Origin of the sequence: Viridibacillus arvi, from assembly GCF_001274945.1 — a bacterium.
Taxonomy (GTDB): Bacteria; Bacillota; Bacilli; order Bacillales_A; family Planococcaceae; genus Viridibacillus; species Viridibacillus arvi.
On sequence record NZ_LILB01000007.1, the window covers coordinates 73,108 to 130,778 of the forward strand.

52 protein-coding genes (1 of these 52 running past the window's edge) are annotated in these 57,671 nt (G+C 35.8%); 35 read left to right on the top strand and 17 right to left on the bottom strand.

Annotation, left to right across the window (positions count from 1 at the left end; genetic code table 11):
- Nucleotides 1–305: 305 nt before the first annotated feature.
- The 12 genes from AMD00_RS17830 to dnaA all read right to left on the bottom strand — a co-directional run bounded on the left by AMD00_RS17830 (nt 306) and on the right by dnaA (nt 16,587).
- Nucleotides 306–1,406 carry an HD-GYP domain-containing protein gene (locus tag AMD00_RS17830; protein ID WP_053418407.1) on the bottom strand — a complete coding sequence of 367 codons (1,101 nt, stop codon included), beginning with the start codon at nt 1,404–1,406 and terminating at the stop codon, nt 306–308.
- Nucleotides 1,407–1,586: 180 nt separating this feature from the next.
- The gene (locus AMD00_RS17835) at nt 1,587–3,383 is read right to left on the bottom strand and encodes an oligopeptide ABC transporter substrate-binding protein (RefSeq protein ID WP_053418408.1); all 1,797 of its coding nucleotides are present in this window, start codon (nt 3,381–3,383) and stop codon (nt 1,587–1,589) included.
- A 16-nt stretch (nt 3,384–3,399) separates the two neighbouring features.
- Nucleotides 3,400–4,311, bottom strand: coding sequence for an ABC transporter permease (locus AMD00_RS17840; RefSeq protein WP_053418409.1), 912 nt, complete (start codon nt 4,309–4,311; stop codon nt 3,400–3,402).
- A gap of 33 nt (nt 4,312–4,344) precedes the next feature.
- On the bottom strand, nt 4,345–5,307 hold the full coding sequence (opp4B, locus tag AMD00_RS17845; RefSeq protein WP_053418410.1) for an oligopeptide ABC transporter permease: 963 nt from the start codon (nt 5,305–5,307) through the stop codon (nt 4,345–4,347).
- Nucleotide 5,308: 1 nt separating this feature from the next.
- On the bottom strand, nt 5,309–6,256 hold the full coding sequence (locus tag AMD00_RS17850) for an ATP-binding cassette domain-containing protein (RefSeq protein WP_053418411.1): 948 nt from the start codon (nt 6,254–6,256) through the stop codon (nt 5,309–5,311).
- A complete protein-coding gene (locus tag AMD00_RS17855) occupies nt 6,253–7,266 on the bottom strand; it encodes an ABC transporter ATP-binding protein (protein WP_053418412.1) in 1,014 nt (337 codons plus the stop codon). The genes AMD00_RS17850 and AMD00_RS17855 overlap by 4 nt, the downstream gene beginning before the upstream one ends.
- Before the next feature lie 583 nt (nt 7,267–7,849).
- Nucleotides 7,850–10,381 (bottom strand): DNA gyrase subunit A, encoded by a 2,532-nt coding sequence (gene gyrA / locus AMD00_RS17860; protein WP_053418413.1) that lies wholly within the window; start codon nt 10,379–10,381, stop codon nt 7,850–7,852.
- A gap of 26 nt (nt 10,382–10,407) precedes the next feature.
- Entirely contained in the window at nt 10,408–12,333 is a 1,926-nt protein-coding gene (gyrB, locus tag AMD00_RS17865) for a DNA topoisomerase (ATP-hydrolyzing) subunit B (protein WP_390394434.1), read from the bottom strand.
- A 73-nt stretch (nt 12,334–12,406) separates the two neighbouring features.
- A complete protein-coding gene (recF, locus tag AMD00_RS17870; RefSeq protein ID WP_053418414.1) occupies nt 12,407–13,528 on the bottom strand; it encodes a DNA replication/repair protein RecF in 1,122 nt (373 codons plus the stop codon).
- 1 nt (nt 13,529) lies between these two features.
- Nucleotides 13,530–13,757, bottom strand: coding sequence for a S4 domain-containing protein YaaA (gene yaaA, locus AMD00_RS17875; protein ID WP_038179148.1), 228 nt, complete (start codon nt 13,755–13,757; stop codon nt 13,530–13,532).
- Nucleotides 13,758–13,935: 178 nt separating this feature from the next.
- Nucleotides 13,936–15,072, bottom strand: coding sequence for a DNA polymerase III subunit beta (gene dnaN / locus AMD00_RS17880; protein ID WP_038178757.1), 1,137 nt, complete (start codon nt 15,070–15,072; stop codon nt 13,936–13,938).
- Between the two features lie 171 nt (nt 15,073–15,243).
- Nucleotides 15,244–16,587 carry a chromosomal replication initiator protein DnaA gene (dnaA, locus tag AMD00_RS17885; protein WP_038178759.1) on the bottom strand — a complete coding sequence of 448 codons (1,344 nt, stop codon included), beginning with the start codon at nt 16,585–16,587 and terminating at the stop codon, nt 15,244–15,246.
- A 557-nt stretch (nt 16,588–17,144) separates the two neighbouring features.
- Between dnaA and rpmH the strand changes: the two genes are divergently transcribed.
- From rpmH to AMD00_RS17940, 11 genes are all read left to right on the top strand, one after another.
- Nucleotides 17,145–17,279: a 50S ribosomal protein L34 gene (gene rpmH / locus AMD00_RS17890; RefSeq protein WP_036200974.1), complete on the top strand. Its 135-nt coding sequence runs from the start codon at nt 17,145–17,147 to the stop codon at nt 17,277–17,279.
- Between the two features lie 220 nt (nt 17,280–17,499).
- On the top strand, nt 17,500–17,853 hold the full coding sequence (gene rnpA / locus AMD00_RS17895; RefSeq protein ID WP_038178762.1) for a ribonuclease P protein component: 354 nt from the start codon (nt 17,500–17,502) through the stop codon (nt 17,851–17,853).
- Nucleotides 17,854–17,912: 59 nt separating this feature from the next.
- Nucleotides 17,913–18,680, top strand: a complete 768-nt coding sequence (gene yidC / locus AMD00_RS17900) for a membrane protein insertase YidC (RefSeq protein ID WP_053418415.1) — start codon at nt 17,913–17,915, stop codon at nt 18,678–18,680.
- Nucleotides 18,677–19,495 (top strand): RNA-binding cell elongation regulator Jag/EloR, encoded by an 819-nt coding sequence (jag, locus tag AMD00_RS17905; RefSeq protein ID WP_053418416.1) that lies wholly within the window; start codon nt 18,677–18,679, stop codon nt 19,493–19,495. The genes yidC and jag overlap by 4 nt, the downstream gene beginning before the upstream one ends.
- Before the next feature lie 601 nt (nt 19,496–20,096).
- A complete protein-coding gene (gene mnmE, locus AMD00_RS17910) occupies nt 20,097–21,482 on the top strand; it encodes a tRNA uridine-5-carboxymethylaminomethyl(34) synthesis GTPase MnmE (RefSeq protein ID WP_053418417.1) in 1,386 nt (461 codons plus the stop codon).
- Nucleotides 21,483–21,510: 28 nt separating this feature from the next.
- Nucleotides 21,511–23,409, top strand: a complete 1,899-nt coding sequence (mnmG, locus tag AMD00_RS17915) for a tRNA uridine-5-carboxymethylaminomethyl(34) synthesis enzyme MnmG (RefSeq protein WP_053418418.1) — start codon at nt 21,511–21,513, stop codon at nt 23,407–23,409.
- A 42-nt stretch (nt 23,410–23,451) separates the two neighbouring features.
- Complete coding sequence (gene rsmG / locus AMD00_RS17920; protein ID WP_053418419.1) at nt 23,452–24,168, top strand: 16S rRNA (guanine(527)-N(7))-methyltransferase RsmG; 717 nt, start codon at nt 23,452–23,454, stop codon at nt 24,166–24,168.
- 194 nt (nt 24,169–24,362) lie between these two features.
- The gene (gene noc / locus AMD00_RS17925; protein WP_053418420.1) at nt 24,363–25,223 is read left to right on the top strand and encodes a nucleoid occlusion protein; all 861 of its coding nucleotides are present in this window, start codon (nt 24,363–24,365) and stop codon (nt 25,221–25,223) included.
- A 172-nt stretch (nt 25,224–25,395) separates the two neighbouring features.
- On the top strand, nt 25,396–26,157 hold the full coding sequence (locus tag AMD00_RS17930; protein ID WP_053418421.1) for a ParA family protein: 762 nt from the start codon (nt 25,396–25,398) through the stop codon (nt 26,155–26,157).
- Nucleotides 26,150–26,989, top strand: coding sequence for a ParB/RepB/Spo0J family partition protein (locus AMD00_RS17935; protein WP_053418422.1), 840 nt, complete (start codon nt 26,150–26,152; stop codon nt 26,987–26,989). The genes AMD00_RS17930 and AMD00_RS17935 overlap by 8 nt, the downstream gene beginning before the upstream one ends.
- An 11-nt stretch (nt 26,990–27,000) precedes the next feature.
- Nucleotides 27,001–27,705: a DUF554 domain-containing protein gene (locus AMD00_RS17940; RefSeq protein ID WP_053418423.1), complete on the top strand. Its 705-nt coding sequence runs from the start codon at nt 27,001–27,003 to the stop codon at nt 27,703–27,705.
- On the opposite strand, the gene yyaC is transcribed toward AMD00_RS17940, so the two are convergent.
- On the bottom strand, nt 27,649–28,257 hold the full coding sequence (gene yyaC / locus AMD00_RS17945) for a spore protease YyaC (RefSeq protein WP_083446293.1): 609 nt from the start codon (nt 28,255–28,257) through the stop codon (nt 27,649–27,651). The two genes, AMD00_RS17940 and yyaC, sit on opposite strands and share 57 nt — an antisense overlap.
- Nucleotides 28,258–28,337: 80 nt before the next feature.
- On the opposite strand from yyaC, the gene AMD00_RS17950 reads away from it, so the two are divergent.
- The 3 genes from AMD00_RS17950 (at nt 28,338) to ychF (ending at nt 30,617) form a co-directional block, all read left to right on the top strand.
- A complete protein-coding gene (locus AMD00_RS17950; RefSeq protein WP_053418573.1) occupies nt 28,338–29,216 on the top strand; it encodes a mechanosensitive ion channel family protein in 879 nt (292 codons plus the stop codon).
- 2 nt (nt 29,217–29,218) lie between these two features.
- The gene (locus tag AMD00_RS17955; RefSeq protein ID WP_053418424.1) at nt 29,219–29,434 is read left to right on the top strand and encodes a DUF951 domain-containing protein; all 216 of its coding nucleotides are present in this window, start codon (nt 29,219–29,221) and stop codon (nt 29,432–29,434) included.
- Between the two features lie 82 nt (nt 29,435–29,516).
- Entirely contained in the window at nt 29,517–30,617 is a 1,101-nt protein-coding gene (gene ychF / locus AMD00_RS17960; protein WP_053418425.1) for a redox-regulated ATPase YchF, read from the top strand.
- Nucleotides 30,618–30,668: 51 nt separating this feature from the next.
- Here ychF and AMD00_RS17965 read toward each other — a convergent pair whose 3' ends face one another.
- A complete protein-coding gene (locus AMD00_RS17965; protein ID WP_053418426.1) occupies nt 30,669–31,220 on the bottom strand; it encodes a DUF3267 domain-containing protein in 552 nt (183 codons plus the stop codon).
- A gap of 169 nt (nt 31,221–31,389) precedes the next feature.
- Here AMD00_RS17965 and rpsF point away from each other — a divergent pair, with 169 nt between their 5' ends.
- The 10 genes from rpsF (at nt 31,390) to AMD00_RS18015 (ending at nt 40,480) form a co-directional block, all read left to right on the top strand.
- Nucleotides 31,390–31,680 carry a 30S ribosomal protein S6 gene (rpsF, locus tag AMD00_RS17970; protein WP_038178796.1) on the top strand — a complete coding sequence of 97 codons (291 nt, stop codon included), beginning with the start codon at nt 31,390–31,392 and terminating at the stop codon, nt 31,678–31,680.
- A gap of 42 nt (nt 31,681–31,722) precedes the next feature.
- The gene (gene ssb, locus AMD00_RS17975; RefSeq protein ID WP_053418427.1) at nt 31,723–32,271 is read left to right on the top strand and encodes a single-stranded DNA-binding protein; all 549 of its coding nucleotides are present in this window, start codon (nt 31,723–31,725) and stop codon (nt 32,269–32,271) included.
- A gap of 55 nt (nt 32,272–32,326) precedes the next feature.
- Entirely contained in the window at nt 32,327–32,563 is a 237-nt protein-coding gene (rpsR, locus tag AMD00_RS17980) for a 30S ribosomal protein S18 (protein WP_038178800.1), read from the top strand.
- 227 nt (nt 32,564–32,790) lie between these two features.
- Nucleotides 32,791–33,732, top strand: coding sequence for a YybS family protein (locus AMD00_RS17985; protein WP_053418428.1), 942 nt, complete (start codon nt 32,791–32,793; stop codon nt 33,730–33,732).
- 13 nt (nt 33,733–33,745) lie between these two features.
- Nucleotides 33,746–35,722, top strand: a complete 1,977-nt coding sequence (locus AMD00_RS17990) for a DHH family phosphoesterase (RefSeq protein WP_053418429.1) — start codon at nt 33,746–33,748, stop codon at nt 35,720–35,722.
- Entirely contained in the window at nt 35,719–36,168 is a 450-nt protein-coding gene (gene rplI / locus AMD00_RS17995; protein WP_053418430.1) for a 50S ribosomal protein L9, read from the top strand. Before AMD00_RS17990 ends, rplI begins: the two co-directional genes overlap by 4 nt.
- Before the next feature lie 12 nt (nt 36,169–36,180).
- Nucleotides 36,181–37,539, top strand: coding sequence for a replicative DNA helicase (dnaB, locus tag AMD00_RS18000; RefSeq protein WP_038178807.1), 1,359 nt, complete (start codon nt 36,181–36,183; stop codon nt 37,537–37,539).
- A 136-nt stretch (nt 37,540–37,675) separates the two neighbouring features.
- Nucleotides 37,676–38,965 (top strand): adenylosuccinate synthase, encoded by a 1,290-nt coding sequence (locus tag AMD00_RS18005; RefSeq protein ID WP_053418431.1) that lies wholly within the window; start codon nt 37,676–37,678, stop codon nt 38,963–38,965.
- Nucleotides 38,966–39,068: 103 nt separating this feature from the next.
- Nucleotides 39,069–39,923, top strand: coding sequence for a hypothetical protein (locus AMD00_RS18010; RefSeq protein ID WP_053418432.1), 855 nt, complete (start codon nt 39,069–39,071; stop codon nt 39,921–39,923).
- Nucleotides 39,920–40,480, top strand: a complete 561-nt coding sequence (locus AMD00_RS18015; RefSeq protein ID WP_053418433.1) for a hypothetical protein — start codon at nt 39,920–39,922, stop codon at nt 40,478–40,480. The genes AMD00_RS18010 and AMD00_RS18015 overlap by 4 nt, the downstream gene beginning before the upstream one ends.
- 42 nt (nt 40,481–40,522) lie before the next feature.
- Here AMD00_RS18015 and AMD00_RS18020 read toward each other — a convergent pair whose 3' ends face one another.
- A complete protein-coding gene (locus tag AMD00_RS18020; protein WP_445684133.1) occupies nt 40,523–41,335 on the bottom strand; it encodes a YitT family protein in 813 nt (270 codons plus the stop codon).
- Nucleotides 41,336–41,808: 473 nt separating this feature from the next.
- Between AMD00_RS18020 and AMD00_RS18025 the strand changes: the two genes are divergently transcribed.
- The 10 genes from AMD00_RS18025 to AMD00_RS18065 all read left to right on the top strand — a co-directional run bounded on the left by AMD00_RS18025 (nt 41,809) and on the right by AMD00_RS18065 (nt 53,551).
- Nucleotides 41,809–43,272: a peptidoglycan DD-metalloendopeptidase family protein gene (locus AMD00_RS18025; RefSeq protein WP_053418435.1), complete on the top strand. Its 1,464-nt coding sequence runs from the start codon at nt 41,809–41,811 to the stop codon at nt 43,270–43,272.
- Nucleotides 43,273–43,498: 226 nt separating this feature from the next.
- Complete coding sequence (yycF, locus tag AMD00_RS18030; RefSeq protein ID WP_053418436.1) at nt 43,499–44,209, top strand: response regulator YycF; 711 nt, start codon at nt 43,499–43,501, stop codon at nt 44,207–44,209.
- Nucleotides 44,210–44,214: 5 nt separating this feature from the next.
- On the top strand, nt 44,215–46,038 hold the full coding sequence (gene walK, locus AMD00_RS18035) for a cell wall metabolism sensor histidine kinase WalK (RefSeq protein ID WP_053418437.1): 1,824 nt from the start codon (nt 44,215–44,217) through the stop codon (nt 46,036–46,038).
- On the top strand, nt 46,029–47,393 hold the full coding sequence (locus tag AMD00_RS18040) for a YycH family regulatory protein (RefSeq protein ID WP_053418438.1): 1,365 nt from the start codon (nt 46,029–46,031) through the stop codon (nt 47,391–47,393). The genes walK and AMD00_RS18040 overlap by 10 nt, the downstream gene beginning before the upstream one ends.
- Nucleotides 47,380–48,216 (top strand): two-component system regulatory protein YycI, encoded by an 837-nt coding sequence (locus AMD00_RS18045; protein ID WP_053418439.1) that lies wholly within the window; start codon nt 47,380–47,382, stop codon nt 48,214–48,216. The genes AMD00_RS18040 and AMD00_RS18045 overlap by 14 nt, the downstream gene beginning before the upstream one ends.
- Before the next feature lie 12 nt (nt 48,217–48,228).
- Nucleotides 48,229–49,017, top strand: coding sequence for an MBL fold metallo-hydrolase (locus tag AMD00_RS18050; RefSeq protein ID WP_053418440.1), 789 nt, complete (start codon nt 48,229–48,231; stop codon nt 49,015–49,017).
- 178 nt (nt 49,018–49,195) lie between these two features.
- A complete protein-coding gene (locus AMD00_RS18055; protein ID WP_053418441.1) occupies nt 49,196–50,404 on the top strand; it encodes a S1C family serine protease in 1,209 nt (402 codons plus the stop codon).
- A 167-nt stretch (nt 50,405–50,571) separates the two neighbouring features.
- Nucleotides 50,572–50,736 carry a CxxH/CxxC protein gene (locus AMD00_RS22965; protein ID WP_083446295.1) on the top strand — a complete coding sequence of 55 codons (165 nt, stop codon included), beginning with the start codon at nt 50,572–50,574 and terminating at the stop codon, nt 50,734–50,736.
- Between the two features lie 90 nt (nt 50,737–50,826).
- Nucleotides 50,827–51,306, top strand: coding sequence for a 23S rRNA (pseudouridine(1915)-N(3))-methyltransferase RlmH (gene rlmH, locus AMD00_RS18060; protein WP_053418442.1), 480 nt, complete (start codon nt 50,827–50,829; stop codon nt 51,304–51,306).
- 742 nt (nt 51,307–52,048) lie between these two features.
- On the top strand, nt 52,049–53,551 hold the full coding sequence (locus tag AMD00_RS18065) for a malate:quinone oxidoreductase (RefSeq protein ID WP_053418443.1): 1,503 nt from the start codon (nt 52,049–52,051) through the stop codon (nt 53,549–53,551).
- 209 nt (nt 53,552–53,760) lie between these two features.
- Here the strand turns inward: AMD00_RS18065 and AMD00_RS18070 are convergent, their stop codons facing one another.
- The gene (locus tag AMD00_RS18070) at nt 53,761–54,294 is read right to left on the bottom strand and encodes an ECF transporter S component (RefSeq protein ID WP_211258675.1); all 534 of its coding nucleotides are present in this window, start codon (nt 54,292–54,294) and stop codon (nt 53,761–53,763) included.
- Between the two features lie 709 nt (nt 54,295–55,003).
- Here AMD00_RS18070 and AMD00_RS18075 point away from each other — a divergent pair.
- Complete coding sequence (locus AMD00_RS18075; RefSeq protein ID WP_053418574.1) at nt 55,004–56,311, top strand: sensor histidine kinase; 1,308 nt, start codon at nt 55,004–55,006, stop codon at nt 56,309–56,311.
- A gap of 136 nt (nt 56,312–56,447) precedes the next feature.
- Here the strand turns inward: AMD00_RS18075 and AMD00_RS18080 are convergent, their stop codons facing one another.
- On the bottom strand, nt 56,448–57,671 hold the 3' portion of the coding sequence (locus AMD00_RS18080) for an L-lactate permease (RefSeq protein ID WP_053418445.1). The gene runs 351 nt beyond the window's last position; only the last 1,224 of its 1,575 coding nucleotides appear in the window; its start codon lies beyond the right edge, outside the window; its stop codon occupies nt 56,448–56,450.

A 57,671-nucleotide genomic window follows, 5' to 3' on the forward strand; every position in this document is an offset into this window, starting at 1 on the left:
TGATTAACGTCTTGCATGTTCAGTTTTCAAGGTTCATTTTGTCGTTTTGTTTTGACGACTTTTAAATCTTAACATTTATATCTTCAACTGTCAACAACTTTTTTAAAAAGTTTTATTTGAAAGTGAAGTTATTAAGTTTTGTTCGGTACGTCTTAGCGACAAGTAATATAATATAACACTTTCTATATAACTGTCAACACTTTTTAATAAAAAATAGAATTCTATCCCTAACATTTAAAACTAATTATTTTTCTAAAGAGTTTCTTCCTATAGAAGGACTTAATTTAGGGATAGAATTAATAAAGCTAATCGGCGATTAATCTTTCGATATATAATATACGATTCCTTGATAAGTCTATGATTTCTGATGTGTCTATCAACTTTACAACCGGTCGAGTAGGGGTATCCTTATTTACAAAAACAATTGTTGCTAATGCAAAATTAGATAATTCTACTTTTGTTCCTAATGGTAAATCTGCTAAACAGCTAAATAAAGTATGAACTACTTCAATATTAAATTTGCCAAATTGCGATTCTCGGATCATTTCTAATACTTTAAAAGACGATTCTTTTTCTCTGTATACTCGTTCGCACGTCATAGCGTGGAAAACATCAGCTACCGCAATAATATGAGAGTACACAGCAATGGAATTACCTTTCTCACCTAATGGATAACCACTACCATCTAATCGCTCATGATGCTGATATATAGCAATCTTCATATCAGATTTTAAAAGAGGAATTTCTTTCACTAATTGTGCACTATAAAAGGGATGTTCTTGAATTTCTTTAAGTTCTAACTCAGTTAAAGTCCCTGCCTTTTCAAGAATCTTTTTATTCACTTTTGCCATACCGCAATCAGCTAAAGCTGCTGCGCTGGCAACTTGAATAATATCTCCTTTTGATAAGCCCATTTTATGCGCAATTGCAGCTGATATTAAACTAAGCGCAACTGAATGGTGATAAATATAATTTTTAGAATCTGAAAGTTCATTTAATGAGAAAATAAGTGCACGATCTCTTAATACATAATCTATTAACGGAAGTATAATAGTACGAATCTTTACAATATCAACTTTACTACCCGCCTGCCACTTAAAAAATTCAGCTTTAAATTCTGCAACACTCTTTCCATATTGGTTAGCAAATGGCGTCATACTTTCAACTACCACTTCATCTTCTTTAACAGTTTCAGGAACTAACGTGATTTCCTTTTCTTTTTTTTCAACGAATGATGTAGTGAGCACTGGGATTTTTGGGATTTGGAAAGCCTGAAATACAATTAAATGCTCTCTAGTAATTTTAGTGTCTTTATATACAATAGGGTATTGTGTATTTGCCATTATATCCTCGGCCACGATACTACCCAATCGCAAATCAGCCACCTTCACTAATGTAGCACTCATAAGCACACACTCCTTCGAAAATAATTAATTTGTCCTAGTATATATTGTATCTAAAACTTACTTTAATTGTAATATAAATATTTAGTCCTTTTGTCATTTAAATTTTATACATAAAAAACTCCAAGCATTGCACATATAGTACAATTGCTCGGAGCTTCTTTAATTTGGTTACTTACCTTGTTATTTAATTGGCTCTTCAGCAGTAAGTTCCAATACGTTTAAATCAGTAGCATTAACCCAGTCTTTATTGTAGTTTTTCACACGTTTGTTAACTGGCATAATTTCTGTACGGTAGTAAGTTGGGAATACTGGCGCTTGTTCAGCCATGTAGATTTGCCAATCCTTAAATGCTTTTGCACGAACTTCTGGATCGATCGCTTCTTTTGAATCGATTTTAGCTAGTAATTTATCTAACTCAGGAGAAGTGAATCGACTATAATTGTAAGATGAATCACGTCCATAAAGACCTAATGGAGACGGGTTAGTACCAGTACCCCATGCAGCCATGTATACGTCAATATTTTTGTCATCAGCTTTTACTTTATCATAGAAACTATTGAATTCGATTAAACGACCTGTTGTTAAGACAACATTTAAACCAACATCTTTCCAATTTTGCAGGTAAAATTGCATCATAGCTTCGTCTTTATCATCGCCAGACATACCTGCCATTTTAATTTCAAGTTTTTTACCGTTTTTATCTTCTCTTAAACCATCTCCATCAACATCTTTAAATCCTGCATCATCTAATAATTTTTTCGCTTTTTCAGGATCATATTTAAATCCTTCTAATGTATCATCATAGAATGCAGAGAATACTGGTGGAATCAATGAGTTAGAACGTGAACGTAAGCCACTATAATATTCATCAGCTACTTGCTCAACATCCATTGCATATGCAAATGCCTGTCGTAGACTAACGTCACCCATTTTAGCGTTTGGATCTGTTATACTTTCACCTGTTTTACTGTCAAATTTACCAAGTTTGAAACCAACATAAGAATAAGCTAATTCTTTACGACCTAGTACTGTTAAGTTTTTCAAATCTTTAACTCCATCATAATTCGTTGCGCTATACGATGTAGCGATGTCATACTTACCAGCTTTTAAAGCTTCTGCAATTTGAGTTGAAGGAACAGTTGTTAATACAACTTTATCAATTTTAGGTTTGCCTCTCCAGTAATGTTCGTTAGCTACGAATTGTACTGATTCACCATTTACAATTTTATCAAATTTAAATGTACCAAGAGTAACTGGTGCTTTACGGATTTTATCCGATTTAATTAAATCTTTGATTGCTACGTCTTTTAAGTAATGTTTTGGTGCTGCAGTGCCCCATAAACCGTCACCACCGTTGTAAATAGCAGGTGATAATTTTTTGAATGTAATTTCTAAAGTATGATCATCAATTTTTTTCAAACCTGAGATAGTTTTTGCTTTACCTGCATGATACTCTTCAGCACCAATAATATTTTTGAAATCACCATCATAACGAACACCAGTGTAATCTTTATGACCTATAATTTCATAAGGGAAAATAACATCTTCAATAGTTAAAGGTTCGCCGTCAGACCATTTTACGCCTTCACGAATTTTAACTGTTACTTTATTGTTATCAGCATCTACTTTTAAAGAAGCGATACCTTTATCACTAATTAAGAAATCTTCTTTTGTGTCATATAGACTATTACTTGCAAATGCCATAATTTTATCATCGTACGCATCTTCGTATAATTCAGCTAAGAAGATCCCTTTGAATGGTGAGTCATTTACAAGAGCGACTTGTAAAGTACCACCCTTGATTGCCTCATCATTGTTTTCTACAGCTACTGGAAATGCGCTTGCATCTACTTTTTCCTCTTCTTTTTCCTTTTCTTTGCCACCGCTAGACTCTTTGCCCTTATCTCCACCACAAGCTGCTAAAACTAACGCTAGAGCTAATAGCATAGAAACTAAAAACCAATTCTTTTTCTTCATCTTTTTTCCTCCTTTATCATCCTAATCTCTGTCTTGCATCTGCTGAACGACGTAATGCCTGTCCAACATAATTTATTCCTAACATCAATACTAAAATTAGTAATGCTGCCGGTAACCAAACCCATAATTTCGTAGACAATACTTCGGGATTTGCTGCGTAACTAACAAGAGTTCCTAAACTTGGTGTTGATGGTGGTAAACCGAAGCCAAGGAAGGATAATCCTGTTTCAATACCGACATTTCCTGCAAAGTTCAATGTCAATTCTACAATTATAAGAGAACTTATATTCGGCATGATTTCTTTAAAGATAATAGTTGAATTACGAGTTCCCATTGTCTTAGAAGCACTAACATAATCCCTTCTACTTTCTGATAGGGACTTACTACGTATTAGTCTTGCAGTACCTATCCATAAAAAGAGACTCATTATTAATATAAAAGCCGCTACATTATATTTGGGAATAATTGTAACGAACACAATAATAATCATAGTCGTTGGCAGTGTCAAAAAGAAGTCAATAATACGCATAAATATATTATCGATAAGCCCACCAAAATAACCTGTTACTAACCCTATAACAACACCAGCAATTCCAGTTATTATCGTAATAATAATTGCAATTGTGATTGAGTTTCTAGCGCCAATAATTAATTGCCCTAAAATGGATCGCCCACCGTGGTCCGCTCCAAGTATAAAACCTTCACCTGGTTCAGCATATTTACCTCTTATACTAATACGCATTAGTTCCTCTTGATCGATGAATAATGAGGCTACGTAAATGCCCACAATAATTAACCCTAATAAAATTAAAGAGAACATTGCTAGTTTGTCTTTTTTAAACTCCCTTAATATGACTTGGAATCCAGTCGGTGGAGAGCTAATTGTATCTTTTGCCGTATTTTCCGTACTATTTGTTTGTTGTGTCATCTCTATTCACCTCTCCTTTGTCATTAAGATTCATCATTCTATCCGAATTCTTGGATCAACAATACTCATAATAATATCGGACAGTAGACTACCTAATAATGTTAAGAAGCCGAACAACATGACAAGCGTTGTAATTACGCTATAATCACGTGATGCAATAGATGAAATAAATAACTGCCCCATCCCTGGGTAGCCAAAGATTGTTTCGATAAATACCGACCCGCCCAATAACCCTGTAATAGTAAATCCGAAGAAGGCAGCGATTGGTAATAATGAGTTTCTGAAAATATGTTTAGTATAAACTTTCGAAATCGGAAGACCTTTACTTCGTGCTGTCTTAACATAATCCATTGATTTTGAATCGATTATTTCCGAACGTAAGTATTGAATTACTCCAGTAGTAGCTAGTAATGCATAAGTGATAGCTGGCAAAAGCATATGGTACACTTTGCTCCAGAAATAGCCCCAAGTACCAGGATCGTGCGAAACATCCACCGTTCCACTAGTTGGAAAAATCGGGATGTGATAACCAAACATAAATAAGAAAATCAACGATAATACAAATGTAGGAATCGCATAACTAATAAAGCTATATAAAACAATTCCCTTATCTAGCAACGAATCCTGATAGCGTCCAGCTAAAATACCTAACGGAATGGCAATAGCATACAGTAAAATAACGCTTAATAATGATAGCCAAAAGGTATTCATAGCACGCTCACCAATAAGTGATGAAACCGATACTTTAAATGTATAGCTATCACCAAAGTCACCTTGGAAAGCATTTGTAATCCAATTGTAGTATTGGACATACCAAGGATCATATAATCCAGCTTTTATCTTTAACTCTTCTATTACGTTTGGGTCTGTTTCTGGTGTTATTAACCCTGTAAATGGATCACCAGGCATAAACTTCGCCATAATAAAGATAAGTAAGCTAAGGACAAATAACTGTGGAATCATAACTAAAAATCGTCTTAATACTGTTTTCCACATTTCAGTTGCCTCCTTTGTCTTGCGTACTCATGGCAACCGAATGCGTACTACTTAATTGTTTTAGAGCATAGACTTTGCCATTTTCATCATAATACTTATGTTGTTCGGTTTGATAAATTGCTTCTACCCCTTGACGCTCTGCTTTACGCGCAATACGAGTAGACGGTTCAATATTAGGAATTGCTGATAATAAGCGTTGAGTATATATGTGTTGAGGATTTTTATAAACATCCTCACGACGACCAGTTTCAACAAAACGTCCCTTATACATAATTGAGATATGATCACACATATGTTTTACAACACCTAAATCATGTGAGATAAATAGATAACTCAAGCCATATTCCTGTTGAATATCTTTCATAAAGTTTAAAACTTGAGCCTGTACTGATAAATCAAGCGCCGAAACAGGTTCATCTGCAATAATCATTTTTGGATTACAAGCAACTGCTCGAGCAATACCAATACGCTGCTTTTGCCCTCCTGAAAATTCATGTGGATATTTATATTTAGCGTCCTCTGGCATCCCTACAATTGCCAGCAATTCATTAATCCGTCTATTTTCCTCTTGATCGCTTAATTTCAAAAAATTCCGAATAGGTTCTGCAATAATATCCTTTATACGCTTTCTTGGATTCATACTAGAATGTGAATCTTGGAAAATCATCTGTATATCTCTGTTATACGCTGAAGTTCTTTCACGACGTTGATTGGTAACATTTTCCCCTTCATAAATAATGCTTCCAGATGTAATTTTCTCTAACCCTATAATTGCCTTCCCAGTAGTGGATTTACCCGAACCAGATTCACCAACTAGACCGTACGTTTTTCCTTTTTCAAATTCCATATTAACTCCATCAACCGCATAGACATGATCAACAACTCTGTTGAAAAAGCCACCGCGAATTGGATAATGTACACATAAATCTTTTATTTGCATAAAGCTCATCTTAGTTGTCCCCCCTCTGCACCTTCAAAATCGAAGTGTTTCCAGCAAGTACATCTTACAAGGTGTCCGGGGGCAACTTCATGTAATACTGGATTTTCCTCATGTGCATCTGCAGCAATCCATGGAATTCGAGATGAAAAACGGCATCCTTGGCGCGGTAAGTTTTTTAGTGATGGTACTAAACCTTTAATTACTTGAAGTTTCTCGTTTTCGCTATTCATCTGAGGAATAGAATTAAGTAGTGATCTTGTATAGGGATGCTTAGGGTTATTAAATAACTCCTCTACTGGCGCTTCTTCAATAATTTGACCTGCATACATAACCGCAACGCGATCTGCAACTTCTGCAACTACTCCAAGGTCATGTGTAATTAATATAATTCCACTCTTTGTCTCAGCTTGTAATTCTTTCAATAAATCTAATATTTGTGCCTGAATCGTAACATCCAGAGCTGTTGTTGGCTCATCCGCTACAATAATAGCTGGTTTGCAAGCAATGGCAATGGCAATTATGACACGTTGACGCATCCCACCTGATAATTGGTGTGGAAACTGATTTGCTACCCTTTCAGGATTAGGTATTCCAACTTGATTTAACAATTCAAGAACACGTTCAACTCTCTGCTCTTTTGTAAATTTCGTATGGTAGACTAAAGATTCTGAAATTTGTTCACCGATTCGCATTAAAGGATTTAATGCAGATAATGGATCCTGAAAAATCATTCCTATATCATTACCACGAATACTATTAAACTTATCTTCTGGAAGTCCTGCAAGGTTTAAATCTTTATAAAGAATTTCACCTGTAACTTTTGTATTATTTGCAACATGTAAACCAAGAATTGAAGTAGCAAGTGTACTTTTACCACAACCTGATTCTCCAACTATAGCTAAAATCTCATTTTTGTTTAGATTAATAGAAACATCATCAACAGCATTATAATATGTATCCTTTATTCGAAAACCGGTGTGTAAATTCCTGATGGTTAATAAATTCTCTGAGCTAGCCAAAATATGTCTCCTTTCAAAAACTCGTAATGTAGAAAGAATATTAAGAAAATAATAACAGTGTATCGAGCGAAAATATATACATAAAATTAAATAATATGTCAATTACTTTAAAAAACTCATACAAATGTTATATATTGATTTACATTTTACACACTCATTCCAATTTTAGTCAATCTATTTAATTATTTTTTCTTAATATAGTATAAAAATATGAAGATTCAATCTATTTGTGGTGCAAAGCGCTTAACGGCATCTACTAATCTATTACTTTAAAGTATAAAAGTATTTAAATAAAATATTCTAATATAATATAAGATTTTCTATAGTATTTTATTTGTTCCCATATCGAAATCTTTTTTTGTCGTATTTTGTGGAATTATAAATAAAATTTCCTGAAAAAACCCTATAATATTGGGTTTCCTTGTTTATTCTGTCGCCTCATCATTTGCTCTTTCCTAAAGTCATAAAAATCATAATTAATTTCCATATCTTTTTAAACCCTGTCTAATAAAGTTATGAAAATAATAATAAAAAAAGAACCTCGATTAGTTTTAATCGAGATTCTTCATATTAATAAGTAAAATTATTCTGCATCTGTTGGTTCAGAATCTGCATCAGTTTCTTCTACTGTTGCCTCTCCTAATTCAACAGATTCTTCACTTTCATCTAATTCTTCATCTTCTTCAGATTCCTTTGCAACTTTTGCAACTGTTGCAACAAGCTCTTCATCACCTAGACGAATTAGACGAACACCTTGCGTACTACGTCCTGTTACAGAAATATCGTTAATATCCATACGAATTAGCATACCGTTAATTGTAATGAGCATTAAGTCTTCTGAACCGTCCACTGTTTTCACAGCAGATAAAGGACCGTTCTTATCTGTAATTTGACAAGTTTTAATACCTACTCCACCACGAGTTTGAATTCTATATTCTTCTTCTGGCGTACGTTTTCCGTAACCTTTTTCTGTTACAACTAAAATTTCTTGTCCTGGCTCAATCATTTCCATTCCGACAACATAGTCGTCATCTTTTAGGCGGATACCACGAACCCCTGCAGCTGTACGACCCATTGATCGAATGTCTTCTTCATTAAATCGTACAAGCATACCATTTCGTGTACCAATGATGATTTCTTTTTTCCCATCTGTAAGACGAACAGAAATTAATTCATCATCTTCACGTAGAGAAATAGCTATTAAACCATTGTTACGAATATTAGCAAAGTATGATACTGGAGTACGTTTTGTTACACCAGTACGCGTAGTGAAGATAAAGTAAGCGTCATCTTCAAACGAAGGAACACGTATCATTGCTGTTACTTGTTCATCCTTATCAACGCTTAATAAGTTAACAATCGGTAATCCTTTAGCTGTACGACCATATTCAGGAATTTCATAGCCTTTTGCACGGAATGCCTTACCTTTAGATGTAAAGAATACAATTGTATCATGCGTAGACGTATTCATTAGATGTTCAACGAAATCATCATCGTTGGTACCCATCCCTTGAACACCACGACCTCCACGCTTTTGACTACGATATGTGTTCGCAGGTAAACGTTTGATATAGCCATTGTGTGTAAGGGTAATAACTGAATTCTCACGAGGAATTAAATCTTCGTCTTCAATCATTTCCATACCGCCAGCAGTAATTTCAGTACGACGTTTATCATTGAAACGTTCTTTTACCTCAAGCAATTCTTCATGAATAATTTGGCGAATCTTACCCTCGTCTGCAAGAATTTCACGTAACTTAGCAATTAAAGCTTGTAATTCTTGATATTCACCTTCGATTTTCTCACGTTCTAAACCTGTTAAGCGTTGTAAACGCATATCTAGGATCGCTTGTGCTTGACGTTCACTTAGGCTGAACTTATCCATTAAACCATTTTTAGCTTCGTCACCTGTTTGTGAGCTGCGGATTAAGTGAATAATCTCATCAATATGATCCAGTGCAATACGTAAACCCTCTAAAATATGTGCACGGTCTTCAGCTTTTTTCAATTCGAATTGCGTACGTCTGCGAATTACTACTTTTTGGTGTTCTAAATAATGATAAAGAGATTCTTTCAAACTTAAAACTTTTGGTTGCCCATCTACTAACGCAAGCATGTTTATACCAAAGCTTGATTGCATCGCTGTTTGTTTATATAAATTATTCAATACAACATTAGAGTTTGCATCTTTGCGAATATCAATAGCTACACGCATACCATTACGGTCAGACTCATCGTTAATATTTGTAATACCATCGATTTTTTTGTCTCGTACTAACTCCGCAATTTTTTCGATTAATTTTGCTTTATTTACTTGGTATGGAAGTTCGTGAATAACAATTGTATCTTTACCATTCGATTTTTGTTCTATTTCAACTTTAGCACGAATAATAATAGAACCACGACCAGTTTCATAAGCACGACGTATTCCACTTCGGCCTAGAATTGTACCACCTGTAGGGAAGTCTGGTCCTGGGATAATTTCCATTAACTCTTCCGTTGTAATTGCTGGATTATCAGAGATTGCTAAAACACCATCAATAACCTCACCTAATTGATGAGGAGGAATATTAGTAGCCATACCAACAGCAATACCTGAAGCACCGTTAACAAGTAAATTTGGATAACGTGCTGGTAACACGATTGGCTCTTTTTCATTGCCATCATAGTTATCTTGGTAATCGATTGTGTCTTTATTAATATCACGCAGCATTTCCATTGCAATTTTAGACATACGGGATTCCGTATAACGCATGGCAGCAGCACCATCACCATCGACAGAACCGAAGTTACCATGACCATCAACTAACATATAACGATAGCTAAAATCTTGCGCCATACGCACCATAGCATCATAAATAGATGAGTCACCATGAGGGTGATACTTACCCATTACGTCACCAACGATACGTGCTGATTTTTTATACGGCTTATCAGAAGTACTACCTAACTCTTGCATACCGTACAAAATACGACGATGTACTGGTTTTAAACCATCGCGGACATCAGGTAAAGCACGCGAGACGATAACACTCATTGCATAACTTAAAAACGAAGTCTTAATTTCTTTACTTATGTTAATCCCCTTAACACCAGGGTTATTAATTTCTGACAAAGTGCTTACCTCCCTTCACTAGCTCGTTAAATATCTAGATTTTTCACGTAAACAGCATTTTCCTCAATAAATTGACGACGTGGTTCTACTTCGTCTCCCATCAATTGTTCAAATGTGCGGTCCGCTTCTATTGCGTCATCTAGTTCAACTTGCAGTAATGTACGATGCTCTGGATCCATTGTCGTATCCCATAATTGCTCTGCATTCATTTCACCGAGACCTTTATAACGCTGAATACCTGGCTTTGGTAAGTTTGGGAGACGCTCTAAAATTTCTTGAAGTTCTTCATCGCTATAGCAATATTCAACATGTTTCCCTTGTTTTACTTGATACAGAGGGGGCTGTGCAATATAGATATATCCTGCTTCGATTATTGGTCGCAAGAATCGGAAGAAGAATGTTAATAATAGAGTTCGAATATGTGCTCCATCTACGTCTGCATCAGTCATGATAACGATTTTATGATAACGTGCTTTTTTCAGTTCGAAATCTTCGCCAATACCTGTACCAATTGCTGTAATCATTGCTCGAATTTCAGCATTAGACAGAATTCTGTCAAGACGTGCTTTTTCAACGTTTAAAATTTTACCACGCAAAGGTAATATTGCCTGGAAATGACGATCACGACCTGATTTAGCTGAACCACCGGCAGAGTCACCCTCTACGATGTAAATCTCACTCTCATCAGGATGACGAGAAGAACAGTCAGCTAATTTACCTGGTAAGCTAGAAACTTCTAAAGCGGATTTACGACGAGTAAACTCACGTGCCTTTTTAGCAGCAACACGCGCTCTAGCTGCCATCAAACCTTTATCAACAATTGTTCTAGAAACTGCAGGATTTTCCAATAAAAATCTCTCAAAGCGTTCAGAGAACAATGAGTTTGTAATTGTACTTACTTCAGAGTTACCTAATTTTGTTTTCGTTTGCCCTTCAAACTGCGGATCTGGGTGTTTAATCGATACGATGGCAACTAAACCTTCACGTACATCTTCACCTGACAAATTCGCATCGGCATCTTTAATTAGATTATTTTTACGCGCATAATCGTTAATAACACGTGTCAAAGCTGTTTTAAATCCAGATTCGTGCGTACCACCTTCATACGTATTGATATTGTTAGCAAACGAGAAAATATTAGATGCAAATCCAGCATTATACTGCATAGCGATTTCAACCGAAATACCATCTTTTTCGCCCTTTAAATCAATTGCTTCATGAAGAGGTTCTTTCTTTTCGTTAATATGTTCAACATACGATTTAATACCACCTTCATAGTGGTATGTATTTGATCGTACTTCTTCACCACGTTCATCCGCTATCGTAATACTAATACCACGATTTAAGTAAGCTAGCTCGCGAATACGGTGTGCTAATATATCAAATTCATAAACTGTTGTTTCTTTGAAAATTTCAGGATCCGCTTTAAAGCGTGTTGTTGTTCCTGTTTCTTCAGAATCGCCAATAATTTGAAGTGGTTGATCTGTTTTACCGCGACTAAAACTTAAGAAATGTATATGACCATCGCGCTTTACATACACTTCAGTTGAAACTGATAATGCGTTTACTACAGATGCACCAACACCATGTAAACCACCAGACACTTTGTATCCGCCACCGCCAAATTTACCTCCGGCATGTAACACAGTCATAATAACCTCAACAGCTGGTTTCCCCATTTTTTCTTGATTGCTTACAGGAATACCACGACCGTTATCGTCGACACGGATCCAGTTATCTTTTTCGATTGTTACTTTAATTTCATTACAGTATCCAGCTAAGGCTTCATCTATACTGTTATCTACAATTTCCCACACCAAATGGTGAAGACCTTTAGAACTCGTAGTACCAATATACATTCCCGGACGCTTACGAACTGCTTCTAAACCTTCTAATACTTGTATCTGATCTGCATCATATGCAGCAGGCTGTTTATTCTCTTCCATTGCCATTTGTTCCACCTACTCTTTCATGACATCAGTATGCGTTTTAAATTATTTTACTAACCACTGACCTGTATTAACACTAGGTTTCCTCTACTTCAACAGAACCTTGCTTCACATGAAACATGGCTGCTTCTCGTATTGTATCATGGTCAATTCCTTCAACACTTGTTGTTGTCACAAAGGTCTGAACTTCACCTTGAATAGTATTCAGTAAGTGTGACTGACGGTAATCATCTAACTCTGAAAGAACATCATCTAGTAACAAAATTGGCGCTTCCCCAACTTCTTGTTTAATAAGTTCAATTTCAGCTAATTTGAGTGATAGGGCCGTCGTACGTTGCTGACCTTGGGATCCATATGTTTGTACATCATAATCATTCACAAGGAACTGCAAATCATCTCTGTGCGGTCCAATTAATGTGACACCCCGTTCAAGCTCGCGTGGCAAGGCATCTTGTAACTTCTTCTCTAAGAAATTTGCCATCTCAGCAATCGTCCACTCCGGGTTCATACCACTTACTGGTCGATAACGAATTTGTAATCTCTCTAAATTTCGAGAGATACCAAAATGAATTGGCTCTGCCCACTCCTGAAGTAAATCCATAAATTGAAATCTTTTATGAATAACTTTTACTGCAGCTTGAATATATTGTTCGGTATATACATCAAACATTACATCTTGCAATGCCGATTTTCCTTGGTTTTTTTTCAATAAATGATTTCGTTGCTTTAATAGCTTTTGAAATGTTAATAAATCATGTAAATATACTGGAGAAATTTGCCCGATTTCCATATCGAGAAAACGTCTTCTGATTTGGGGACTGCCTTTTACTACAGTTAAATCTTCCGGGGCAAACATTACGACATTCATCTGTCCAATATAATCACTTAAACGGCTTTGTTCTAAATGGTTAACCCTTGCTTTTTTCCCCTTTTTAGAAAGAGTTAATTCCAAAGGTAGATGACCATACTTTTTTTGAACGTCACCTTCTATTTTACCATAATCTTCGCTCCACCGTATCAATTCTTTCTCATTCGAAGTACGATGCGATTTCGCCATCGATAAAACATATATAGATTCCATAACATTTGTTTTCCCCTGTGCATTTTCCCCTAAGAAAACATTAATTTTCGGGGAAAATGTCAAGTCTAACGATTCATAATTACGGTAATTCGTCAGCTTTAACCGATCTATATACATGTTATTCTCCGTTCGTTGGACCAGTTATCTGAAATCTCCCTGTTCCAGGAATGTTCACAGTATCACCAACATATAATTTACGTCCACGGCGATTATCTACTTCTCCGTTTACATAGACATCGTTCTCTTGCAAGAACCATTTAGCCATTCCACCTGAGCTAATAGCATCTGTTATTTTTAATAATTGGCCAAGCGTTACAAATTCAGTATCAATAGCAATTTCATTCACAGTTAATTTCATCCTCTTCTATTTTTCTCTATCCCTATATTTTACCGAACTTTTGTTCATAAGTAAAAAGGATAGTCATCGAAATGACTATCCTTTAGTAAAACCAGTTATTTATGACCAGGTCATAAATAATCTTGGGAAATAATTCACATCTATCGTTATATTGAAATAATTATTTTTAGTAAGTGCGGACAGGTAAAATCAATTGTAATATAGCATCGTCATGTACAGAGCGAATAATAAATGGTCTCATAGCTCCTGTAAATTGAATGACAACATCTTGTCCATCAATTGCCTTTAATGCATCCATCATATATTTTGCACTGAAAGAAATTTTCAATTCTTCCCCTACAAGTGAACTAACTTGAATTTGTTCTTCCACTTTTCCTACCTCAGGTGAATTAGAAGAAATTTCAATCGTGTCATCTTGCATAGTTGTAAAACGTACTACATTGTTACGATCTTCACGTGCAAGTAAAGAAGCACGGTCAATGGCTTGAAGTAAAGAGCGACCATTTACAGTCACATCTGTTTTATATTCTTCAGGAATTAGTCGAGATGTATCAGGATAATTCCCTTCTAGTAAGCGTGAGAAGAATAAAACATCATTTGTTTTGAATAAAACTTGTTGGTTTGTCATAACAATATCTACAGGAGTAGTTGCATCGTTCAAAATTTTACTTAATTCAGTCAAACTTTTACCAGGTACAACAACACTAGATTGTTCACTTGGTAAATGTTCTAAAGTGACTTTTCGACGAGCAAGACGGTGACTATCAGTTGCAACACATACAAGTTCTCCGTCTTTTATTTGCCAGTGAACACCTGTTAACACTGGACGACTTTCACTTGTTGATACTGCAAATACTGTTTCGCGAATAATTGATTTTAATAAATCAGCAGGTACAGTAAATTGATTATCTTCACTCAACTCTGGTAATAAAGGATACTCAGTTGAATCTAAACCAATTAAGTGAAAATCGGATTTACCAGAACGGATACGTGTTTGGAATTTCTCTGATACTTCAAATTCAACGTCATTAGTAGGTAACTTACGAACAATCTCATTGAACATTTTTGCTTGCAGCACTATTGAACCTGGTTTTTCAACATTGATTAATTGTTCTCCATTTTCTTCAACAGGTATATACGTTTGAATTGTAATATCTGCATCACTACCAGTTAAACGCATTCCTTCTTCGCTTACATCAATTTTTATCCCTGTCAAAATAGGGATTGTTGTTTTTGAACTAACTGCCTTCATGACATCATTTAGTCCATCTAATAAACGATCTCGCATGATATCAAATTTCATAAACTTATACCTCACTTATATATATTATTATTTATTAAAAGATTAATAGATATAGTAGTAGGGGTTGTGGATTTGTGGATAAGTCTAATTTAACGAATAAAATCAGCCTATCCGAGTGTAGACAGGCTGTGTATAAGTATGTTGTTAACTTTCCGGGTTATCCACAGGTTTTTACTTACCTAGCATACTTTTTATCTGTTTAATATCTTGCTGCAATTTTTGATCTTCTTTAAACATGGTTGAGATTTTCTCATGTGCATGGATGACTGTTGTATGATCACGACCACCAAATTCTTCACCAATTTTAGGTAATGAAAAATCAGTTAACTCGCGTGATAAATACATAGCGATTTGACGTGGAAATGCAATTGATTTTGTACGTTTTTTCGCAGTAAAATCCTCTAATTTAACATGGAAGTGTTCCCCAACAGCCTTTTGAATATCTAAAATGGTTACCATTCTAGGTACGGAGTTTGGAATAATATCCTTTAATGCTTGTGCAGCTAATTCAGCCGTAATATCTTGATTTACGAGCGATGAGTAAGCAACTACGCGGATTAAAGCACCTTCTAATTCACGAATATTAGAATCAATTTGGTTTGCAATATATAGCATAACCTCATTTGGAATATCTAATCCATCAGCCTTTGCCTTTTTTCGTAATATTGCAATTCTCGTTTCTAAATCAGGTGGTGCAATATCTGTTATTAGACCCCACTCGAAGCGTGAGCGTAAGCGGTCTTCCAAAGTTGGAATCTCCTTTGGAGGTCGATCACTAGAAATAACTATTTGCTTCGATTCCTCGTGCAAAGTATTAAAAGTATGGAAAAATTCTTCCTGAGTTGATTCTTTTCCAGCTAAGAATTGAATATCATCAATTAGGAGGACATCTACACTACGATACTTATTACGGAATTCCACAGCTTTATTGTCGCGGATAGAGTTAATGAACTCATTTGTAAATTTTTCAGATGACAAATAAACCACCTTAGCATTAGGGTTATGTTCCAATACATAGTGGCCAATTGCATGCATTAAATGGGTTTTTCCTAAACCTACGCCTCCATATATAAATAATGGGTTATATGCTTTTGCTGGTGCTTCTGCAACGGCTAACGAAGCGGCATGTGCAAAGCGGTTACCAGACCCAATAACGAATGTATCAAATGTGTTTTTTAAGTTCAGCATACCAGGGGAGAAATCTGGACGATCATCTTGTTTTTCTTGAACACGTGGCGATGGAATATCAAAATCATCAAAGCCTGGGTCTTGTTGAACGACAAAACGGATATGCAAATCTTTTCCTGTTAATTCTGCCAAAATAGAAGCAATTAGCTGTACATAGTGATTTTCCAACCATTCACGCCCAAATGAATTTGGCGCTGCAATAGTTACGGTATCACCTTTGTAAGAAAGTAGCTTCGTGGATTTAAGCCAAGTTTCAAAGCTTGGTTTTGAGATCTTTTGTTTAACTTGTGAGAGCACTTTGTCCCATAACTCTTCTAAATGTTCCAAGCTTCTTTCTCCTTTACATAAATATCTCTATTGAATATTTGGTTATAAATGCGGTTAAAATATGTTTATAAATGAACTATACACGATAGATACTCACAATAAAAACAAGTTGTGGATAAATGTTATTCTTAGCTAGTGGATAAAACTATCCACATATTATTAACAATTGTGGATAACATTTTGCATACACAAATTTATTTACAGAGTAAAACACAATAATCTTATCAAAAAAAACCATGTAATTCAAGATGTTTTCGAAGTTATCCACAAATTGCATAAATATGCACAACGAACTTATCCACAACGGGTGAATTTGTGCAGAACCTGTCTATAAGTCTTGTGGATAATTTTGAGGGTGTAAAATAGTGTCCACACTAGTTTTGGAGAGTAGGGTATTAGATTGTGGATAACTTACTAGTGAATAAAACTCCACTAACTGGATCGCTATAAAATGTATTTTCTAAATAAGCATTGACAGAATGACCGTAATTTATATATAATATGCAAGACTGTCTGTAGTATTTTTTATAATAGACTTTCCAGGAGGTGTCATATAAATGAAACGCACATACCAACCGAAAAAACGTAAACATAGTAAAGTACATGGCTTCCGCGCACGTATGAGTTCTAAAAATGGTCGTAGAGTACTTGCTGCACGTCGTCGTAAAGGAAGAAAAGTATTATCAGCATAAGTCCACTGACCAACATCAGTGGTCTTTTTTTTCTTTATGGAGAAATTAGTGTTTAGCATTGTTGGTTTCTCTCCAAAATGGTTAAACAATTATGGTTAACTTCTTCTACACTGTTTAAAAAGGTAATCGTAAAAGTCTATTGTTTTGGAGAAAATCAACGATCAGTATAAATGGAACCTTCTTATAGAGAAGAAAGAACAATGAATAAGCAGGTGCAAAGATGAAAAAACGCCGCAGAATTAAGAAGAATGAAGATTTTCAAAAAGTATTTCGTAAAGGGAAGTCATTTGCAAATCGTCAATTTGTTGTCTACTGTTTACCAAAAGAGGGACAAGAAGAATTTCGCATTGGACTATCCATCAATAAGAAAATAGGTAAGGCAGTCACTAGAAATCAAATTAAACGTTATATCCGTCAAAGTTTCTTCGAATTACAAGATGATTTGAGAAATGATATGGAATACGTGATTATCGCCAGACATCCGGCGGCCACAATAGATTTTCATGAAACAAAAAAGAGCTTACAGCATGTTTTAAAAATTGCGAAGGTTTTAAAAAGAAGTAGTAGAGAGTAATAGAAGGTGCATGATAAAATAGCTGATAGAAAATGAAAGTTATTTTAGGGGGATGAAGATTGAAGAAAAAACTTTGGGTCATTCTCGCACTTACTTCATTAACATTATTATTAACTGGGTGTACAGAATATAACCAACCAATTTATAGTGACACTGAAGGCTTTTGGAGCAAATATATCGTTTGGCCATTCGTAGCTTTCATAACATTATTTAAAGGATTACTGGGTACGTATGCTTGGGGGATAGTTTGCGTAACGATCATTATTCGCTTAGCTATTTTGCCGTTAATGATTAAACAGACAAAAAGTGCGAAGAAAATGCAAGAATTACAGCCTAAATTGGCGAAGTTAAAAGAGAAATACAGCTCTAAAGATGCAGTAACGCAGAAAAAGTATCAAGAAGAAATGATGAAATTAATGAGTGAATCTGGTGCTAATCCAGCAGCTGGATGTTTACCAGTGCTGATTCAAATGCCAATTCTAGTTGGTTTCTATCACGCAATTAGTCGTATGAACTCGACACCAGAAATTAACTTGGGCGACTTTTTCATGTTCCCATTAGCAGAATCGAGTATTGTACTCGCTGTTCTAGCAGGTATCATGCAGTTTATTGTTCTACGTACTGGCCCAGCGATGGATAATCCACAAATGCGAATTATGATGTATATCATGCCATTTATGATTATTGGATTAGGTAGTTATTTACCTGCCGCTTTATCGCTTTATTGGGTAATTGGTAATATTATTACATTCATACAAAATCTTGTTATGTATAAGCCTTGGAACAAAACAACTAAACCTGCAAAAACAGGAGGGGCTAAAAAGTGAAACAGATTACGCAAATGGGAGCAACCGTAGAAGAAGCGATCTCTATAGCGTTAAAAGAGCTTGACCTTACCCGAGAGCAAGTAGATATTGAAATACTTCAAGAAGGTAAAAAGGGTTTTTTAGGTTTTGGTTCACGTAAAGCAAATGTACGTGTAACTGAAAAACAACTTGAGAAATCCGATCAAGAGCAACAATCTGTGCAACAGGCAATGGAAGAACTGAATGAAATAGAATCATCAGAAGCAGTAGCGATTATTTCGAAAAGTGAAGTAGAAAATATACAAGAATCAACAACTGAAAACCTACAATCAACTTTGGAAGTTGAAGAAAATGAATTAATAGATGAGAAACGTAACGATAACACAGTTGCTATTGAGCATGCAGTCACTTATTTAACAGATATAGCAAAGCAGTTAGATATCAATGACTTAACTATTGATGTTGAAGAAAAGGGTAAAATCATTAACATTAGTTTAGAGAGCAAGAAGGCAGCCTTACTAATAGGTAAACGTGGCCAAACGCTAAACTCCCTTCAAGAATTGACACAATTAGTTGTGCATCAATACGCAAAACGATTCGTCTTAGTTAAATTAGACGTAGAAAATTATCGTAAGCGTCGTCAAGAATCATTGGAGCAGCTAGCAAATCGTATGGCAGATAAGGCCGTTTATACAGGGAAAAAGATTGAGCTAGAGCCAATGCCTTCGAATGAGCGAAAAATTATCCATCATATTCTTGCCAATCGAATTGATATCGAGACGTATTCTGTTGGATCGGATACTAAAAGATATTTAGTTATTGAACCAATTCGATAAAGGAAATACTCTTTAAAGCCCATCTCATTCTAAATGAGATGGGCTTTTATTTGTTTTAATGGATAATTTTAGTGGGTTAGTATGTATCCGTTTGTTAAATAATGAATTTACGAATAAAAAATTGTAGCTTTTTTATTAAATTTAAATATTTAGTTTCAGGAGCTAATACTCGGGAAGTTTCACAGCTAAATGAGCACCTAAGCTAACAGAATGTTGGTCGTGGGATCATGGAACTGTAATGACACGCCGTCGAGAACTTCAGGAGTTGCTGTCCGCGACTCTCGAAAGAAAGTTGAAAAGGTACTTTGATTAGAGATTTCAATTAATTGTTGAGCTTAACGAGTGCTTGCAGCAGTAAAAAAGTCAGCCAACTTTAGGAGCTGGTTGCTCGGAACGTTTTAGAGGAGGGCAAAGTCAAAGAGTGATTTTGTCTTCTGCCTATCAATGACCTTGTCGATAAATGAGCGCCTTCTGCATTTAAAAAAAGTTGTCCACAATTCTACTTTTCGAGCTTTTATGCTATTATTGTATGTTAGAGAGTTAGTTCGTTTTTAGGTTATCCACATGTGGATAATTTTTAATTTTTTAGGAGGTATTATCTATGGAGTTCGATACAATTGCGGCTATCTCAACGCCAATGGGTGAAGGGGCAATTGCCATTGTCCGTTTAAGTGGGGATGAGGCTGTTGCTATTGCAGATCGTGTGTTTCATGCACCGAGTCGGAAAAAGTTATCCACACAGCCGTCACATACTATTCATTATGGACATTTAAAGGAGCCTGAATCAGGAGAGGTAGTAGAGGAAGTCATGCTATCGATGATGAAAGGGCCAAAAACATTTACACGTGAAGATGTAGTAGAAATTAACTGTCATGGTGGAATAGTTTCAGTGAATCGAGTACTGCAATTAGTATTGAAGAATGGTGCGCGATTAGCTGAGCCTGGTGAATTTACTAAGAGAGCATTCTTAAATGGCCGAATCGATTTATCCCAAGCAGAAGCTGTAATGGATTTGATTCGTGCAAAAACAGATCGTGCAATGAATGTTGCACTTGGTCAAATGGACGGGAAATTATCACGATTAATTAGTGAACTTAGACAAGCACTATTAGAAACTCTAGCGCAAGTAGAAGTAAACATAGATTATCCAGAATATGACGATGTAGAAGAGATGACAATTCCTCTGATGCTCGAAAAGTCTACTTGGGTAATGAAAGAGATTGAGAAACTTTTACAAACATCTTCTCAGGGCAAAATTTTGCGTGAGGGCCTTTCAACTGTTATACTAGGTCGTCCGAATGTCGGCAAATCATCACTATTAAATAGCCTTGTACAAGAAAATAAAGCAATCGTTACAGACGTTGCTGGTACAACGCGTGATATTATAGAAGAGTACGTAAATGTAAGAGGTGTCCCATTACGTTTGGTTGATACTGCAGGTATTCGTGAGACCGAGGATATCGTTGAGCGCATTGGTGTTGAACGCTCTAGACAAGTATTGAAAGAAGCAGATTTAATCTTGCTTGTTGTGAACTATGGAGACGAACTTACTGAGGAAGATGAACGTCTTTTCGAAACGATTCAAAATATGGACTATATAGTCGTTGTTAATAAAACAGATTTGTCACAACAGATCGACTTAGCTCGTGTACAAGCATTAGCGGGCAATCGCAAAGTGGTGACAACATCATTACTTAAAGAAGAAGGTGTCACAGAGCTTGAGGAAGCAATTGCGGCATTATTCTTTGAAGGATCATTGGAAGCTGGAGATATGACATATGTATCAAATGCACGCCATATAGCTTTACTACACCAAGCGCATTCAACGATTAAGGATGCTATTGAAGCAGCTCATGCAGGTGTACCTGTCGATATGATTCAAATCGATGTCACTAGAACATGGGAACTTCTTGGTGAAATTATTGGAGATACCGTGCAAGAAAGCTTAATTAATCAGCTATTTTCACAATTCTGTTTAGGGAAATAAACTTAAATATAGAAAGGAAGTAACGAGCATGCCAACAAAATTTGAAGCAGGCACGTTCGATGTGATTGTAATTGGAGCAGGTCATGCAGGAGTAGAAGCTGCATATGCTGCATCAAGAATGGGTGCAAAAACACTTATGTTAACAATCAATCTTGATATGATCGCCTTTATGCCATGTAATCCATCAGTAGGTGGCCCAGCTAAAGGGATTGTTGTACGCGAAATTGATGCATTAGGCGGTGCGATGAGTAAAATTATCGATAAAACACATATCCAAATGCGTATGTTAAATACAGGTAAAGGTCCAGCAGTACGTGCTCTACGCGCACAAGCAGATAAAGTACTTTACCAACAAGAAATGAAAAAGTTACTAGAAGACGAAGAAAATCTTACAATTCACCAAGCAATGGTAGATGAATTAATCGTTGAAGACGGTGAAATAAAAGGTATCGTTACGCAAGTTGGTGCTGTTTATCATGCAAAAACAGTTATTGTTACAACTGGTACATTCTTACGAGGTGAAATCATTATTGGTGACTTGAAGTATTCAAGTGGTCCAAATAATCAGCAGCCATCTATTAAATTAGCGGATAATTTAAAAGAACTTGGCTTTGAGTTAGTACGCTTTAAAACAGGTACACCACCACGTGTTAACAGCAATACAATTGATTACAGTAAAACTGAAATTCAGCCTGGTGATACAGAGCCTCGTGCGTTTAGTTATGAAACGACTGAATATATTACAGATCAACTACCATGTTGGCTGACATATACAAGTGAAGAAACACATGAAATCATTAATGATAATCTTCATTTATCTCCAATGTATTCAGGGATGATTAAAGGTACGGGTCCGCGTTATTGCCCATCAATTGAAGATAAGGTTGTTCGATTTAGTGATAAGCCTCGTCATCAATTATTCTTAGAACCAGAAGGCCGTAATACACGTGAAGTGTATGTTCAAGGGTTATCAACAAGCTTACCTGAACATGTACAACGCAAGCTGTTGGAATCGGTGCCAGGTCTAGAAAAGGCAGAAATGATGAGAGCAGGTTACGCAATCGAATACGATGCAATTGTACCAACACAATTATGGCCAACACTAGAAACTAAACGCATTGCAAACTTATATACAGCTGGTCAAATTAACGGTACTTCAGGTTATGAAGAGGCTGCTGGACAAGGTCTAATGGCTGGAATTAACGCTGCTGCTAAAGCACTTGGTAAAGAAGAGATGATTCTAGGACGTGCAGATGCATATATAGGTGTGTTAATCGATGACCTTGTAACAAAAGGAACAAACGAACCATATCGTCTATTAACATCTCGTGCAGAATACCGATTATTACTACGTCATGACAATGCGGATATACGTTTATCTGATCGTGCTTATGAAGCAGGTTTAATTTCCCAAGAGCGTTATGATAAATTTGATACAAAACGTAAAAAAGTAGACAATGAAATTAAACGTCTTCGTGATACAATTTTAAAACCAGATGCTAAAACACAAGGCGTATTACGTGATTTAGGTAGTAGTGAATTAAAAGATGGTATCCGTGCAGCTGATCTATTAAAACGACCAGAAATGACGTATGAATTATTGTCAACATTAACAGAGTCACCTGTCGAGTTATCAACAGAAGAAAAAGAGCAAATCGAAATTCAGGTAAAATATGAAGGCTATATTGAAAAAGCACTTCAACAAGTAGATAAGCTAAAAAAAATGGAAAACAAAAAAATTCCAGAGAACATTGATTATGAGGCAATTTCAGGAATTGCAACTGAAGCAAAACAAAAATTAAAACAAGTAAGACCACTATCTGTTGCTCAGGCATCACGCATCTCAGGTGTAAACCCTGCTGACATTTCAATTTTACTAGTGTATATTGAACAAGGTAGAATAGCGAAATTAGCAAGCAACGAATAATATGACAAAACCAATAGTGGCACTACATGGAAGGGGAAAATCATGAACGAAGAACAGTTTGTGCAGGCTTTAAAAGAACAAGGAATTGAGTTATCAGAGGGACAGTTAAAACAATTTCATACTTATTTTGAACTATTAGTTGAATGGAATGAGAAAATGAACTTAACTGCAATTACTGACCAGCCATCTGTTTATTTAAAGCATTTCTACGATTCTATTAGTGCTGCTTTTTATATGGATTTCGATAAAGTACAATCTATATGTGATGTAGGAGCAGGTGCAGGTTTTCCGAGTATTCCTATTAAAATCTGTTTCCCACATTTACAGGTGACAATTGTAGATTCATTAAATAAACGTATTCAATTCTTAACACATTTAAGTGAACAGCTACATTTAGATCATGTTGAATTTGTTCATTCGCGTGCAGAGGATTTTGGTCAAAATCCGAAATATAGAGAACAATTTGATCTTGTAACTGCACGAGCAGTCGCTAGATTATCAGTACTTTCTGAGTTATGTATACCGCTTGTGAAAACAAATGGTCATTTTGTTGCAATGAAAGCAGCAAGTGGTGATGAAGAGATGAAGGATGCAAAAAAAGCATTAACAGTACTAGGTGCTAAATTAGTAGATAGCTATTCATTCTTATTACCAATCGAAGATAGTGAACGTTCTATTTTTATTTTTAATAAAACAAAAAATACACCGAAGAAATATCCACGTAAGCCAGGTGTACCAAATAAATCACCAATCCAATAATTGTTTCGTTCCACGTGAAACATAAAAGGGTTCTTACGTTTTTTATAGAAAATAACTATAATGATATGTAGAAGTTTTACTTATTGCACAATGATAGTCAAAATATAAATAGTTCTCTCCACCTTCTAACGGGCTTTTACCTATGATATTAGATGGAGAATGCTTGGAAATATCGTTAAAGGTGGTGCCAAGGGATGAAAAGTACTTTTTCACGTTTTTTTGGAAGTGGTGAGAAAGTAGAACACGACTCGAAAAATGAGGTAGAAAGTGCGGAATCGGTTGTCAAACTCCTTATTGATGAGATCCAGCCGAATCGTTATCAGCCACGTACAATTTTCGATGATTCGAAGATTGAAGAGCTTGCACGAACAATCCGTACACACGGTGTAATTCAACCAATCGTCGTTCGAAAAATGGAAGAAGGTCATTACGAAATAATTGCCGGTGAGCGTCGTTATCGCGCGATGAAAATGTTAGAGTGGACAGAAGTGCCCGCGATTGTCCGTGAAATGAACGACAAAGAAACAGCTTCAGTGGCGTTAATCGAAAACTTACAACGTGAAGAACTTACATCAATTGAGGAAGCACAGGCTTACCTAAAATTATTAGAACTTCATGGTTTAACACAAGAAGCACTTGCCCAAAGGCTTGGTAAAGGTCAGTCAACAATAGCTAATAAAATACGCTTATTAAAGCTACCTGAAGAAATCCAAATGGCTATTTTAAAAAGGGAGATTTCAGAACGTCATGCACGTGCTTTGGTACCTGTCAAAGACAAGGAATTGCAATTAGCGTTGTTACAAGAAATAATCGACAATGATTATAATGTACGACAATTAGAGCAAAGAATTGATGAAATTCTAAATCCTGCTGAAAAGCCAAAGAAAAACAAACCAACCCGTAAAGCAATTAGTAAAGACATTCGTATCGCATTAAATACAATTAGACAATCACTTACGATGGTCACAAAAACAGGTATAAATGTAGAAGCCGAAGAAGAAGAACATGATGAATTTTACCAAATCACTGTGAAGATACCGAAAAAGAAATCATAATTTCATCTATTTTAAACTCTTGTCTAGTATTTTGGACAAGAGTTTTTTTATATATTTTTCTTTTATAATAAGAGCCTATTGTACATTTTTTTGATAGAATGAAAATTAGGTACTCAAATTAATTTAATATTGCCTATTTTTATAAAATTGATTTTGGAAAGCAGGTGCACATGTGGGTAAAACAATTGCAATCGCTAACCAGAAAGGCGGCGTAGGAAAAACTACAACATCAGTTAATCTTAGCGCTTGCCTCGCCCATTTAGGTAAAAAAGTATTAATGATTGATACAGACCCTCAAGGAAATGCAACAAGTGGAGTGGGGGTTAACAAAGGTGAAGTACATAAATGTATTTATGATGTGCTAATTGATGACGAATCAATTAAAGATGTCATTCGAGAAACAAAAGTAAACAATTTATATATAGTACCTGCTACAATTGCGTTAGCGGGAGCTGAAATAGAACTAGTATCAACAATTTCAAGAGAAGTACGGTTAAAACATGCAATTGAAGATATAAAAAATGACTATGATTACATCGTAATTGACTGTCCACCATCTCTAGGTTTATTAACAATTAATTCATTAACAGCATCTGATTCGATTCTGATTCCAGTACAATGTGAATATTACGCTTTAGAAGGATTAAGTCAGCTATTATCAACTGTACGATTAGTGCAGAAGCATTTAAATCATCAGCTAACAATTGAAGGTGTTTTATTGACGATGCTCGACGCACGTACCAATTTAGGCCTTCAAGTAATTGAAGAAGTGAAAAAGTATTTCCAAGATAAAGTGTTTAAAACAGTTATCCCGCGGAATGTCCGTTTAAGTGAAGCGCCAAGTCACGGGGAACCGATTATTGTATATGATGCAAAATCGCGTGGGGCAGAGGGGTATTTAGAGCTTGCAAGGGAAGTGATTAAAAATGGCTAAAGGTCTAGGAAAGGGAATTAACGCATTATTCCCAGGTGAATCTTTATCTAGTAATGAAACAATAGAGCATTTGGCATTAACAGAGTTACGGGCAAATCCATATCAACCTCGGAGAATTTTTGATGAATCCGCAATAGAGGAATTGGCAATATCAATTAAAGAACATGGAGTTTTGCAACCAATTATTGCCCGTAAACGAGTTAACTTTTATGAAATTGTTGTTGGTGAAAGAAGGTTTAGGGCTTCTAAACTAGCGGGGTTAACAGAAATTCCAGTTGTTGTCCGAGAGATGGACGATCAACAGATGATGGAGTTAGCAATTCTTGAGAATTTACAACGTGAAGATTTAACCCCAATTGAAGAGGCTGAGGCTTATACAAATCTAATGGATAACTTAAACTTAACACAGGAACAATTGGCAGCTCGGTTAGGGAAAAGTCGTCCACATATTGCGAACCATGTCCGACTGTTAGCATTACCGGAAGATGTACGTATCCTTTTATCAGAAGGTAAAATCACAATGGGTCATGGTCGTGCATTGCTAGGTTTGAAAAGAAGAAAATTAATATCACAAGTAACTGAAAAAGTGCTAAGCCAGCATTTGAATGTTCGCCAGTTAGAGGCATTAGTACAATCTATGAATGACAATGTTTCACGTGAAACAAAGAAGAAAGTGAAAAAAGATATTTTTATTGCAGAAAAAGAATCACAGCTACGTGATTATTTTGGTACGAACGTGACAATTAAAGAATCAAAAAATAAAGGAAAAATTGAAATTGAATTTTTCTCTGCTGATGATTTAGAGCGTATATTAGAATTACTCGAAGATTGAGAGGATTTCATTTGGTTCTATTAGGTACAGCAATAAACGCATTGTTAATTGTAATTGGTACATTAATTGGTAGATTGTTACAGGGGATACCCGATAATACAAAAGAGACAGTGATGAGTATTATAGGCCTGGCAGTTGCAGTATTGGGTATTCAAATGGGCATACAAAGCGAGAATTTTATCATCATCATTGTTAGCCTTGTGTTTGGTTCGATACTTGGAGAATGGATTGATCTAGATAAACAATTAAATCGTCTAGGTCAGTTTATGGAAAAGAAATTAGGAAACAAGGCTAAAGGTGGAAATATTTCACAGGGCTTTGTTAATGCTACTCTTATCTTTGTTATCGGTTCAATGGCTATTATAGGTGCGTTGGATAGCGGCCTACGCAATGATCATTCTGTTTTAATAACAAAAGGTATTATTGATGGTTTTACAGCGGTAATTTTAGCTTCAACACTAGGGATAGGAGTTATGTTATCTGCTGTTCCTGTATTTTTGTATCAAGGTATTATTGCTGTTTTTGCAGGACAAATTAGTCGATTCATACCTGATGCTGCACTACAAATGTTCATTCAAGAAATGACAGCAACCGGTGGAGTTATGATTCTCGCAATAGGTCTTAATTTAGTAGGCGTAACAAAAATCCGCGTGGCCAACTTACTTCCGGGAATACTCGTTGTGGCCATCGCGGTTATGTTCATCTACCTTTTTTAAAGAATAACGACTCCAAGCCAAAAATAGAGCACGTGAAATTTGTTGGCTCATTTCGTACGTTACATGTAGACGAGTGTTTTGTAAAACTGCATGCTCCATAAATCCTCCAATGTTGACTATGCCTTTTATAGACATATCGCCAATAGGGGGGAGCTCCTTCTTCACAGCTTTGCCAGGCAGTAAAGGTCCCTCATGAACGATAATTTCCCCAATGCGTTGCTGTGAACCAAGACAAGCATCAATGGCAACTACAAACGGTTTTATTTCATGGGTAGATAAATTATCAACTGTATCTGTTAGATTCAGTGCATGAAGGGGTTTTTCTAAGGTTCCAATAATTTTATAAGGAAATGAAACATATTGATTCAAAAAACTGCCGGCTAATGGTCCGAGTGAGTCTCCAGTAGAACGATCGGTTCCAATACAGCAAAATACAAGATTTTCGTGATGAAATGGTATATGCTCTAAAAGGAAAGAGCTCAACCTCCAAATGGCACCTGATTCTTTATAATGAAGAACATGTGAAAATGGTTGATTCGAAGTTATAAGCATCCAGAATCTCTCTTTCTTTTTTCAGCATTATACGCATTACGAGAATTTTTTATGCAAGAGGAGCGTCAAAATTGGAAAAAATGTATAACAACTTTATGGCAGCTTTGACTAGTGAAGAAATGTGGATGGGAATTGGTCGTGCAACAATAAAAATTGCAGTAATCACGATATTATCAATGGTTGTTGTACGTGTAGCTAAAATGGCTATTCGTAAAGGCTTTGAATTCCGTATGAAAGCGCCAGCCCCATTACAACCCGCATCTGAAAGACGATATCGAACTATTTTGAAACTGGTGCAAAGTATTGTTTCATATGTAGTATACTTTTCTGCGATTTTAGCGATATTATCGGCTGTAAATATAGATGTTAAAGGGCTTTTAGCAGGTGCCGGAATCGTAGGTTTAGCAGTCGGGTTTGGTGCACAAAGTTTAGTGAAAGATGTCATCACTGGATTCTTCATTATTTTTGAAGATCAGTTTGGTGTCGGTGACTATATTAAAATTACTTCAGTAGAAGGTACTGTACTCGAAATTGGGTTACGCACAACTAAAATTAAAGGTGCTGCTGGAGAGATTAATATTGTTCCAAATGGGTCAATCACTGATGTTGTAAACTATTCTATAAATAACTCAATTGCTATTATCGATGTAAGTGTTGCTTATAGTTCAGATATTGCTAAAGCAGAGCGGTTAATAGAGGAATATCTTAAAGAACTACCAAAAAAACATGAAGAAATAACTGCTCCTCCTACATTATTAGGTGTACAAAATGTCGTAGGTGCAGAAGTTTCCCTTCGCATTTCAGTGGAGACATTGCCGATGCAACATTTTGCAATATCACGTATGGTTCGTCGTGATGTAAAAGAAATTTTTGATCGAAATCGTATCGAAATTCCTTATCCAAAAATGATGGTTTATGAAAGAGATAATAATCAAACATTTAACGAAGAAGGAGAATGATGATGGAAGCAAAAAAGTTTGAGCTAGGCGATGTTGTAGAAATGAAAAAACAACATCCTTGTGGAACGAACGAGTGGAAAATTATCCGAATGGGTGCAGATATTCGGATTAAATGTGAAGGTTGTCAGCATAGCGTTATGATTCCACGAAGAGAGTTTGAAAAAAAGTTAAAGAAAATATTAATTCCTGCTAATCCAGTAACAGAAGAGCAAAATTAGACTTTTACTAGATGAGTCTCTATAATTAACAAGTCGTGTAAATAGAATAGTGTTTATGAAAAATTGAAAGGTTGTGAAAAGAATGGCTTTAACAGCTGGCATCGTAGGTTTACCTAACGTAGGTAAATCGACATTGTTTAATGCAATTACAAAAGCAGGAGCAGAATCTGCAAACTACCCGTTCTGTACGATTGATCCAAACGTAGGAATCGTTGAAGTACCAGATAATCGTCTTCAAAAATTAACGGAATTAGTAGAACCGAAAAAGACTGTACCAACAGCTTTTGAATTTACTGATATTGCTGGAATCGTAAAAGGCGCTAGTAAAGGTGAAGGTCTTGGTAACAAGTTCTTAGCACACATTCGTGAAGTAGATGCAATTACACAAGTAGTTCGTTGTTTCGCTGACGATAATATCACACATGTATCAGGTAAAGTTGATCCAATCGAAGATATCGAAGTTATTAACCTTGAGTTAATTCTTGCAGATTTAGAAGCAGTTGAAAAACGTCTATCTCGTGTTGAAAAATTAGCAAAACAAAAAGATAAAGATGCAATGGCAGAAGCACCAATCTTAACTCGCTTAAAAGAAGCTTTTGAAGCCGAAAAACCTGGTCGCTCAATTGACTTTACTGAAGAAGAATTTAAAATCGTTAAAGGATTCCACCTACTGACTGTGAAACCTATGCTATACGTAGCAAACGTTTCTGAAGATGAAGTAGCGAATGCTGACGACAATGAATACGTACAAAAAGTGCGCGAATATGCAAAAGCTGAAGGCGCAGAGGTAATTGTTATTTGTGCGAAAATCGAAGAAGAAATTGCAGAGCTTGATGATGAAGAAAAAGCAATGTTCCTTGAAGAACTAGGTATCGAAGAATCTGGTTTAGACCAATTAATTCGTGCAGCCTACAATCTACTTGGACTAGCAACTTACTTCACAGCAGGTGTACAAGAAGTACGTGCATGGACATTCCGTAAAGGGATGAAAGCACCGCAATGTGCTGGTGTTATTCACTCTGACTTTGAACGTGGATTTATCCGTGCAGAAACAGTTGCTTATGAAGATTTAATGGCATACGGCTCAATGACTGCAGCTAAAGAGGCAGGTAAAGTACGTCAAGAAGGTAAAGAATACATCGTACAAGATGGCGATGTTATGTTATTCCGCTTCAACGTATAATATATAAGTAAAAGACAGCGCTGGGTGTATCCTGCACTGTCTTTTTTTATTTTAATATGTTTTGTTTTTGTATAAATATAATCTAGGAAAATCAGGGTCATCTTTTACCCAATATGTATTTGGATATTTACGAAGTGCGAAATACATAGCAAAATCTCCAACAGCACCAGCAATTAACCAAGCTCCTAATACAACAAGCATCGTACTATTAAAGTAGAGACCAAAAGCAGCCGGAATAACGCCGGTTGTCCAAAATGGTAGAAGAAGTGCTTTTTTCATTGCCTTATTACAAATAGGCTCTTTTGTTGTTGCATAGGCGACACCCATCTTCAAATTTACACCGTAATCCAGCGAGCGAAAAGGTACTTTACCAAAAATCATAAAACCAATTAAGTGAAAAATTTCATGTAACACAATTAAAATAATATAATATGCGATGAATAATAAAATACTTAAAAGTGAAAAGTTCAGTTCAAATACTTTATGGATCCAACCATTTAGAAAAATAAGTCCGATCATTAAGCTAACAGTCATAATAATGTTTTGCCAAGCTATTTTTTTTAAGTCTAGCTCGATAATTGAAGGTTCTTCATGTTCTATCAAATTTATCACCTCTAATCTAAGTATAATGGAAATGACTTGGGAATGTATAGGGATGAAGGTTGCTATATTCAAATTAATGTGCTACAATTCACTGATGTGAGTAATAAATTTACTTGCTCCTTGCCCACTGCAACTAGTCGGGCCAAAGTCCATAAGGAGGTGCTTATAGATGAAAAAGTACGAATTAATGTACATCATTCGCCCAAACATTGAAGAAGATGCGAAGAAGGCTCTTGTAGAACGCTTCAACGAAATCTTAACTTCAAACGGCGCTGAAGTCATCGAATCAAAAGAGTGGGGCAAACGCCGCTTAGCTTACGAAATCAATGATTTCCGTGAAGGTTTCTACCAAATCGTGAAAATCAACGCTGACGCTAAAGCTATCAACGAATACACTCGTCTTGCTAACATTAGCGAAGACATTATTCGCCACATTGCAGTTCGCGAAGAAGAAAAATAATTTTAATTAATAAAAATCGCAGATAAAGGAGGTTGTATTCTGATGATTAACCGAGTCGTATTAGTTGGAAGACTAACAAAAGATCCGGAACTTCGCTATACACCAAGTGGCGCAGCTGTTGCTCGCTTTACAATCGCTGTAAATAGAACATTTGCTAACCAACAAGGTGAAAAACAAGCGGACTTTATTAACTGTGTTGTTTGGCGTAAACAAGCTGAAAATACTGCTAACTTCTTGAAAAAAGGAAGCCTAGCGGGCATAGAAGGCCGTATCCAAACAGGTAGTTATGAAGGACAAGATGGTAAACGTGTTTACACAACTGAAGTTGTTGCAGATAGCGTGCAGTTCTTAGAGCCGCGCGGTGCTGCAGGAGATCGTTCGCAAGGACAGCAACAGTACGGTGGACAACCATCATATGGTGGTGAACAATCGTACGGCCAAGCTCCACAACAAAACAACTATCAGCAACAACCATCTTATCAACAGAATCAATCACCTAGTCAGCAAAACTATACGCGTGTAGATGAAGATCCTTTTGCTAACAACAATGGTGGTCCAATCGAAGTTTCTGAAGACGACTTACCATTCTAAGTAAAAATCCATTGCACGCAATATATACCAATATACTTAAGGAGGCGACAATACTATGGCACCACGTAGAGGAGGCCGCAAACGCCGTAAAGTTTGCTATTTCACTTCTAACAACATCAAACACATCGACTATAAAGATGTAGATTTGTTGAAAAAATTCATCTCTGAGCGCGGAAAAATTCTTCCACGCCGTGTAACTGGTACTAGCGCAAAATACCAACGTAAACTTACAGCTTCAATTAAAGTTTCTCGTATTATGGGCTTACTTCCATTCAGCACAGAAGAAAGATAATAACTTTCTAAAGACCGGGTAACCGGTCTTTTTTTTTTACAAAAATAATACCTTCAGCGACTTAATCTATTTTATATAATAGTTAAACGTACTGCATAAAATATCTCCATAGAACACCCCACAATCCGTAAAAGTATAGCCTAGCGCTTTTTTGTTCATGAACATGAAACATGGTACAATAATAAGATGAAATAAAAGATTGTCTTTTGGAAAAAGGAAGGTTATAGATGCCTAAAAATAAAACGCAACAACTGACACAAGGGGCGATGATGGCCGTAATATTTACAGCCCTTTTAGCGATTACTTCATATATTCCTATATTATCTTTGGTAACCATTTGGTTTATTTCTTTTCCAATTGCTTGGTATAGTGCAATGTATGATCGCAAAGCTTCAATGATAGTAGCTGTTGTTAGTATAGGAGTCTCTGTACTCGTTACAGGTATAATGTCTCTGCCGCTTGCTATTATTTTCTGTCTTGCAGGATTTTTAATTGGCGATACACTTCGTATGAAAAAAAGCAAAGTTTATTTATTTATGACTACAGGTATTAGTGTATTACTATCTATGGCAATTATGTATGTTATCTCGGTTAAGTTATTCAATGTAGATAGTTTGAAGATTATGTTGGAGATAGCCAGAGAAAGCTATGAAAGATCAAATGAATTAGCTAAGACTATGCCAGGTGTTAAAGCGCTGACTGTTGAACAGTTAGAGCAGATGTTTGATTTAGTAACTATGGTAATGCCGACTATGATTACGATGTCTGTATTCATGATCACTTTTATTATCATTACAGTCAATTTACCGTTATTAAAACGTTTTGGAATAACTGTTCCAAAATTTGCACCATTTAAAGACCTTCAATTACCTAGATCGGTCTTATGGTACTATATGCTAGTTTTAATAGTGACATTATTTATAAAACCTGAAAGTGGCTCTTTTGCTGATATGGCTTTTTTGAATCTGTCATTTATACTTAGCACATTACTGCTGTTACAAGGGATTTCGTTTATTCACTACTATGTACATGAACAAGAATGGCCTAAATGGATTGCAATAGTAAGTACTATTTTAGCGTTACCTTTATACTCGTTTGTTACGCTACTTGGTATTGTGGATTTAGGATTTAATATTCGTGCGCTTGTGACGGGAACGCCGAGAAAATAAGGAGCTGAATTCTATGGGTACTTTGTTCAGAAAAAGACCAATTCGATATCCTCTTTTAATTCTGTCTCTTCTTAGTGTAGCAAGCGTTATTGCATGTGTAATGTGGCATCCGTTCATTGGTATTGCTTATGGTCTTGTAGTGGTATTTGCTTTAATATCGACTTGGAAAACGGAAAAAACAACCTATGAAGAAACAGAAAAGCACATTGAAACTCTCTCATATCGTATGAAAAAGGTAGGGGAAGAGGCCTTGCTCGAAATGCCTATTGGTATCATTTTAATTGATACTCAATATATGATTGAATGGTCGAATCCATATATGCTAGGTATTTTAGATGTAGACACATTAATGGGCGAGGAAATTTTTACACTTTCAGAGGATCTTTATACATTAATTAAACATGATGAAAAGCATGAGATGAATGTCACACTTAAGGATCGTAAATATCGAGCATTTTATAAACCCGAAGAAAGGTTATTATATTTCTTTGATATAACAGAGCAAGTAGAAATTGAAACGCTATACTATGAAGATCGTTCGGTAATAGCTGTTCTCTTTGTTGATAACTATGATGAAATTACACAAGGTATGGACGATCAAAATCGTAGCCAAACAAATTCACTTATTACATCACTTATTAATAATTGGGGCACACAATACGGTATTTTCATAAAACGTATTTCGACGGATCGTTTTATAGCGATATTAAATGAATCCATTTTACAAGAAATTGAGAAGAAGAAATTCTCTATCTTAGATGATATTCGTGAAACTACTGCAAAACAAAGCTTATCTTTGACATTAAGTATTGGCGTGGGTACTGGTTCACAATCCCTTATAGAACTTGGTGAACTAGCACAATCTAGTTTAGATCTTGTTTTAGGGCGCGGTGGTGACCAAGTTGCAATCAAGCAACCTAATGGTAAAGTGAAATTTTACGGTGGTAAAACAAATCCGGTTGAAAAGCGTACGAGAGTACGTGCGCGCGTTATTTCTCATGCACTACGTGATTTAATCCAGGACAGTGATCAAGTATTCGTAATGGGCCATAAAATGCCCGATATGGACGCGATAGGAGCAGCCATTGGAGTTCGTAAAATGGCTCAGATGAATAAAATTGATGGTTATGTCGTTATGGATTTTGATCAAATTGATAATAGCATTATCCGCTTAATGAATGTGGTCAAGGAAAAGTCAGACCTCTATGATCGGTTTATTACTCCAGAGGAAGCATTATCAAAAATTACCGATAAGTCATTATTAGTCGTTGTTGATACACATAAGCCATCAATGACTATTGAAGAAAAATTAATAAATAAGGCTGAAAAGGTCGTCGTAATTGACCACCATCGACGTGGAGAAGAGTTTGTAAAAAACCCGATGCTTGTCTATATGGAACCTTATGCGTCATCTACAGCTGAGCTTGTAACAGAATTATTAGAGTATCAGCCAAAAAATGATAAAATAACAATGTTAGAGGCAACAGCTCTTCTAGCAGGCATTATTGTCGATACAAAAAGTTTTACTTTACGTACTGGAGCACGTACGTTTGAAGCAGCGTCTTATTTACGTACAAACGGAGCAGATACAATCTTAGTACAACGTATATTGAAGGAAGATATCAATACGTATATTGAACGTTCTAAAATTGTTCAAACAGCGGAGTTTGTACATCAAGGGCTAGCTATAGCACGTGGGGATAATGACAAGATTTATAACTCGGTTTTACTTGCACAAACAGCAGATATATTATTAACAATGAAAGACATTTCTGCATCATTTGTAGTTGCTCATCGTCATGATGGAGTCATTGGTATTAGTGCACGTTCGCTAGGAGAGATTAACGTCCAGCTTGTAATGGAAGAGCTTGGTGGTGGTGGACACTTAACAAATGCTGCATGCCAATTAGACGTAGCAACAATCGATGAGGCTATTAACATGTTAAAAGAAGCAATAGAGGTTGTATTAGAAGGGAGTTCGGAATCATGAAAGTAGTATTCTTAAAAGACGTTAAAGGTAAAGGTAAAAAAGGTGAAATCAAAAATGTAGCTGATGGTTATGCACATAACTTCTTATTAAAAAATAATCTAGCTGTTGAAGCAAACCAAGCAGCAATTAGCCAATTAGATGGGCAAAAGAAAAAAGCCGCAAAAGATGCTGCTGCTGAATTAGCTGCTGCACAAGATTTAAAAGCAAAAATTGAAGAGTTAACGGTTATACTAAAAGCAAAATCAGGTGAAGGTGGCCGTTTATTTGGTGCGGTAACTACAAAACAAATTGCAGACGGTTTAAATAAACAACATGGTATTAAAATTGATAAACGTAAAATGGAATTAGCAGACGCTATTCGTGCACTAGGATTTACAAATGTGCCAGTGAAGCTACATCATGAAGTGACAGCTACACTGAAAGTACATGTTACAGAAGAAGCGTAAGGAGAGACATATATGAACGATCCATTATTGGAACGCGTTCCGCCTCATAATCTTGAAGCTGAACAATCTGTCATAGGAGCCATTTTTCTTGAACCACAATCACTCATAACGGCTTCGGAAATTCTTCTTGAAGATGATTTCTATAGATCTGCGCATGTTAAAATCTTCTCGACGATGTTGCGTCTAAGCGATCAAGGTAAAGCAATAGACGTCGTTACAGTGACAGAGGAACTTTCCAATCATAATGAGTTAGAAGACATAGGAGGCATTTCTTATTTAACGGAACTTGCCAATGCTGTACCAACAGCAGCCAATGTCGCTTATTATGCACAAATCGTTTCAGAGAAGGCTTTACTACGCCGCTTAATTAGAGTAGCAACGAAAATTGTAGAAGATGGTTATACACGTGAAGATGAAGTAGATGCACTTTTAGCAGAAGCTGAACGTAAAATGATGGAAGTGGCAAGCCGCAAAAACGCAGGCGACTTTAAGCCTGTGAAGGATGTACTTGTCCAAACATATGAAAACATTGAGCAGTTACAACACCGAAAAGGTGACGTTACAGGTATCCCTACTGGATTCCGTGATTTGGATCGCCTAACAGCAGGGTTCCAACGTGGAGATTTAATCATTGTAGCAGCGCGACCTTCAGTTGGGAAAACAGCATTTGCTTTGAATGTTGCACAAAACGTAGGAACAAAGACATCTGAAAATGTTGCTATCTTCTCACTTGAAATGGGCGCAGAACAACTAGTTATGCGTATGATATGTGCTGAAGGTAACATTGATGCACAAGTATTACGAACTGGTGCGTTAAATGTTGAAGATTGGCGCAAACTAACAATGGCAATGGGCAGTTTATCTAAGGCTGGCATTTTCATTGACGATACACCAGGTGTACGTATTAATGAAATACGAGCAAAGTGTCGCCGTTTAAAACAAGAACATGGACTTGGCATGATTTTAATTGACTATTTGCAGCTTATTCAAGGCAGTGGTAGTGGACGCGAAAACCGTCAACAAGAAGTATCCGAAATCTCACGCTCTCTCAAAGCATTAGCGCGTGAATTAGAAGTGCCTGTTATTGCTTTATCTCAGTTGTCGCGAGGCGTTGAACAACGTCAAGATAAACGACCAATGATGAGTGATTTACGTGAATCCGGAAGTATTGAGCAAGATGCCGATATCGTTTCTTTCCTATATCGTGAAGATTATTACGATAAAGAAACGGAAGATGCTAATACGATTGAAATTATTGTAGCCAAGCAACGTAATGGTCCAACAGATACGGTTAAGCTTGCGTTCGTTAAAGAACATAACAAATTTGTTAGTGTCGATTGGTCGCAGCATGAGCCAGCTGGAGGATACTAGAGTATATGAAACACGAACGTTAAAATGATATATATCATAGTGCGTTCGTGTTTTTTATTGACTATTGCCTTTTCAGTTGATACAATTATCGTGTTTGATTCAGGATGCTTGAAAGCGTCTGACGGAGGTGCTGGTAATGACATCAGTAGTAGTAGTGGGAACTCAATGGGGAGATGAAGGTAAAGGTAAAATCACCGACTTCCTATCAAAAAAAGCAGAAGCAATTGCTCGTTATGCGGGTGGAGACAATGCAGGCCATACGATAAAATTTGATGGTGAGACGTACAAGTTACACTTAATTCCATCGGGTATTTTCTATAAAGATAAGATTTCAGTTATCGGTAATGGTTTAGTTGTAAATCCTAAATCCATCGTAACGGAATTGAAATATTTACAAGAGAGAGGCGTAAGCACTGAAAATCTTCGTATCTCTAACCGTGCACACATTATTCTTCCTTATCATATTAAACAAGATATTGTAGATGAAGAAAGCCGTGGAGACAACAAAATTGGGACAACTGCTAAAGGTATCGGACCTTGCTATCAAGATAAAGTAGCACGTATCGGAATCCGTATGGCAGACTTATTGGACCGCGAAGTATTTGAGCATAAACTACGTGAAAACTTGGCTCTTAAAAATCGCCTTTTTGAGAAGTTTTATGAAACAGAAGGGTTAAATTTTGACGATATCTTTGAGGAATACTATGGTTATGGTCAAGAAATCGCTAAATATGTAACAGACACTTCAAAAATTTTAAATGATGTTCTTGATGAAGGTGGTCGTGTGTTATTTGAAGGCGCACAAGGTGTTATGCTTGATGTCGATCAAGGAACATATCCATTTGTAACTTCTTCAAACCCAGTAGCTGGAGGCGTGACAATTGGTGCCGGAGTTGGGCCATCTAGAGATATGCGCGTTATAGGGGTTTGTAAAGCTTATACATCTCGTGTTGGTGACGGACCATTCCCAACCGAATTATTTGATGAAGTAGGTCACCAAATCCGTGAAGTTGGTCGCGAATATGGTACGACTACAGGTCGTCCACGTCGTGTTGGTTGGTTCGATAGCGTAGTAGTACGTCACTCACGTCGAGTAAGTGGTATTACAGATTTATCATTAAACTCAATTGATGTATTATCAGGTCTTGAAACAGTTAAAATTTGTACAGCTTATAAATACAATGGTGAATTACTTACAGAGTATCCTGCTAACCTTCACATAATTGAACAATGTGAACCAGTGTATGAAGAACTTCCAGGTTGGTCTGAAGATGTTACAGGCTGCAGAACGCTAGAAGAATTACCAGTGAACGCTCGTCGCTATGTTGAGCGCGTTAGTGAACTAGCTGGCATTCAAATTGCTACATTCTCAGTAGGTCCAGACCGTGATCAAACAAATGTCCTTGTAGACGTTTGGGGAGAATAAGCATAAATTAATAAAAAGATAAAAAGCGGAGATAATTATCTCCGCTTTTTTTATGGCATGACACTGTATAATATTAACTATATTGTATTAAAGGAGGGTTTATTTGAAGGCGAAATGGTTTTGGGGAGCAATAAGTATCATTTTAATTAGTTGGTTAGGAAATACACTATATTATCAATCAAAGCAATTGAAGGATCCAATTATACTTTCTTCTTACATAAATATTATAAGTGACTATGAGAGAACATTTTCGATCTTTTATTTAACTAATAAAGGAGAAAATATGGAAGCAATGAGCTTACGATTAGGGCAAGAAACATTATATCCTTTAGGTAATGATAGTTATTTTGGAGAAATGGGTAATTATGTAGCATCGAGTTATTATACAGAATACATACATCATTATTTAAAAAAAGTAGATTTTAATATTGATGAAGAGCAACTAGCATATTTAAAAAGTAAAAAAATTAATGCCAATAAAATATTGATGGAATTTTCGGGACATCGTAGTTTAAATGCAAATATCGAACATTTCGAAATACATAATGAACCAAGGTCCATTAAATCAGATTTTAGTTCGAGATCTGTTGACAATATAGGTAATGTAACCGAAGATGTACAATTGCTTGAGGATGCGCATATGAAGAAACTAGAACTACCACAAGAGATTGCCTCTTTATATAAGGTGAACGTTGGAAAAAGCGGGGAGGGCGCTATGACTCCGATAGAGGATCAATCCTGGCCCATGGATGTTAAAGCCAAAGAGAGAATAATAACCCAATATAAGAGGAAAAGCAAAGTTCAACCTGGTAAATATATAGATGCAGATATTTTAATGCCTGTTACAAATAAAAAGAACAAAGAGATGGGGTATGTATTTCATTTTAGAAGTGAGCCCTCATTAACACAACGACAAGTAAATCAGCTTGTGTATGATGCAAAGGAGGAGAGTAAATGAGTGAAGGCTTTAAGCATTTATTTATTGGATATCTCTTTCTTCTAATTAATATATATATAGTTGTAGATATAATGCCTAATTTTATAGGTTACATTTTAATTTCTAGCGGTATTGCAAAAATAGCTGCTGAAGGAAAAGAAACGATGAGAGCTCAACTATTAGCAATATTACTGGCTGTGTATTCTCTGCCACATTTTTTCCTACAAGATCAAGTGAGGGCATCTTATACCTGGGGTGAATACTACGATTTAGGATATGCATTGTTACAAGTTATTCAAGTATATTTCCTCTTCGTTGTTATTCAGTCAGTTTTTACCTCTTTAGCTGCTGTGAAATTGAGTAAAATAACTAATAAGATAGGGAATTGGTATCTTTCAATACATTTGCTATCGCTGTTTACGATGACTTTAATAATAAATACATTAGGGATGTTACAAGTCACTTTCTTATTTATTATGTCAGCATTAACTCTCATTATTAACATTGTTTTTATCATTTATTTACGGAAAATGCAAAAAAGAACGGTAAAGAGCATAACGATTGATAATTTAGTATAAATAAAAAAGGCTAATTCTCTAAAGAGAATTGGCCATTTACATTTAGTGAATATCTTTCTTCTTAAAGCGTCCACCACGAACTTCGGCGATATTGCCAATTGCCAGGAATGCATGGTCATCGAGTTCTTCTACAATTGTTGTTAGTTTAGATTCTTCTAGTCGAGTGATAACCGTGAAAATCACTTTTTTTCTGTCTCCAGTATAAGCGCCCTCTCCGATTAAATATGTTACCCCACGGCCTAGACGATCCATAATAGCGCGCCCAATTTCTTCATATTCTTCGCTGATAATATAGACGGATTTCGATTCATCGAGTCCTTGAATGACTACATCGATTGTTTTGTAAGCAATGAAATAGGCTAGTACTGAATACATCGCTTGTTCCCAAGTGAAAACGAAGCCAGCTACAGCGAAAATGATTAAGTTGAAGAACATAATGATTTCGCCAACGGAGAACGGGGAATTTTTGTTAAATAGAATGGCCATAATTTCGGTCCCATCAAGAGAGCCACCATAGCGAATAACGATACCGACACCCGTACCAAGGACGATTCCACCAAATACTGTAGATAATAGTAAATCTTTTGTGAAAGGTTCAATTGGGTGTAATAGAACCGTTGCTATAGATAGAGTAGTAATTCCTAACGCGGTTGATAAGGCAAAGGTCTTCCCTATTTGCTTATAACCGAGGAAAAAGAAGGGTATGTTCAAGAGGAAAATAAATAATCCTAGTGGTAGACCGCTAAGGTGAGAAACAATAATAGATATACCAACAATTCCACCATCTAAAATATTGTTTGGTACAAGAAATTGCTCCAAGCCAATCGCCATAATAATAGCACCGGTCATCACCATAATAATACGTTTAAGTAAACGAGTTTTAGACGTTTTCCTATTTCTATCATTGATTTTTTTTGCTTCTGCTAAAATGTCTTCCATACTCCTGCTTGAGTCACTCAAACTAATCTCCCCATTCTCTAAAAAACTAATAATTCTAACTTAATTTTAACGGAATTTTCAAAAATGCAAAAGTAAAAAGAGTTATATTGTAACAATTATTACAAAAATGAAATGAGATTTTTGTATATATAGAGAGTAGTATGGTGAATAATGTTTACAAAAAATGTTTATAATATATAAAAATTACCTAATTTAACCCTTGATTTGTAAAAACTTTAAAATAAATGGAGTTTATTATACATTTTAGTGACATCAAGTGTAATATGTTCAATTGGAAATTGGATTGTGTTAAATTAGAGAGGCTTGATTTCGACATAACTCTTGTAAATAATAACTGATTTATATCAAAAAAACGAAAGGAGCTTACCATGCGTTTGAAACGGAATAGTAGTGAGAACTCTATATTTTTTAAACGAATTTGCCAATTAACAACAATGAAAGTAGCAACTATCGTAATATTCCTCGTTTCATTAGTAGGATTGAATAATGGTTATGCAAATGCTCAAAAAGACAATCAATTGCATAAAATTTATCATATATACATTAAGGATCAATACATTGGAGCAGTATCCAATGAAAAGTTAATTGATCAACATATTGAAGACAAAGTGAAAAAGGCTAGCACACAATACGATGATCTATCTCTTGATACGCCAGATTTATCCGTTATATCAGAGCAAGTTTTCCAAGAGGATACAAATGACGAAGATACTTTAAAAAAGCTAGACGATGCTTTAACAATTAAAGCTTCAGCATTTGCATTACTTATCGATGGTAAAGTGGCTACCTATGTCAAAGATATCGATGCATATGATGAAACAATTCGTCAGCTTAAATTGCAGTATGTTTCAGCCAAAGAGCTTAAGGCGTTGGATGCTATGGAAAATAATCATAAAACTTTACCAACATTAAAGAAAAATGAAACACGTATTGTGGATATTTCTATCAAACAATCAGTAGCTGGTTTGACTGAGTATACAGATCCAGCTAATGTACTAACTCCAAAGGAAGCTGTTAAATTACTAACAAAAGGAAAGCTTCTAGAGAAACCTTATACCATTAAAAAAGGCGATACACTTAGTAGTATTGCAGCTAAATATAAACTTTCAACTTCTAAACTTTTGAAACTAAATGAAGATTTAACAGATGAAAAATCTCTAACAATTGGAAATACCATTAAAGTAGCAGAGTTGGAGCCTTGGGTTAATATCGAACTAACAAAAGAATCTATAAAGTCCGAGAAAATAGAGCATAAAACAATTATAAAAAAAGATAAAAAAATGCTAACAGGTGAGAAAAATGTAAAACAAAAGGGCGAAGACGGTAAAAAACTAGTAAGGCATGTAATAACTGAAATAGATGGTGAGCCTGCTTTAGAAAAAGTAATAACTCAATCTGTTATGAAAGAAGCAGAAACACGTGTGATTGTGAAGGGAACAAAAGAAGTACCTTCACGTGGGAGCGGAAGCTTTGAATGGCCAGCAGAAGGTGGTTACATTTCAAGTGAAATGGGCTACCGTTGGGGCGAATTACATCGAGGACTCGATATTGCTAGACCGGATGGTTTTACAATTAAAGCAGCTGATAACGGCGAAGTCACGTTTGCAGGTGTGGATGGATCTTACGGCAATAAAGTAACAATTGATCATAATAATGGCTTTCAAACAGTCTATGGACACTTGGCATCGATTGATGTGGAAGTGGGACAAGTAGTAGCGCAAGGATCGAAGTTAGGAATCATGGGTACAACAGGTAATTCAACAGGTGTACACTTACATTTTGAAGTGTCTAAAAATGGAAAATTACTAAACCCGTTAAATGTATTAAAATAAAGTAGAACGATACAGTCCATTATGCAAGTGGACTGTTTTTTTTTACATAGAGTTCTTTGTAAAATGGGTTAAAAATAACATTATTCCCCGGGAAATATCAGTGTACATTGAATTCCAAAAGATGCACTCAAAGCTAAAGCATGATAGAGTTAAAGATGTGGAATATAAGAAAACTAACGTTAATTGATAATATAAATCCAATTCATATATGAAGGGAAGTATAAATGTGGACAAAACAATTTTAGTTGTAGATGATGAAAAACCGATTGCAGATATACTACAATTTAATTTAATAAAAGAGGGTTACAAAGTTATTTGTGCCTATGATGGTGATGAAGCACTTGAGAAAGTGGAAGAAATCAAACCAGATTTAATGCTTCTAGATATCATGTTACCGAAAAGAGATGGCATAGAAGTATGTCGTGAAGTACGAAAGAAATATGATATACCTATTATTATGTTAACAGCAAAAGACTCCGAAATTGATAAAGTATTAGGTTTAGAATTAGGAGCAGATGATTATGTGACAAAACCATTTAGTACTCGCGAATTAATCGCCCGTGTAAAAGCGAATATGCGCCGCCATCAATCAACTATAGCAACTGAAGAGCAAGAAGAAACTTCAAGTGATATCGTAGTTGGCTCGCTTATCATTCAACCAGAAGCGTATTTAGTTTTAAAACGCGATGAAGCAATTGAACTTACACATCGTGAATTTGAGTTACTACATTATCTAGCAAAACATATTGGTCAAGTTATGACACGCGAGCATTTATTGCAGACGGTATGGGGTTATGACTATTTTGGGGATGTACGTACTGTGGATGTAACAATCCGTCGTTTACGTGAGAAGATTGAAGACAACCCAAGTCATCCAGCATGGATTGTGACACGCCGTGGCGTAGGATATTACTTAAGAAATCCTGAACAGGAGTAAAGTACATGCAGAAAGTCCGTTTTTTCAAATCCGTTCACGTAAAACTAGTACTTATTTACGTGCTATTAATTTTAATAGCTATGCAAATTATAGGATTCTATTTCGTACGGGAATTGGAACAAAAATTAAAGGAAAACTTTCAAACATCTGTTGACGACCGTTTAAAACTTGTGACATTTAGTGTTAAAGAGGAGCTTTTAAAAGAAAGAACAGAAGCTGATCCTAAGATAGAGCAAAGTTTGAAAACGGTATTAGGCGGAATATCCTCTACAGATATAAGTGAAATTCAAGTTATCAATGCAAGCTATCGGATTTTAGCCACATCTGATGCGAGTAATCAGTCCATCGTTGGACAGCGCGCGACGGAGAAATTAGTGCGCCAATCAATAGCTACTCCAACTCGTACGGAAAAAATTGCATTAGATGATCAAACTAAAACACGTGTATGGTTAGTAGCTACACCTATTACTTCCAATGGTAAGGTTATTGGAACTGTCTATTTAAAATCGAATATTGAAAGTGTTTTTAGACAGATGAATGAGATCAATCGCATTTTGGCTGGAGGCACAGCACTTGCCTTAGCCATTACAGTTATACTTGGTATTTTCATCGCAAAAACAATTACGAAGCCAATATCAGATATGAGAAAACAAGCTCAAGCAATGGCTAAAGGGAATTATTCGCGCAAAGTACGCGTCTATGGCAATGATGAAATTGGCCAACTTGCAATAGCTTTTAATCATTTAACAAATAGGCTCCAGGAAGCGCAATCCACAACAGAGGGTGAACGAAGAAAGCTAGCATCGGTTTTAGCTAATATGACGGATGGTGTAATTGCGACCGATCGAAAAGGTCGTATTATACTAATCAATACACCTGCACAACAGCTTTTAAATAGTGAAGACGATGAACTAATGGGGCGACCGCTTATTTCTGTTTTAGGGTTAGAAGAAGAGTATACTTTTGAAGATTTAATCCATATGAAAGATGCTGTGAATTTAGATTTTAGTTTACCAGAGCGACCTTATATTTGGCGGGCAAATTTCTCTGTTATCCAAAAAGAAACTGGTTTTGTTAATGGTCTGATTACAGTTCTACATGATATTACTGAACAAGAGAAGATTGAAATGGAGCGACGTGAATTCGTATCTAACGTTTCGCATGAACTTCGTACACCATTAACAACGATGCGTAGCTACTTAGAAGCATTAGCCGATGGTGCATGGCGAGATGAAAATATCGCGCCTACTTTTTTAAATGTTACGCAAACAGAAACAGAACGAATGATTCGTCTTGTAAATGATCTATTACAACTATCTCGTATGGATAGTAGAGAATATGAGTTAAATGCAGATATTGTAGACTTCAATAAATTTTTTAATCGTATTATTGATCGCTTTGAAATGTCTAAATCAAAAAATGTCGAATTCCAACGACACATCTCTGAAACACCATGCTATGTAGAACTAGATACTGATAAAATTACACAAGTTATTGATAATATTATTTCGAATGCATTAAAATACTCACCAGATGGTGGGTATATTCGCTTTGGAGTAACAGCACAAGAAGGAATTTTAAAAGTCATGATTTCTGATGATGGTATGGGTATACCGAAGGAAAATGTTGAGCGTATCTTTGACCGTTTTTATCGTGTAGACCGCGCTAGGGCACGTTCTATGGGAGGCACTGGCCTGGGCTTAGCAATTTCAAGAGAGATGATTCATGCTCATGGTGGTAAAATTTGGGCGGAAAGTGAGGAAGGACATGGTACAACGATCTTCTTCACATTGCCATACGAATTAGATGAGGCAGGTGAATGGGATTGAAGTATGTTGAGCAAATAAAGTCTATCGCTCTATTCGTCCTTGTCTTTTTGAGTATTACACTTACATTTTCTATTTGGACTTACAAACCAAACTATGACACAATCGAACCTCCGAAGGTCTTTGATAGTTCAATTGGTAAGCAGCTTCAAATGTCAGATATTATCAAACCCTATCGAATGCTTTTCCATATGAATGGAAAGTGGAAAGGCACAAATGAAAATGTTAAGATGGAATCTATTTTAAGTGAAATGAAAAAATGGGAACTATCAGATTTGACACTTGTAAGTAATAATTTAGATGATAAAAAGCTCAATGAACTAATAGGTATGAATAATCGCATGACTTTGTTTTATACAGGCGAAATACCCTTCCCTGTATTCCTTCAAAACCTATTACCCACACAGAATAAAAAAATAAACGAAGCAGCATTCAATCGCATGATTATTGATTGGAATAAGTTAAACAATAGTAGCATGTCTAATAATGAGCTTATTGTTTTTTTTGCTAATTCAAAAAACAATAAACTATATAAAGCTAAAATTAAAGTTCAAAGCGGAAAACAATTTCAGTCTAATGTCGTAACAGTGGCAAAAAGCTTCCCAAATTATCTTGAAATTGAACGTGAGGGAGCGAAGAGTTTCTATTTGCCAACAAAGGCTATTAACATGCCTAAATACACGTATATAATTGAACCAGATCCTGTTAATAGCTATAAAAATGCTCTTTTCTCTGACCCTAATATTGTAAAACGTAGTCCAGATGAAGTAACTGGTACAGAAAAGTACACAGATGACAAATCACTAATGACTATTGATGTTACAAAGAAAACGCTCAATTTCGTTAATACATCTATAGTAGAAAACAAAGAAAAGGCGTTAGAGTCGGATCTTATTTTAAATACATTTAGTTTTATTAATGAGCATGGTGGTTGGACAGGCGATTTCCGTTATAGCGAAGTAGATTACGGGAATCAGAAGGTTACTTATCAAATGTATTTAAAAGATCAGCCAGTCTTTAGTGACCGATCAGTTACCTTAACAGAAATTTCGACTTATTGGGATTGGGGTAACGGCCGCATTTCGAAGTATTATCGTCCATACTACCAACCAGTTCCTATTCCTTTAGTAAGGAATGATGGAAAGTTAATGTCTGGACCAGAGGCAATAGAGAAAATAAAGGATAGAAAAGATATTAACTTTGAAGATATTGAGGAAATACGATCTGGTTTTTATTTAACGAAAAATGCTAATCCAAATTTATTCACTTTGGAGCCAATGTGGTTCTATAGTATCAATGGTAAGTGGGAACATTTATCACCTGTTATTGCGGGAGGTGACCCAATTGGATTGGAGTAAAACGAAAACAATCTTCATCATTGTATTTTCATTATTAAACGCTTTCCTTTATTCACTCTATGTCAATCGATACAATGAGGACCAAGATGTTGAAAAAGTTGGTGAAGCATCGTTAGAAGAGCGCTTAGAGGATGAGAACATTACGGTTAAAGGCTTACCTGCTAAAAATGAAAAAATTTCATATATGTCTGGTCAAATCAAGCGTTTCAAACCTACCGACTTAAAGAAAATGGGTAATCAGCATTATGACATCACAAATGGTTCTATTCGGACTTTAAAATTTGAAAAACCAATAGCACTTAGAAATATTAATGATGCCACGAGCTTTGCAGAATTTATGCAAAAGTATGTGTATGCAGGAGAAACGTATACACTTTGGCGTATAGATGAGGAAAAGAGAGAGGCAACCTTTTTCCAACAAATTGACAATCGTGTAATCTATTTTAATAAAAATGCGAGGGTAACATTGCATTGGAATAAAGACTTAGCAGTGACAGATTATGAACAAACGATGTTCGAATCACTAGATGCATTTGGTGAGAAAAGTACGGTCTTCACTGCTAGTGAAGCAATCAAAGTACTATATGAAAAAGGATTGTTAAAGCAAGATTCGAAAATTAATAAACCACAGCTTGGCTATTATACATTTGCGCCTTTAATAGAAACACAAGTTCTTGCGCCAACATGGCATATCCGTGTTGAGTTTGCGGAGGGTGACGAAGCAGATTATTTCGTTAATGCGGTAGATGGTCAAGTTATCGATATGCAAGCAATAGAAAATGATAAAAAATTAGATCGAAATAAAGAATTAGAAAGTGAATAAGGAGTCTTTACTATGCAGTTCAGTGTATTAGCAAGTGGTAGTACGGGTAATGCTATTTATGTAGAAAATGAGGACCATGCATTTATTGTAGATGCGGGTCTAACAGGCAAGAAAATGGAGCAGCTTTTTGCAAAAGTTGATCGCGATATAAAAAAACTAAGCGGTATTTTTGTAACGCATGAACATATTGATCACATAAGAGGCGTGGGTGTTTTAGCACGTAAATATCATGTTCCAGTTTACGCCAACGCTAAAACATGGGCTGCAATGGATGACAAAGTGGGTAATATTCCATTAGAACAACGCTTCCAATTTGATATGGAAACAGTGCAATCGTTTGGCTCATTAGATGTCGAATCATTTGCTGTTTCTCATGATGCTGCGGATCCTATGTTTTATACTTTCCATGAAAATGGTCGTAAACTTGTAGTTATTACAGACACAGGTTATGTCAGTGATCGGATGAAAGGAATTATCAAAGGTGCTGATTCCTTTGTTTTTGAAAGTAATCATGATGTAAGCATGCTACAAATGGGGAGTTATCCTTGGTCTACAAAACGTCGTATATTAAGTGATGTAGGACACGTATCAAACGAAGATGCTGCTGTTGCTATGAGCGAAGTTGTAGAACAAAAACCAACACGTATTTATCTTTCCCATTTGAGTAAAGATAATAATATGAAAGATTTGGCACGTATGAGTGTATCTCAAACGTTGCAATCATGTGGAATCATGCCAGGTGAATTTGTAACGTTATTAGATACTGATGCAGACGAACCTACTAAAGTTGTAACAGTATAATAATTTTTAACCTCTCTTAAAAAGGGAGGTTTTTTTATGCACTTATAGGGAAATATATGCTACGGAGATGAAAAATAAAGTAAAGAATTTTGAACTGATTTTTAATCCATTTTCATCTGATTTTAATCTTCGAAAGATATAGTATAACTATCAGATAAACAGCGGAGGGATGATACGTATGGGATATTACGATAACATTAACGGAGAAGATAGAAGTCGTTCTAAAAAGAGAAGTGGCAGAGCAGGTTATTTTTTTAGTGGACTAATTGGTGTTATTATTGGTGCTTTGCTTGTTTGGCTACTGATGCCATCGATGGTAGATCGTTTACCAAATAGTTCAGGGGCAATCGGTACAGGTAATAATACAACGAAGCAGGTAACAACAGAGGTAACAACGGATGTTACTGGAGCAGTTGAAAAGGTCGCGGGAGCAGTTGTTGGTATTACAAATATTCAAGAATCAACACAGGATTTTTGGAGCCAAGCAGAACCAACTACTCAAGAAGCTGGCAGTGGTTCAGGCGTCATTTATAAAAAAGTTGGTGACACAGCGTATATCGTGACAAATAATCACGTTGTTGAAGGCGCAAAGCAATTAGAAGTGACATTGGCAGATGGCTCTAAAGCAGAAGCAAAACTAATCGGTAGCGATGTTTGGACAGACTTAGCAGTTATTTCAATCTCAAGTAAGAAGGTAAATACAGTTGCTACATTTGGTAACTCTGACGTTTTAAAACAAGGAGAGACAGTTATTGCAATTGGTAACCCATTAGGGCTTGATTTTTCGGGATCTGTTACAACAGGTGTCGTTTCTGGCAAGGACCGTACAGTACCAGTTGATTTAAACGGTGATAATGAGCCAGACTGGCAAGCAGAGGTATTACAAACAGATGCAGCTATTAACCCAGGGAATAGTGGAGGAGCTCTTGTAAATCTTGCAGGTGAAGTGATAGGTATCAATTCAATGAAAATTGCTGAGTCAACTGTTGAAGGATTAGGTTTTGCTATTCCGATCAACTCTGCAATACCAGTAATTAATGAGCTACAAAAATCTGGTAAGGTAGAACGACCATCGATGGGCGTATCATTAATTGATTTAACAAATGTTCCTGCATTCCACCAAACTCGTACTTTAAAATTACCGGCAGAAATAACTGAAGGTATTGTAATTAGTAGCGTTGTTAAAAATTCAGCAGCTGAAAAAGCAGGTTTAGAACAATACGATGTCATTGTTGAAATCGATGGTCAAAAAGTAGACAATTCAATTGAACTTCGAAAACATTTATACAATAAGAAAAAGGTTGGCGATAAATTGAAAGTTAAAGCATACAGAGGTGGGGAAATAATTGAAAAAGAACTAACTTTAACGAATAGTCCAACAAGCTAATCTTGTGGATAATAGAATTTAATTACTAACGTATCAACAGGCGAGTAGGAAACGTGAAACCACGACTTTCCTACTCGCTTTTCCTTTGCTACAATAGACTGTGGATAACATTGACCGAATTGTGCATAAGTTTGCGGAAATTTCGAAAATTGAAAGGATGAAATATTTTGAAAATATACAGCTGTGAAACGCATATAGGACACGCTTTAGACATGTTCGTGGCAGAACAAAAAGAGGTCCCATTATTTGAAATGGCTACAGAGGAAGAAAAGTTATCCACAAGTTGTGCTTATTGTGAAGAGGGAGCAACATATGTTGTGGCGAACGAATGAGCGTACACAAGATATTGATTTACCTTGTGGATATGTGTATAACTTCTGTGGATAACGTGTTTGTAAATTTAATGTGAAGGTGGATAACTTGTGAATATAGCGATTATTACCGTTGGGAAATTAAAAGAAAAGTACTTAAAGATGGGGATTGAGGAGTACGTCAAGCGACTTGGCGCCTATGCAAAAATCGATCTCATTGAAGTCCCAGACGAAAAAGCACCCGAACAATTAAGCGAAGCTGAAATGGAAATTGTTAAGAAAAAAGAAGGCGAACGCATTTTAGCTAAAGTTTCACCTGACACTCACGTCATCGCTCTTGCCATCAATGGAAAAATGAAAACGTCCGAAGAAATGTCCAAAGACATCGAATCACTTATGACATATGGTAAAAGTAAAATTGCCTTCGTCATCGGCGGTTCACTTGGAATACATGATGACGTTTTAAAGCGAGCAAACGAAAAACAGTCATTCGGTAAAATGACATTACCCCATCAGTTGATGAAATTAGTGTTGGTAGAGCAGATATATAGAAGTTTTAGGATTATGAAGGGTGAACCGTATCATAAGTAGGTGCGGTTTTAGAAAGCGCTGTCTCCTAAGTCATCATTTAGTGACTGCGAGATGATTCTTTTTTTCATGAATTGATTTCCGTTTCAGACGGACGCGTTCCGCGGGCATAGCTTCAGTCTCCTCGTCGCTTCGCTCCTGCGGTGCCTTCAGCTCACGCTATTCACGCTGGAGTCGCCGCCTTCCACTACAATATAACGGAAATACAAATACCTGTTGAATCAAATTAATAATAATATATCATGCACAAAGTACGAGCCTCTAGGATGAAAATATCCTAGAGGCTTTTTCATAAGTAATGATAACGGATACATAACTTTTTTAATATGTTATATAATAGGTTCAATGTATTATTTTAGGTTTATTAAGTAACTGAAACTGTGGAGATTTCAGAACTCTAGAATATGACTTTATTCTAAATATCTATAAATGAAGGGGAACATTTTCCGTATCTAAATTGACTAGTGCAGTGCAATTCAGAAGAGTTTTGGCCACTGGTGGAGGCATAACAAAGCTTAAATTTTTGCAAGATGCTCAGTTAAGGACTTTTTACTAGCTTTTAAATAGCATATAACTATCAAATAGTAGTACCTGTTTTAATTGTTTCATAACTTTGATAGACTAGGATAGAATAATGATTAATATAGATAAGGTGTCTTCCTAGGTTGTACCTTGTCTTGCTATGACGCCTAAGCATGAGCGCCTACATCTTTTTTGAAAATTTTAGGAGATAAGGAAGGTTAATATGAGCAACAGTCAGAATAAAACAGACGTTATCTTAATTGGTGCCGGAGTCATGAGTGCGACTTTGGGATCGTTACTGAAAGAATTAGCACCAGAATGGGAAATCAAAGTATTTGAGAAGCTCGCAGACGCGGGAGAGGAAAGCTCTAACGAATGGAATAATGCGGGAACAGGGCACGCTGCACTGTGCGAACTTAACTACACTTCCGAAAAATCGGATGGCTCTATTGATATTAGCAAAGCGATAAACGTTAATGAACAATTTCAACTTTCAAGACAATTTTGGTCTTATCTTGTAAAAAATAATCTGATTAGCAATCCTCAAGACTTTATCATGCCATTGCCTCATATGAGTATGGTACAAGGCGAAAAAAATGTAGAGTTTTTAAAGAAACGTCATGAAACAATGACAAAGAATCCATTGTTCCAAGGCATGGAATTTTCTGATGATCCGGAAACATTGAAAAAATGGATTCCACTTATTATGCAAGACCGTCCAGCGAATGAAGCAATTGCAGCAACAAAAATGGACATTGGAACGGATGTTAACTTTGGTGCTTTAACGCGTATGATATTCGATAACTTAAAAACTCAAAATGTCGATATCAATTACAAACATAGTGTCGAAGGCATTAAGCGTACTAAAGATGGTTCATGGGAATTAAAAGTACATGATATCGATGGTTGTAAAATGGAATATCATAAAGCGAAATTTGTCTTCCTTGGAGCTGGCGGAGGAAGTCTAGAGTTACTCCAAAAAACAGGTATTCCTGAGGGTAAACACATTGGTGGATTCCCGATCAGCGGATTATTCTTGGTATGTAAAAACCAAGAAGTTGCTGAGCAACATCATGCAAAAGTATACGGGAAAGCTAAAGTTGGTGCTCCGCCAATGTCTGTTCCGCATCTTGACACACGATATATTGATAACAAAAAATCGTTGCTATTTGGACCGTTTGCTGGGTTCTCACCTAAGTTCTTAAAAACAGGTTCAAATATGGATTTAATTGCTTCTGTAAAACCACATAATATTACTACATTATTGGCTGCAGGAGTTAAAGAAATGGGATTGACAAAATATCTGATCCAACAACTTCTGTTATCGAAAGAACAGCGTATGGAAGAGTTACGTGAGTTTATCCCGAACGCTAAGAGCGAGGATTGGGATATTGTAGTTGCTGGCCAACGTGTACAAGTTATTAAAGATACTGAAGCAGGAGGTAAAGGAACGCTTCAATTTGGTACGGAAGTTGTAAGCGCTGCCGATGGTTCAATTGCCGCATTACTAGGTGCTTCTCCGGGTGCTTCTACTGCTGTTCACGTCATGCTTGAGGTATTAAATAAATGCTTCCCGCAACAAATAAAAGAGTGGGAACCGAAAATAAAAGAAATGATTCCTTCTTATGGCGTATCACTAGCGAATAACCCAGAGCTTTTCCAAGAAATTCACAATTCAACAGCGCAGGCACTTCGTCTAAGCGAGGACTTGCAGGATAATAATTAATTCTTGGATATGGAAATAAAGATACTAAATGAAATAAAACATAAAACCTTTGATCAATCTTTGGATTGATCAAAGGTTCTTTTTTTAAAAATTTACAGTTAGGCTACAGTTAAGCGTATTATAAGTAAATGAGTGCATTTTAGTTTGGAGCTTAATTAAAAATAATGTTTATAAGATACTATTTGTGTTGTTGTATATCCTTCTAATAACTATTTAAAAAACGGAAGTTTTTTCAGTACTGCACAAACTGGAATGGCCGCACAGATACCTACAACATTTTGAACAATGTTTCCGGGAATAGAAGCCGCCGGTACAATCCAACTACTAAATATAATTCCTTCACAAATGTAATATCCAGCTATCATAAAAGGTACCGAAATGATGGTAGCGAAAAGATTGAAACCCATGCTACGTCCGTTGCGACCATTTGACCAGGCAATTTTCCCAACTATATAGCCTTGCAAGCCGCGCGTTAAAATAGTGAATGGTGCCCACAATGTCCAACCGGAGATTAAGTCAAATAACCCCATTCCAACGGCACCAGCAATGGCACCTTTTTTAGGCCCAAATAAGATGGATACAATAAAGAGCATAGCTGTTCCGAGATGAACTAACCCGCCATTTGCCGTAATAGGTAGTTTGATATTTAACAAGAGCGTGGCAACGAATACAAGTGCAATTAACATCGATGTTAAAATTAAATTAAAAGTACGTGCATTTGAATAACTTGTTGTTTTTTGCATAGTCATTAACCTTCCTTATCTTTTTTTATAGGTATTGGGTATGTAGCGTAAGGTTACCATATTCTTTAATCATTGATAACTGAATATTCAGATTAATTGTATTGCAACTTTACTATGGATACCGTTATTTCTACTAGTACATAATTAGAGAGCGTGTAGGTACTTTCCCTAAATCAATTTCATCAATTACTGATAACCTTAGCAAAGGATTGGTGTTTTTAAAAGTGCCAATTTAGCATAAAACGTAGATGTCAGTTTGTAGAAAAATCGCAAAAATTAAATGTTGGATCATGAGATGGGATATATGATGCTATAAAAAAGAACTTAAAAAATGATATATAATGACTTATGGTTTTTAAGGTGGTTTTTCAAATCCTTCCAAGTAAAAATTACACTTAGATATCTCATGAGGATTACAATGAACATGCAGTAACATACGAAATTTTGATCATTTATGATAAATTAACTTAGTCTATTCAATAAAAAATTGATTTTGTTAATTTTCCAAAGTAGTATATAAAAACAATGTCTTTAAGAAAATCTGATTAAACAAATATGAGATTTTGATATTTACTATAATTTAGTGCTATTGTTGGAAGGGTAGTTCTTAATTTCGTTTCATGTGTGATTGAATAGTTTAATTGAAATTCTGATCATTGATATGATTATTTATCTTTCAATTTAAAAAGAAGAGGAAGTACCTGTGTTTATGAAAAATCGTAAAATAAAACTCATTATTGTGTTATCGACCGCCTTATTAGTATTATTTACAAGTTTAAATGTCTTAACTTCTTATATGAAGATGAAAAAGACGGTTGAAGAATCAATCGCAAATCAAAGTCTTGGAGCAGCAAAATCCATAGCGTCAAAGATAGATATAGATACATATAAGAAATTCTTGAATAATCCTATGAAAAACGATTATTATTGGGAAATAACAGACTACTTAGTTGATGCAAGAGAAAAATTGGGTGCATTATATGTGTATACATTGGAGGTTGATAATCCTGAAGTATCGAAAGTGATGATAAGCGGGCTACCCAATGCATTAGAAGAAAACTATTCTATAGGAGCTTTTTGTACAGTACCTAAAGAACAGGTCAAAAGAGCCTATGAAGGAGAAACATATGTAACAGGGGTAATTGAAGATGCCGATTTAGGTTTCTATGTTTCAGTTGGAGCACCTATAATGGATGAATCAGGTAAGGTGCTCGGTTATATAGGGATCGATATTAGTGCTAATACTCTGAATGATATCAAAGGGAAAGTACTGAAAAATAATATCCTTCTCTTTTTCTATAATGGTATATTTATATTCGTCGTAATAGGCTCCTTTTTATTAATGCAAAGATGGTATCAAAAAGAAGTGGCTAAAGAAGTAGGGTATACGGAAGATACGTACCAAGCCGAAATTAGAACATTAATTACTTCTATATCCTCTTTAAGGCATGATTTCACCAACCATATTCAAGTTTTACACGGACTTCTGCAATTAGGAGAATCTGATCAGGCGCAACAATACTTATCATCACTTTCTAAAGAAGTTCACGCAATTGAATCTTTAAAATTAAATATAGAACATCCTGGTCTTTCTATATTATTACAAACAAAGAAACTCGCTGCACAAAATTATAATATTGATATGGATTTTACGATTTCTCAAGATTCATTCGATAAAATAAAAACAACAGATTTAATCAAAATATTATCGAATTTAATTGATAATGCTATTGATGCAACAGTAGAATTACCTGAGGAAAAACGTAAAATACTGATTAGCTGTAAAGCAGATGATGTGAAATATATATTTGAGATAACGAATACAGGACCGAAGATTATTGAGAATGAACAAATCTTTAAACAAGGGTATTCAACAAAAAAAGCAGAACGCGGAAAAATTAGGGGGCAAGGCTTATTTATTGTAAAGGAAATAGTGAATAAATATAATGGGGAAATCTCAATTGAATCAACAACTGAGTTAGAGACGACTGCCATTGTGGAAATCCCATTAAAGTAAATCAAGAATAAGCTTCCTACTAATAGTTGTAGGAAGTTTTTTATTTCTTACTGCTTTTCTACAGTAGTTCTTTTGACCACATCCTTTGAAAAGGAAAAAAGACTTTCATCTGTAATGATGAAAGCCTCAACTCATTTTAATAAAAAATGGATAACATAAATGTCCAAATACAAACAAATGCGAGTAATGCAACGCTGTATTTTAAGGTCATTTTAGTTAATTCCGATTCCTTACCAGTTTGCCCGACAGCAGCGGTTGCGATAGCAATTGATTGCGGGGAAATTAATTTTGCCATTACCCCACCAGCTGTATTAGCGGATACTAATAAAGCAGAATCTACTCCGATAATATTACCTGCTGTAGCTTGAATTGGTGCAAATAAGGTATTGTTATTAACAACTGATCCCGTCATAAATACTCCAATCCATCCTAGTATTGGTGATAAAAATGGGAAGGCATTTCCTGTAGTTGCTACAGCTTCACCTAGTGCACTTGTTAATCCTGCATAAGTCATTAGCTTAGCAATTCCAAGAATGGCACAAATCATCACAATAGGAATCCAAAATTCTGAAATTGTTCTTCTTAAAAGCTTAAAACCATGTCCAAATCCAATGGCTTTTGTCGTGAATATAGTTGTTAAAGCCGCAAGCAATATTGCTGTACCTGTCGCACTTATTACTTCAATGCTTGAACTTAATGTAGATCCTGGTATGCCAAATGTTACTTTAGTAAAGTCTAGAGCTCCACCTTCCGCAAACAAAGCTTTAAAAGGAGGAATACTCCATATTAAGATAAATAAACTCAATAAATAAAACGGAGACCAAGCTTTAATTACATCACCAGTTGTATGCTTTTCAATTTTAACTTCTTTGTTGTTGAGTAAGAAGATATTCTTCGGTTTCCATTTTTTAGAGAATAAAGCCAAAATACCCATCGCAAGTAACGGAGGGATAATATCAGCTAGTTCAGGACCAATGGAAATGGTGATAATAGCTTGTGTCACCGTATAGGTTGTAGAAACAACGAGAATAGCTGGTAATGTTTCTTTAATCCCTTTTAACCCATCAATTAAAAAGATAAGTAAGAAGGGAATTGTAAAATTAATAATAGGTAAGGTTAATGCTGTCATCGTGGAAACGTCCATGGCAGTTACATTGCCTTCTAAATTTAATGTACCAGTAATTGCGACAGGTATACCAATTGCACCAAACGCTCCAGAAGCACCATTTGCTATAAGACAGAGCATAGCGGCTTGCAAAGGTTTGAATCCTAACGAAACCAAGAGTACGGCACAGATTGCAATTGGAACACCAAAACCAGCTGCTCCTTCAAGGAATGCATTAAAACAAAAGCCTATTAG

Excerpts from the sequence above, each read along its gene's own strand:
- AMD00_RS17830 (WP_053418407.1), bottom strand. The coding sequence starts at position 1,406 with ATGAGTGCTACATTAGTGAAGGTGGCTGATTTGCGATTGGGTAGTATC.
- AMD00_RS17835 (WP_053418408.1), bottom strand. The coding sequence starts at position 3,383 with ATGAAGAAAAAGAATTGGTTTTTAGTTTCTATGCTATTAGCTCTAGCG.
- AMD00_RS17840 (WP_053418409.1), bottom strand. The coding sequence starts at position 4,311 with ATGACACAACAAACAAATAGTACGGAAAATACGGCAAAAGATACAATT.
- opp4B (WP_053418410.1), bottom strand. The coding sequence starts at position 5,307 with ATGTGGAAAACAGTATTAAGACGATTTTTAGTTATGATTCCACAGTTA.
- AMD00_RS17850 (WP_053418411.1), bottom strand. The coding sequence starts at position 6,256 with ATGAGCTTTATGCAAATAAAAGATTTATGTGTACATTATCCAATTCGC.
- gyrB (WP_390394434.1), bottom strand. The coding sequence starts at position 12,333 with ATGGCAATGGAAGAGAATAAACAGCCTGCTGCATATGATGCAGATCAG.
- recF (WP_053418414.1), bottom strand. The coding sequence starts at position 13,528 with ATGTATATAGATCGGTTAAAGCTGACGAATTACCGTAATTATGAATCG.
- dnaN (WP_038178757.1), bottom strand. The coding sequence starts at position 15,072 with ATGAAATTTGATATCATGCGAGATCGTTTATTAGATGGACTAAATGAT.
- rpmH (WP_036200974.1), top strand. The coding sequence starts at position 17,145 with ATGAAACGCACATACCAACCGAAAAAACGTAAACATAGTAAAGTACAT.
- rnpA (WP_038178762.1), top strand. The coding sequence starts at position 17,500 with ATGAAAAAACGCCGCAGAATTAAGAAGAATGAAGATTTTCAAAAAGTA.
- mnmE (WP_053418417.1), top strand. The coding sequence starts at position 20,097 with ATGGAGTTCGATACAATTGCGGCTATCTCAACGCCAATGGGTGAAGGG.
- mnmG (WP_053418418.1), top strand. The coding sequence starts at position 21,511 with ATGCCAACAAAATTTGAAGCAGGCACGTTCGATGTGATTGTAATTGGA.
- rsmG (WP_053418419.1), top strand. The coding sequence starts at position 23,452 with ATGAACGAAGAACAGTTTGTGCAGGCTTTAAAAGAACAAGGAATTGAG.
- noc (WP_053418420.1), top strand. The coding sequence starts at position 24,363 with ATGAAAAGTACTTTTTCACGTTTTTTTGGAAGTGGTGAGAAAGTAGAA.
- AMD00_RS17935 (WP_053418422.1), top strand. The coding sequence starts at position 26,150 with ATGGCTAAAGGTCTAGGAAAGGGAATTAACGCATTATTCCCAGGTGAA.
- yyaC (WP_083446293.1), bottom strand. The coding sequence starts at position 28,257 with ATGCTTATAACTTCGAATCAACCATTTTCACATGTTCTTCATTATAAA.
- AMD00_RS17950 (WP_053418573.1), top strand. The coding sequence starts at position 28,338 with ATGTATAACAACTTTATGGCAGCTTTGACTAGTGAAGAAATGTGGATG.
- AMD00_RS17955 (WP_053418424.1), top strand. The coding sequence starts at position 29,219 with ATGGAAGCAAAAAAGTTTGAGCTAGGCGATGTTGTAGAAATGAAAAAA.
- ychF (WP_053418425.1), top strand. The coding sequence starts at position 29,517 with ATGGCTTTAACAGCTGGCATCGTAGGTTTACCTAACGTAGGTAAATCG.
- rpsF (WP_038178796.1), top strand. The coding sequence starts at position 31,390 with ATGAAAAAGTACGAATTAATGTACATCATTCGCCCAAACATTGAAGAA.
- ssb (WP_053418427.1), top strand. The coding sequence starts at position 31,723 with ATGATTAACCGAGTCGTATTAGTTGGAAGACTAACAAAAGATCCGGAA.
- rpsR (WP_038178800.1), top strand. The coding sequence starts at position 32,327 with ATGGCACCACGTAGAGGAGGCCGCAAACGCCGTAAAGTTTGCTATTTC.
- AMD00_RS17985 (WP_053418428.1), top strand. The coding sequence starts at position 32,791 with ATGCCTAAAAATAAAACGCAACAACTGACACAAGGGGCGATGATGGCC.
- AMD00_RS17990 (WP_053418429.1), top strand. The coding sequence starts at position 33,746 with ATGGGTACTTTGTTCAGAAAAAGACCAATTCGATATCCTCTTTTAATT.
- rplI (WP_053418430.1), top strand. The coding sequence starts at position 35,719 with ATGAAAGTAGTATTCTTAAAAGACGTTAAAGGTAAAGGTAAAAAAGGT.
- dnaB (WP_038178807.1), top strand. The coding sequence starts at position 36,181 with ATGAACGATCCATTATTGGAACGCGTTCCGCCTCATAATCTTGAAGCT.
- AMD00_RS18005 (WP_053418431.1), top strand. The coding sequence starts at position 37,676 with ATGACATCAGTAGTAGTAGTGGGAACTCAATGGGGAGATGAAGGTAAA.
- AMD00_RS18015 (WP_053418433.1), top strand. The coding sequence starts at position 39,920 with ATGAGTGAAGGCTTTAAGCATTTATTTATTGGATATCTCTTTCTTCTA.
- AMD00_RS18020 (WP_445684133.1), bottom strand. The coding sequence starts at position 41,335 with ATGGTGATGACCGGTGCTATTATTATGGCGATTGGCTTGGAGCAATTT.
- AMD00_RS18025 (WP_053418435.1), top strand. The coding sequence starts at position 41,809 with ATGCGTTTGAAACGGAATAGTAGTGAGAACTCTATATTTTTTAAACGA.
- walK (WP_053418437.1), top strand. The coding sequence starts at position 44,215 with ATGCAGAAAGTCCGTTTTTTCAAATCCGTTCACGTAAAACTAGTACTT.
- AMD00_RS18040 (WP_053418438.1), top strand. The coding sequence starts at position 46,029 with ATGGGATTGAAGTATGTTGAGCAAATAAAGTCTATCGCTCTATTCGTC.
- AMD00_RS18050 (WP_053418440.1), top strand. The coding sequence starts at position 48,229 with ATGCAGTTCAGTGTATTAGCAAGTGGTAGTACGGGTAATGCTATTTAT.
- AMD00_RS18055 (WP_053418441.1), top strand. The coding sequence starts at position 49,196 with ATGGGATATTACGATAACATTAACGGAGAAGATAGAAGTCGTTCTAAA.
- AMD00_RS18065 (WP_053418443.1), top strand. The coding sequence starts at position 52,049 with ATGAGCAACAGTCAGAATAAAACAGACGTTATCTTAATTGGTGCCGGA.
- AMD00_RS18070 (WP_211258675.1), bottom strand. The coding sequence starts at position 54,294 with ATGCAAAAAACAACAAGTTATTCAAATGCACGTACTTTTAATTTAATT.
- AMD00_RS18075 (WP_053418574.1), top strand. The coding sequence starts at position 55,004 with ATGAAAAATCGTAAAATAAAACTCATTATTGTGTTATCGACCGCCTTA.